This window comes from Rufibacter latericius (assembly GCF_003721515.1).
GTDB classification, from domain to species: domain Bacteria; phylum Bacteroidota; class Bacteroidia; order Cytophagales; family Hymenobacteraceae; genus Nibribacter; species Nibribacter latericius.
Genome location: NZ_RJJD01000015.1, coordinates 95,929 through 153,599, shown reverse-complemented (window position 1 = coordinate 153,599; position 57,671 = coordinate 95,929). Strand labels below are relative to the sequence as shown.

General features: G+C 51.0%; 46 protein-coding genes (1 of these 46 running past the window's edge). 25 read left to right on the top strand and 21 right to left on the bottom strand.

What is annotated here, in order from left to right:
• Positions 1–170 precede the first annotated feature (170 nt).
• On the top strand, positions 171–932 hold the full coding sequence (locus EFB08_RS18165; RefSeq protein ID WP_123128385.1) for a PRC-barrel domain-containing protein: 762 nt from the start codon (positions 171–173) through the stop codon (positions 930–932).
• A gap of 142 nt (positions 933–1,074) precedes the next feature.
• On the opposite strand, the gene EFB08_RS18160 is transcribed toward EFB08_RS18165, so the two are convergent.
• Together EFB08_RS18160 and EFB08_RS18155 are read right to left on the bottom strand one after the other, a co-directional pair.
• On the bottom strand, positions 1,075–2,169 hold the full coding sequence (locus tag EFB08_RS18160; protein WP_227006401.1) for an MBL fold metallo-hydrolase: 1,095 nt from the start codon (positions 2,167–2,169) through the stop codon (positions 1,075–1,077).
• 20 nt (positions 2,170–2,189) lie between these two features.
• The gene (locus EFB08_RS18155) at positions 2,190–2,435 is read right to left on the bottom strand and encodes a hypothetical protein (RefSeq protein ID WP_123128384.1); all 246 of its coding nucleotides are present in this window, start codon (positions 2,433–2,435) and stop codon (positions 2,190–2,192) included.
• A 259-nt stretch (positions 2,436–2,694) separates the two neighbouring features.
• Here EFB08_RS18155 and EFB08_RS18150 point away from each other — a divergent pair, with 259 nt between their 5' ends.
• A complete protein-coding gene (locus EFB08_RS18150; protein ID WP_123128383.1) occupies positions 2,695–2,955 on the top strand; it encodes a hypothetical protein in 261 nt (86 codons plus the stop codon).
• 95 nt (positions 2,956–3,050) lie between these two features.
• Here EFB08_RS18150 and EFB08_RS18145 read toward each other — a convergent pair whose 3' ends face one another.
• Positions 3,051–6,605, bottom strand: a complete 3,555-nt coding sequence (locus EFB08_RS18145; RefSeq protein WP_165864958.1) for a BamA/TamA family outer membrane protein — start codon at positions 6,603–6,605, stop codon at positions 3,051–3,053.
• A gap of 270 nt (positions 6,606–6,875) precedes the next feature.
• Between EFB08_RS18145 and EFB08_RS18140 the strand changes: the two genes are divergently transcribed.
• Entirely contained in the window at positions 6,876–7,427 is a 552-nt protein-coding gene (locus tag EFB08_RS18140; protein WP_123128381.1) for a hypothetical protein, read from the top strand.
• A gap of 140 nt (positions 7,428–7,567) precedes the next feature.
• On the opposite strand, the gene EFB08_RS18135 is transcribed toward EFB08_RS18140, so the two are convergent.
• From EFB08_RS18135 to EFB08_RS18120, 4 genes are all read right to left on the bottom strand, one after another.
• Complete coding sequence (locus tag EFB08_RS18135; RefSeq protein WP_227006400.1) at positions 7,568–8,185, bottom strand: very short patch repair endonuclease; 618 nt, start codon at positions 8,183–8,185, stop codon at positions 7,568–7,570.
• Between the two features lie 53 nt (positions 8,186–8,238).
• Complete coding sequence (locus EFB08_RS18130; RefSeq protein ID WP_123128380.1) at positions 8,239–9,216, bottom strand: c-type cytochrome; 978 nt, start codon at positions 9,214–9,216, stop codon at positions 8,239–8,241.
• Positions 9,217–9,354: 138 nt separating this feature from the next.
• A complete protein-coding gene (locus EFB08_RS18125) occupies positions 9,355–9,624 on the bottom strand; it encodes a hypothetical protein (RefSeq protein WP_125077793.1) in 270 nt (89 codons plus the stop codon).
• 112 nt (positions 9,625–9,736) lie between these two features.
• Complete coding sequence (locus EFB08_RS18120) at positions 9,737–10,009, bottom strand: hypothetical protein (RefSeq protein ID WP_123128378.1); 273 nt, start codon at positions 10,007–10,009, stop codon at positions 9,737–9,739.
• Between the two features lie 191 nt (positions 10,010–10,200).
• Between EFB08_RS18120 and EFB08_RS18115 the strand changes: the two genes are divergently transcribed.
• The 5 genes from EFB08_RS18115 (at position 10,201) to EFB08_RS18095 (ending at position 22,451) form a co-directional block, all read left to right on the top strand.
• Positions 10,201–11,817 (top strand): hypothetical protein, encoded by a 1,617-nt coding sequence (locus EFB08_RS18115; RefSeq protein WP_125077792.1) that lies wholly within the window; start codon positions 10,201–10,203, stop codon positions 11,815–11,817.
• A gap of 523 nt (positions 11,818–12,340) precedes the next feature.
• Positions 12,341–15,106, top strand: coding sequence for a 2-oxoglutarate dehydrogenase E1 component (locus EFB08_RS18110; RefSeq protein ID WP_123128376.1), 2,766 nt, complete (start codon positions 12,341–12,343; stop codon positions 15,104–15,106).
• An 87-nt stretch (positions 15,107–15,193) separates the two neighbouring features.
• Positions 15,194–16,831 carry a 2-oxoglutarate dehydrogenase complex dihydrolipoyllysine-residue succinyltransferase gene (odhB, locus tag EFB08_RS18105; protein ID WP_123128375.1) on the top strand — a complete coding sequence of 546 codons (1,638 nt, stop codon included), beginning with the start codon at positions 15,194–15,196 and terminating at the stop codon, positions 16,829–16,831.
• A 106-nt stretch (positions 16,832–16,937) separates the two neighbouring features.
• Positions 16,938–18,341, top strand: a complete 1,404-nt coding sequence (gene lpdA, locus EFB08_RS18100) for a dihydrolipoyl dehydrogenase (protein WP_123128651.1) — start codon at positions 16,938–16,940, stop codon at positions 18,339–18,341.
• Positions 18,342–18,614: 273 nt separating this feature from the next.
• Positions 18,615–22,451, top strand: coding sequence for a DUF7619 domain-containing protein (locus EFB08_RS18095; protein ID WP_123128374.1), 3,837 nt, complete (start codon positions 18,615–18,617; stop codon positions 22,449–22,451).
• Between the two features lie 230 nt (positions 22,452–22,681).
• On the opposite strand, the gene EFB08_RS18090 is transcribed toward EFB08_RS18095, so the two are convergent.
• Positions 22,682–24,163 (bottom strand): OmpP1/FadL family transporter, encoded by a 1,482-nt coding sequence (locus EFB08_RS18090; RefSeq protein ID WP_125077791.1) that lies wholly within the window; start codon positions 24,161–24,163, stop codon positions 22,682–22,684.
• Positions 24,164–24,182: 19 nt separating this feature from the next.
• Positions 24,183–25,277 (bottom strand): hypothetical protein, encoded by a 1,095-nt coding sequence (locus EFB08_RS18085; RefSeq protein WP_123128372.1) that lies wholly within the window; start codon positions 25,275–25,277, stop codon positions 24,183–24,185.
• Between the two features lie 202 nt (positions 25,278–25,479).
• Between EFB08_RS18085 and proS the strand changes: the two genes are divergently transcribed.
• Together proS and EFB08_RS18075 are read left to right on the top strand one after the other, a co-directional pair.
• Entirely contained in the window at positions 25,480–26,958 is a 1,479-nt protein-coding gene (gene proS / locus EFB08_RS18080; RefSeq protein WP_123128371.1) for a proline--tRNA ligase, read from the top strand.
• Positions 26,959–27,350: 392 nt separating this feature from the next.
• A complete protein-coding gene (locus EFB08_RS18075; protein WP_123128370.1) occupies positions 27,351–27,932 on the top strand; it encodes an LOG family protein in 582 nt (193 codons plus the stop codon).
• 134 nt (positions 27,933–28,066) lie between these two features.
• On the opposite strand, the gene hemH is transcribed toward EFB08_RS18075, so the two are convergent.
• The gene (gene hemH / locus EFB08_RS18070) at positions 28,067–29,095 is read right to left on the bottom strand and encodes a ferrochelatase (protein WP_123128369.1); all 1,029 of its coding nucleotides are present in this window, start codon (positions 29,093–29,095) and stop codon (positions 28,067–28,069) included.
• A gap of 403 nt (positions 29,096–29,498) precedes the next feature.
• Here hemH and era point away from each other — a divergent pair, with 403 nt between their 5' ends.
• Positions 29,499–30,389, top strand: coding sequence for a GTPase Era (gene era, locus EFB08_RS18065; RefSeq protein ID WP_123128368.1), 891 nt, complete (start codon positions 29,499–29,501; stop codon positions 30,387–30,389).
• 173 nt (positions 30,390–30,562) lie between these two features.
• A complete protein-coding gene (gene der, locus EFB08_RS18060; protein ID WP_123128367.1) occupies positions 30,563–31,876 on the top strand; it encodes a ribosome biogenesis GTPase Der in 1,314 nt (437 codons plus the stop codon).
• A 43-nt stretch (positions 31,877–31,919) separates the two neighbouring features.
• Here der and EFB08_RS23595 read toward each other — a convergent pair whose 3' ends face one another.
• On the bottom strand, positions 31,920–32,138 hold the full coding sequence (locus tag EFB08_RS23595) for a hypothetical protein (RefSeq protein WP_165864957.1): 219 nt from the start codon (positions 32,136–32,138) through the stop codon (positions 31,920–31,922).
• Positions 32,139–32,406: 268 nt separating this feature from the next.
• On the opposite strand from EFB08_RS23595, the gene EFB08_RS18055 reads away from it, so the two are divergent.
• Complete coding sequence (locus EFB08_RS18055; protein ID WP_123128366.1) at positions 32,407–32,601, top strand: hypothetical protein; 195 nt, start codon at positions 32,407–32,409, stop codon at positions 32,599–32,601.
• A 47-nt stretch (positions 32,602–32,648) separates the two neighbouring features.
• Entirely contained in the window at positions 32,649–32,843 is a 195-nt protein-coding gene (locus EFB08_RS18050; RefSeq protein WP_123128365.1) for a hypothetical protein, read from the top strand.
• A 147-nt stretch (positions 32,844–32,990) separates the two neighbouring features.
• Here EFB08_RS18050 and EFB08_RS18045 read toward each other — a convergent pair whose 3' ends face one another.
• The 6 genes from EFB08_RS18045 to EFB08_RS18020 form a co-directional block, all read right to left on the bottom strand.
• The gene (locus tag EFB08_RS18045) at positions 32,991–33,557 is read right to left on the bottom strand and encodes a hypothetical protein (RefSeq protein ID WP_123128650.1); all 567 of its coding nucleotides are present in this window, start codon (positions 33,555–33,557) and stop codon (positions 32,991–32,993) included.
• Positions 33,558–33,705: 148 nt separating this feature from the next.
• Positions 33,706–34,512, bottom strand: a complete 807-nt coding sequence (gene murQ / locus EFB08_RS18040; protein WP_123128364.1) for an N-acetylmuramic acid 6-phosphate etherase — start codon at positions 34,510–34,512, stop codon at positions 33,706–33,708.
• Positions 34,509–35,360, bottom strand: a complete 852-nt coding sequence (locus EFB08_RS18035) for a BadF/BadG/BcrA/BcrD ATPase family protein (protein WP_123128649.1) — start codon at positions 35,358–35,360, stop codon at positions 34,509–34,511. Before EFB08_RS18035 ends, murQ begins: the two co-directional genes overlap by 4 nt.
• 54 nt (positions 35,361–35,414) lie before the next feature.
• The gene (locus EFB08_RS18030) at positions 35,415–35,648 is read right to left on the bottom strand and encodes a cytochrome b5 domain-containing protein (RefSeq protein WP_123128363.1); all 234 of its coding nucleotides are present in this window, start codon (positions 35,646–35,648) and stop codon (positions 35,415–35,417) included.
• 54 nt (positions 35,649–35,702) lie between these two features.
• Positions 35,703–36,110, bottom strand: a complete 408-nt coding sequence (locus EFB08_RS18025) for a four helix bundle protein (RefSeq protein WP_227006399.1) — start codon at positions 36,108–36,110, stop codon at positions 35,703–35,705.
• Positions 36,111–36,160: 50 nt separating this feature from the next.
• Positions 36,161–37,309, bottom strand: coding sequence for a formimidoylglutamase (locus tag EFB08_RS18020; protein ID WP_123128361.1), 1,149 nt, complete (start codon positions 37,307–37,309; stop codon positions 36,161–36,163).
• A gap of 154 nt (positions 37,310–37,463) precedes the next feature.
• On the opposite strand from EFB08_RS18020, the gene EFB08_RS18015 reads away from it, so the two are divergent.
• The 10 genes from EFB08_RS18015 to EFB08_RS17970 all read left to right on the top strand — a co-directional run bounded on the left by EFB08_RS18015 (position 37,464) and on the right by EFB08_RS17970 (position 52,323).
• Entirely contained in the window at positions 37,464–39,230 is a 1,767-nt protein-coding gene (locus tag EFB08_RS18015) for an AMP-dependent synthetase/ligase (protein WP_123128360.1), read from the top strand.
• Between the two features lie 123 nt (positions 39,231–39,353).
• Entirely contained in the window at positions 39,354–40,187 is an 834-nt protein-coding gene (locus EFB08_RS18010; protein WP_123128359.1) for a hypothetical protein, read from the top strand.
• 286 nt (positions 40,188–40,473) lie between these two features.
• Positions 40,474–40,908 (top strand): MarR family winged helix-turn-helix transcriptional regulator, encoded by a 435-nt coding sequence (locus EFB08_RS18005; protein ID WP_123128358.1) that lies wholly within the window; start codon positions 40,474–40,476, stop codon positions 40,906–40,908.
• Positions 40,909–41,029: 121 nt separating this feature from the next.
• Entirely contained in the window at positions 41,030–43,432 is a 2,403-nt protein-coding gene (locus EFB08_RS18000; protein ID WP_123128357.1) for a 3-hydroxyacyl-CoA dehydrogenase/enoyl-CoA hydratase family protein, read from the top strand.
• 90 nt (positions 43,433–43,522) lie between these two features.
• A complete protein-coding gene (locus EFB08_RS17995) occupies positions 43,523–43,819 on the top strand; it encodes a GIY-YIG nuclease family protein (RefSeq protein ID WP_123128356.1) in 297 nt (98 codons plus the stop codon).
• Between the two features lie 124 nt (positions 43,820–43,943).
• Positions 43,944–45,122 (top strand): acetyl-CoA C-acyltransferase, encoded by a 1,179-nt coding sequence (locus EFB08_RS17990; protein ID WP_123128355.1) that lies wholly within the window; start codon positions 43,944–43,946, stop codon positions 45,120–45,122.
• Positions 45,123–45,137: 15 nt separating this feature from the next.
• Positions 45,138–46,925 (top strand): acyl-CoA dehydrogenase family protein, encoded by a 1,788-nt coding sequence (locus EFB08_RS17985; protein ID WP_123128354.1) that lies wholly within the window; start codon positions 45,138–45,140, stop codon positions 46,923–46,925.
• Between the two features lie 374 nt (positions 46,926–47,299).
• Complete coding sequence (locus EFB08_RS17980) at positions 47,300–50,425, top strand: SusC/RagA family TonB-linked outer membrane protein (RefSeq protein ID WP_123128353.1); 3,126 nt, start codon at positions 47,300–47,302, stop codon at positions 50,423–50,425.
• A gap of 4 nt (positions 50,426–50,429) precedes the next feature.
• Entirely contained in the window at positions 50,430–51,854 is a 1,425-nt protein-coding gene (locus tag EFB08_RS17975) for a SusD/RagB family nutrient-binding outer membrane lipoprotein (RefSeq protein WP_123128352.1), read from the top strand.
• Positions 51,855–51,867: 13 nt separating this feature from the next.
• On the top strand, positions 51,868–52,323 hold the full coding sequence (locus EFB08_RS17970) for a hypothetical protein (RefSeq protein WP_123128351.1): 456 nt from the start codon (positions 51,868–51,870) through the stop codon (positions 52,321–52,323).
• Positions 52,324–52,442: 119 nt separating this feature from the next.
• Here EFB08_RS17970 and EFB08_RS17965 read toward each other — a convergent pair whose 3' ends face one another.
• Positions 52,443–53,894 (bottom strand): hypothetical protein, encoded by a 1,452-nt coding sequence (locus tag EFB08_RS17965; RefSeq protein WP_123128350.1) that lies wholly within the window; start codon positions 53,892–53,894, stop codon positions 52,443–52,445.
• 440 nt (positions 53,895–54,334) lie between these two features.
• On the opposite strand from EFB08_RS17965, the gene EFB08_RS17960 reads away from it, so the two are divergent.
• Positions 54,335–54,565 (top strand): hypothetical protein, encoded by a 231-nt coding sequence (locus EFB08_RS17960; RefSeq protein WP_123128349.1) that lies wholly within the window; start codon positions 54,335–54,337, stop codon positions 54,563–54,565.
• Between the two features lie 28 nt (positions 54,566–54,593).
• On the opposite strand, the gene recG is transcribed toward EFB08_RS17960, so the two are convergent.
• The 3 genes from recG to EFB08_RS17945 all read right to left on the bottom strand — a co-directional run.
• On the bottom strand, positions 54,594–56,690 hold the full coding sequence (recG, locus tag EFB08_RS17955) for an ATP-dependent DNA helicase RecG (protein WP_123128648.1): 2,097 nt from the start codon (positions 56,688–56,690) through the stop codon (positions 54,594–54,596).
• Between the two features lie 486 nt (positions 56,691–57,176).
• On the bottom strand, positions 57,177–57,584 hold the full coding sequence (gene uraH, locus EFB08_RS17950) for a hydroxyisourate hydrolase (RefSeq protein ID WP_123128348.1): 408 nt from the start codon (positions 57,582–57,584) through the stop codon (positions 57,177–57,179).
• Between the two features lie 21 nt (positions 57,585–57,605).
• A protein-coding gene (locus EFB08_RS17945; RefSeq protein ID WP_123128647.1) for a GlcG/HbpS family heme-binding protein crosses the window boundary here: on the bottom strand, positions 57,606–57,671 show its 3' portion. It continues 489 nt past the right edge of the window; 66 of the gene's 555 nt are visible here — the last part of the coding sequence; its start codon lies beyond the right edge, outside the window; the stop codon is at positions 57,606–57,608.

Below are 57,671 nucleotides of genomic sequence, written 5' to 3'. Positions count from 1 at the left end.
TTATAGTGTTGCTGATATTGCTTGTGGTAGGATACCTGCTATACAAATACTTCTTTGAAGCGCAGGGCGGCAGTCCTGAGACCAGCGGAGCGCCTACGTCGGGGATGATCATGCCTATAGCTCCTGTTTTTCTGTCGTTTTGATATAAAGGAACCTAAAAGAGAGAAACCATGGCATATCATGCAAACGATGGGTTGCCCAGACTGGCGCCCTTACACGACTTGAAAGATTTCAAAGTTGCCAACAATAACCTCGATGTCAGAGGCTGGGAGGTAATTGGCTCTGACGGCAAACGCATTGGCAAAGTAGACGATCTCATTGTAGACCGCGAGCTGATGAAAGTACGCTACCTGGATGTAGACGTAGACAAAGACCGGGTACTACCTGACACCGATGCCCGCCATATTCTGGTGCCCATTGGCGCGGCCCAGTTAGACGATGACAGCGACCAGGTGTTCGTGGGCATGGATCAGATGTCTCTGTCTCGGTTTCCGTTCTACCGGGGCGGTGCCGTTGATGCAGACTATGAATACCGTGTGATGCACGCCATCACCAGCCCCAACGAAACCTACATGCAACAAACCACCTCGCATACTTCTCCCAACGCCGATTTCTACGGGCGCGAGCAGTTCAACGAGGATCGGTTCTACGGAAACCGGCACCAACATCACCAAAGCCATCCGCAGGACCAAAGCCACTTCCACACGTCCACGTCATCCACAGGCTCTAATCTGGGGTCTGGTTCTGGCTTGGGATCTGGCCATACCATAGGATCAACCTCCGGCTCTAACCTGAGTTCAGGTTCTAATCTAGATGGCCGCCCTGTGCAGGATGACATCGCCACCATTGAGCGGCTCCGTCAGATGCTGGAACAAGGTACCATTACCCAGGATGAATTCACGGCACTGAAACGCAAGGCCATTGGCTTGTAAACCAGAAATCCGTTTCAGGGTTGGTTTTAGAAAACCGGCCCTGAAACGGAATCTTGCAGAGTTAACCTGCCGGGAAATAAAAAAGGAGAGGGCACGCATAATAGCGTGCCCTCTCCTTTTTTATAAACGACCCAATCACCTCTTACGGATAATTGTTAGTGATGTTATCGTCCTGGTCATTACTGAAAGAGGCATGTTCCTGAACGTGGTGCTCAGACCCGTACGAACTGTGCGGATTGGCATATCCAGGCCAGGTTCTCTTCACGCGGGCGTAGGTTCTGTTTTTCTTCCGCTGGGTGAGGGCGTATGTTGCCAAACCAGCCAAAGCTACCAGGCCAGCAGTGGCTAGTACCTTGGGCACGGTGTTTCCCACGTTAGGCGGAAGCTGCACCACACCCCGCCGATCAGTGATGGCGGGTTCTGGTACGTAGCGTCCTTTGCTAGGAATAGCCAATTGATCAAATAACCGCGCCAGTTCTTCCAGGCCTTGTTTCAACTCCGGTCCTTGCATGGGCAAGCCGTGGCCGCTGGCAGCAATCTCAGGACTGAGGTCATGGAGCTTTCTCACCGAGGATCGGGCTGCTTCCCAGTCTGGCGTGAAATACGCGGGCGGGCCGCACACCTCCTGTTTCTGGGTGAGAACCGCCAGCGCAGACTCTGGTTTACGCGTCACAAAGGCATCTCCCACAATCAGCAACCGGTCCCGCTCCCTGAAAAAAGAAACGTGCCCCGGTGAATGGCCCGGCGTTTCCAGCCACTTCCACTCAGGCAGAAACGGAACCGATCCGTCTGAAGGAAGCAGCTCCAGCCGACCTTTGAAGGTGATGGGTTTCTTGGGGTAAATAAACGAAAGGTAGGCCATGCCGCCTCCGCCCACGCTGGAATCAGGTGGCGGGTAGCTAGACATACCGGTCAGGTACGGCAGTTCCAGCGGGTGCGCGTACACCGGCACCTGCCAGATATCAGCCAGGGTTTGCAGGGCGCCTACGTGATCAAAGTGGCCGTGCGTGAGCAGGATGGCCTTGGGCGGGTTGCCTTTGCCAAATTTGTCCTCGGCGGCTTTCCTGATTCTATCGGCGGAGCCGTACAAACCGGCATCTATCAGAACCCAGGATTTGTCTGGGTTCTCTACGTAGTACAGGTTCACGAAAACAATCTCCATGCCCATGACACCTGGTGCCACCGTAAAGCAGGAGTGCTGCTTTTGGCGCAGCACATTGGTCAGATGCTCTTCCATATCCATCCAGACAGGTAAGATTAACTATCCAGACGGCCAAATACGCTTAGTTCATCGCCGGTATCATGTCGGGAGTTATCATCGCCGTCGGTAGTTTTTCCGCCTTGGCCGCCCTGGCTGTTGCCGGGCTGCTGGCCACCCTGTTTAAAGCTGGCGTTGCCTTTGGCCTCGGCACCCGGCTCTTCAGAGGTGTTTTTCAGTTCATCCTGAGATTCTTTTCCGTTCGGCAGTTTTTCTTCTTCGTTATACTTATTGTCGTTTTCCATGGTGTAGTATGGTTTATAGTGTAAAAACAACTTGATACCGGGTAAACCGGCTTGTGTTTGTACGAGCAGATGAAAAAGTGGGTGTCTTCTGGTGGATAAATTCTAAGCCCCGAAGTTGGAAAAGTCAGTTTGGGTGCGTAAACTAGTCATATAGTACGCCGAGGTACATGTGATCTGGACGAAGGAGGTTAGAGAACCAAGCAAAGAAGAGAGTCATGTGTAGCCGGAATTTTTCTCACCTGTTTATAGTTAATAAGACATGGTAAATCTGATCTATCCACCTAACTATATGGCGGTATACGCGAAATGCATTGACGCCACCCTTCCTAGTTTTGATCCCGAAGAATGGATCAAAGAAGGACATGTATATGTTGTGAAGCATTTCACTGAGCCGCTCAACCAAGAGGAAGGAATGGCCGTGACCATCATTGACGAAGAGGGCGAAGAGATTCACCCATCACCGTCGCACTGGAGTTTCTCCTCTAACCGGTTTGAGCTATTCTCCATTTTCCTGAACTAAGTCTTTTAAGGCTCTTTTTCAGAAAAGACCATCAAAACAGAAAGGGCTGACCCACTAGGTCAGCCCTTTCTGTTTTAGAAGCCGTTGGCAACGCGTTAGAACTGGAACCCAGCCCGCACCAGGAACTGGCTTTGCTCCGGAGAGGCGGCGTAGCCCAGTGAAATGACAATCTGGTTTAGGGGCGAAATCCATAAACCGCCGCCATAACCCCGGTGCCATTTGTTTGAATCCTCGTTCTCCATCCAAACCCGCCCAATGTCATGGAACCCGAACAAACCCAAGGAGGCAGGGAAGAGGTAGGTGGTAAAACTGAACAAACGCAGGCGGGCTTCGGTGTTGTTGTAGAAGCTGCTCTGCCCGCTGAACCGGTTCCGGCGGTAGCCCCGCAAGGTGGTAGGGCCGTCCAGGAACTGCGCCTGGAAGAACTCAAACCCATCACCAAAGGTGTGCCCTCCGCCAAAGCGGGTGGCTAGGGTGAGCTTAAGGGGAATGCGCAAGGTCTGGTAAATGGCAAACTGCGAATGCACCCGCGCCACATCTGAAGAACGCTGATTCACGCCTTTGAGCGCATCTGCGGAAACCTGCCAGAAAACACCTTTGTCCGGTAGGGCTGGGTGGTTCCTTGAGTCAAGGGTGTATTCCAGACGAGCTCCGGCGTAGGATTTCTTCTCATAGTACCCCACTCCTTGCTCTGTTCCCTCTAACTGCTGATCCAGGAAACGGCCTGGTATGCGGTCTACGTTCACGATCTGGTAAGCTGGACCCACAAAGATGGTTTCGTATTCGCTCAGCTTTCGGCCTAGCAACGCGTTGGCGTAAAACTGCGAGGACTCAAACCGGTAGTAGTTGATGTCTATTTCCGGGTCAAAAGGACTCTCGTTGCCCAGACCGAAGAAGTTCTCGGCGTAGCCAGGGCTTTTGAAGTTCACGTTCAGTTTCAGGTCCAGACCCAACCTTAACCGGGGAAAATGCGCGGCATAATCTACCAAGAACGATTGGGTGTTGAAAGCGTAGCTGCCTACCAACCGCTGCATCATGCCGTACGGCTGTTTATTGAAGCCCTGGGTTTTCAGCAAAGCTCCACCGCCCAGCAAGAAACCATCGTCTCGGTTGTACTCAACGGAAGCCAGCGGCCCGAAGTAATTGTACACAAAGCTTCTGCGGTCATACACCGGCGTGTTGCGCAGGCGGGTGAGATTGCGGGACTCTGGGCCTAACTGCAACTGTGCGCCGTTTGGCTGGTCATACACATAGGTAAGCCGGCGAAGACCTTCCACGCTGGAGCTGTCGGTGATCTTGTCTTGGCCATCTCCCCCAATGATACGTACCCTGATGCCGTCCGCCGCGTGGCCCTGTACGCTGAACTCATCGGCGCCGCCTAAGCCGTACAGCCGTATCTCGCGGGTTTCGTCTGGTAGGAAACGCCGACGATACAGCTGGTCTGCCGGAGAGTTGCCTTCTTTTTTGTAGATGGTGACCAGGGTGACCCCTCCGGCCTCGCGCTGTACTTCAAAGCGTTCGTCCAGGTCGGTGCCTGCCACGTCTACTTTCTGAGCCAGGAACTCATAATAATCCTCGGCATCGCGCTTGATGTAGGCGCGGCGGGCTTTCAGGGTATTGGCCAAACGGGCACCGGAGATTTTCTGGATCTCGGGCGGTAACTGGCGCACGGCGTTTTCAATGGCTTCATCGGTAAGCCCGGCCCGTACAGAGTCTGCCATGGCAATCCAGTCAGCGCGTTCCAGGGCGGTGAGGAAGTAGCGGTCAAAGTAGCGGTTGTTGAAGTTGAAACCTTTGATGTCGCGCAGGCTTTCGTCAAACCCTTGTACTTTGGGCAATATCCAGCGGCGGCTGGCAATGTTGGGAATCACGCCCTGGTTCACGAAGAAGGCCTGGTCGCGGTCGCGCGGAATGGGCTTGTAGATTTTACCTTTCCCTTCTTTCTTGAATTCGGCCCAGCGCCATTGGTCATCGTGGCGGTCCCAGTCAGCGATGAAGAAATCCAGGAGGCGGGCCCGCAGCAAACTCATCTGGTCCACCTGATCGTTCTGGTCCTCTAAAGTGTTTTCCAGTACTTTGTCAGTGCCCACCACGTTTTTGGAATTCCCGAAACTGGCCAAGTCAGACATGTCTTCATCTGGGCGCTCCTCAAACAGGCCAATGGTGTTGGCAAACCCTTTCAGGTACTTGCCAAAACGCGGATCATCTGGGATAATGAAGTATTTGGGGTTGGTATGGTACACGCCCACGGCATCGGACAAGGTAGGAACCACCAGCGAACCGTACGGGTGCGAGGCCGAGATCTGATCTTTCACCACATCGGCAGCCAGAGTCTGGCGCAGGATGCGGGGCAAGGCGGCATCGGGGTATTTTTCCACCGACCGTAGCACGTACTGGCGGCCGGTGCTGTCTTCCAGACGCAGGGACACCGTCTGGAAACCGCCTCCCCGCTGGACTACTTTCAAGCCGCCGTTTTGGGTGCCGATATCGAAAACGGGCAAGGAAACGGGAGTTTGCCACTCAGGCCGGTAGTTCTCGCCTAAAAGCCATTCCCGGAAACCACTGGCCTTGTAGACCTCGCTGGCGGGCAGGGCACTGGTCTTGCCGGCAAAGTTCAGGTTCAGCTTCTTAGTTTGTTCTTCCAGCTGTTTCTGGGTGGGTTTGCGGGAAAGCAGCGCGCGGTGAGCCACTTGTCCTTGGGTGCTTTGGGCATCCTGGGCGGTCCAGATTTCCAGCCAGGTTTCTCCGTTAGGAAAGTACAGCACCTTGGCAAATCCCGCAGAAGCCTTTGAGAAAAGGGGCTCGCTTTTACCCGGCGACGGAAGCTTTTTCATGCCTACTCCAGTGCTCACGTAGTGAATGCTGTCCTGGGCGGAATAGGCCAGGGCGGCGGAGTTTCCTTCGGCGTGAAGCAACCCTTTGTGCTGGGTGTACATCTGGGCCAACTGCCGGTGCATGAGGCGGTACTCCAGGGTTTTCATCTCGGGGGAGATACTCACGGCTACCAGCAGGTTTTTCTCTTCGTTGCTGCGCAGCACGTCATCCAGGGCCGCCAGCGTGGCGGTGCCTCCGGTGGTGGGGCAGCCTCGTTGCTCGTCTTCGTCGTCCATGCGGCGGTTGGGCATGAGCCACTGGGTGTCCAGCAGAAGCAGGTGCACGTCATCCGTTAAGGCTACTTCGGCGGGGCCGGGGCAGTAGTTCTCAGGCTGAATCAGTTTCTCGTTCTGCAGGTACTGTGAGATGAACCGCTCTTGGTTTCTCACTCCGGTTAAAAGGCGGCCTTTGGCGTCATGTTCGCCGGGCATCAGAATGAGCTTGCCTTCGTAGCCTTGCAGGTACGCCAGTTGTTTCTGCAGTTGGGCTTCCAGTTCTTTACGGTTAGGAGCCGAAACAGCGGGCAAGGTGGCAGGCTGAAACGGATTGCCCATAAATACCACAGCGCTGTTTTTGCCGGCGCTTTTCAGTTGTTCCTGCAACAACGGTAAAGGAGCCGATGGGCCCTGGCCTGGCGCCCATCGGCCGGTCAGAACTACCGTATAGGAAGGCGATCCCGAAGGAAGGGAAGGCAATTGTGCCCAGGCCATGGCCGGAAACAAACACCAGATGCATAGTTGAAGCAGGATTACCCTTGGGGGTAAAAATTCTCTCATGGTCATTATCTTAGATGCTGGCAGCTCCCTCGGTTTTGGCCTCTTTTGGTGAAAACAAGGCTAAAACAGCAGGAGCCCTTTAGGAATACATTGGGGGTATCCAGTCACGTTTGCCGCTGTTTACGCAGTTTGGGGCGGTTTAGGTTAAGAAGATAGCTTTTTTTGAATTTTAAGTACCAACGGAGAGCCAGCCGAAGGAAAATTCCAGAAAGATGCCCTTGGTGGAATAACTTGCCCGCTTTGCTTGTTCTACCTGAAGAGAACAGAAGTATGCCCGCCTTAGAAAAAGACCTGCGCAAAGCCATTCTGGCGTTACCCGCCGCCCGCAAAGACAAACTATTGATTCAGTTATTGACTCCCAACCTGCTGCTGCAGGAACAGTTGAAGTTTGAGCTGCTGGAAGGTCCCGAAGCGTTAGATTTCAGGAGAGAGGCCTTGGCGGAACAAGTGCAAGCCATTGCCAAAGGTTTCTATTACAATGCCTCTGACCTGCTGAATTGCCTGCGGCAACTGTGCCCGCCTCTGAGCTACCACACCAAAGTCACCGGCGATGTATACGGCGAAATCAACCTGCTTTTATTGCTTTTGCAGCAGGTGCTGGAACACCAGCAGGAGAAACTACAAGTGCTTACCGGCGCCAACGAGGCGCTTTGCCTTTTCCTGGCCAAACGAACCGAGGAGGTTCTGCACAAACTGGAGAAATTGCACGAAGACCTGCACTTAGAATTTGTTGATCAAGTAAACGAACTGCTTCCTGCGCTACACGCCTCCGCCGCTGGATATGCTGCCCGAAAAGCCGGTGTTCCGGTACGCTGGAAATAAGTCAATTCCGAGGGAGAAAGTGAATTGTTGGGCAGGTTTTGCTGATGGTCATTTCGGGGCTGTTTTCTGGAAAGGAGCCCTGAAACGAGAAAGCCTTAAAGCCTTGCTGCTTTTCAAAGCAATGATGCCCGGCAAAGAGTTTACGCGGCCTCCAGCCAGTAGCTTTCCGGCACTCCTTTGTGCAGCCCTTTGATGGTGAAGAGACAACCCTCCAGATCAGTGTGCAGTTGACAGGCCCAGATGACCAACACCTGCCACCCCATGGCTCTCAGTTTTTCCCGATGCCGTTTGTCCCGTTCCTGGTTTCGGGTGAATTTCTCCGTCCAGAAAGGAACGTTGGTTTTAGGCAGGGCAGGTAGACAATGAGGGCATCGGTGCCAGAAACAACCGTGGATGAAGATCGCGAGCTTCCGGCCAGGATAGCAGATATCGGGCTTGCCCGGCAATGTTTTCCAGTGCAGACGATAGCCGCGTAGCCCGCCATGCCAAAGCGCCCGACGCAGCAGAAGTTCGGGTTGGGTGTGCTTGGCCTTGTTGCCGCGCATGTACCGGCTAATGCGTTCCTGGGTGGTAAGCAGCGTAGGTTCTGCGGGGACGTATTTCTTCTTTTTCTTGGGCATACCGGTGAGCGTGTGCAAAGAAAACACCATTGCCCGAAGGAGAGTGCCGTTGAAGTTGCCTTTCTTCCGGGTTCCTGGGGCGAAGTTTTCGCAAACCCTTACAAAAAGAGAAAGCCGTTTTAAGGTTGTTTTCTGCAAAACAACCTTAAAACGGCTCCTGAAAAAAGGAAGTAAGGCTAAAACTACCTTTGTTAATTTTTGGTGAACTTGGTGACTTTGTGGTTTACCGCGGGAATACTTTGCAGGTACACATAAATGGCTTCCAGATCTTCGCGCTCCATGCCAGCGAACATGGTCCAGGGCATGATGGTGTTGAACTCACCCTTGCCAACCGCCTGATTTTGCGAAGCAGAGTCTGCGTACAACTTAAACCTGCTCACAAAAGCCTCTTTTGTCCAGTTGCCAATGCCGGTGGCCTTATCCGGAGTAATGTTGGCAGAATAGACCGTGATGCCTCCGGGTAACGGAAATTCCATGCCCCCGGCATATTCCATCCCGGCAATGTTCTGGCCTTTTGCCTTCTGGGTATGGCAATCAACGCAGGCGGCGGCGGTTATCAGGTATTTTCCATAGGAGACCTGATCTGATTTGTCTGGGATGGGGTGAAACTCTGCTTTCTTAGGAATGGTGTTCAGAATAAAGCTCATGGCATAATCCGGCTGCGAGGGTGGTACCTTGTTTTCAATGGCGGGCAACGTGCGGATGTAGGCGATTACGGCTTTGATGTCTTCCTCGGCTAACTGGCCGTACAAGGGGTGGGGCATCACGGGGAAAAGGGCTTTCCCGTATTTGGTTACCCCTGAGGTGATGGCCCTGAAGATCTCCCCATCGGTCCAGTGACCTATACCGGCGGGTGTAATGTTAGGAGCGTAAAACGTGCCAGGAAACCCCAGTTCCTTTGGAAATTCCTCCCCGCCTTTGCCCCACGTTCCCTCCTTGAGAGGGGCAGCAAATTTGGTCCAATCACGTTCAGAGTGGCAACCTATGCAGGACATGACGTGGTGCGCCAGGTATTTTCCTCTAGCCAACCGCTCTTCAGTAGCTCCGATTTTTAGGTCGGGTGCTTCCCCTACATTGGGCAGGGCTAGTTTTACATACGCCAAAGCAGAAAGCACTACAAACAGCAGGCTACCCACTCCCAAGAGAATGATTTTCTTTGCTTTTTTCATGCGTCATTTAGCTAAGTAGCGGAATATGACGCAATTATATAAATATGATAATAAAAAACTATAAAATTCCAAACTGAGACTGAAACAAAAAGCCCCGCTTATACCTATAAGCGGGGCTCCCTGAAGGAATAGTTTAACCTACGGACGAACTTCTTCTGCGTCCTGGAACTGGTTGCTGCTGCCATAAGAAACCAGCACAATAGCACCAATGGCTACCGCTGCTACAGACAGAACCAATTGAATAGGGCTCATCTTCTGTCTTACTGTCAATAACATTCTGCCAGCATCAGAAAGCAGGTCAGGCAGCACATCGTGGTTGCCTTGGTAGACACTTACAATAGATTCAACGGTTCTGGCGAAGTCTTTTGGCTGTACTACCTGAGGAGATGTATTTGGTGTTTGTTCCATAGTGGTATTCTCTTGAAGGTTGGGTTTGTAAAGTAAAAATCCCGGCCTGCCTTCATGGCAAGCCGGGATTTTTATACGCAAATAAAACGGGTTAGGTCAATCTTTTTTTAAGTTAGCCAATCCGCCCGCCGGCGCTCTGCACGGCTTCGTTTATTTTCTGGATGATCTTGTCTGGGCTGAACATCATGCTGGCCGGGAAACTTACCTGTACATTGTTGATCTGCAGCGTTTGCGAATTCTCCTCATAGGCATAGTCGGCGGTTACGCCTTGTTTAGACACGCGTCCGTTGGTGCCGGCCAGCTCAATGCCAGCAGCTCCTAATTTGCTTCTGAGGTTGTTGTACAGTTCTGGAGTAATGCCAGAGTAGGTAGCGCTGTTTGCCATAAAGGTAGAATTTAGGTTGTAGTAGAATGATTTAACGCAGGAGGCAAAAGCAAGGTTAACCTTTGCCCCGAAGCTTAAAGATATATGTTTTCTGGCGGTTTCCCGTAAAAGAAGCGGGCAGACTTTCGTTCTTCGGCCTGAACCTTTCACCTCTAATTAAGGTAAAGGTGAACTTTAAATCGAACGCCTACATGAAGAGAAGGATTTTACTGGCATTGGTGGGAGTGCTTGTCCTGTATGGATTAGTGACCTTCTTTTTTGCCGATCCCGTTCCTGACGGGAGAATTCCTTCGTCTGCCATCTTTGGTGATAACAGCCTTTTGCAGCATCCGCAGGACTGTGTTTTGGTAAGCGCCGGAAGCCATTACCAGCGCAGCAAAGCCGGTGAGTTCTTCCTGGGCAAGCATTATAGGGAGGTGTGGGCCGTGCCAGTCAAGGCCAAGGTTTTTCACATGAATGAGGTTGAGGGCGGGCTTTCCATTGAGAAACTGGGCGGCGGCATGCAAACCACCAGCCTCACCCTCACCGACAAAACAGGGCGGCGCTTTGCCCTGCGCTCCGTGGATAAAGACCCCATTCAGGTGCTCCCTGCTTTCTGGCGCAAAACTTTTATAGGTTCTTTTGTGCGTGACCAAGTGTCAGCTACCAACCCGTATGCGGCTTTAGTGGTGCCGCCGCTGGCCAAAGCTGCCCAGGTTTTCCATTCTTCGCCCAAGCTGGTGTACGTGCTTCCCGCAGACCAGGACTTCAAGCAGTATTCCAACCTTTTCGGGAGCAAGCTTTTCCTGATGGAGGAGAAATTCACGTCCCGGGCATCAGTAGCGAAGGAGCTTGGTGCCGCTACCCAGGTAGTGGATACCGATCAAATGCTGCACCGTCGCTTCCAGTCTAGCCGACACCGCATAGACCAATGGGCGTTTGCCCGGGCCCGCCTGCTGGATCTGCTGCTCAGTGACTGGGACCGCCACGAAGGACAATGGGATTGGGCTGCCTTTAATCAGGAAAACGAGATCTGGTACAAACCCATTCCCAAGGACCGGGACCAGGCGCTTTGCCTTTATGATGATGGATTAATTCCCTGGCTGGCTACCCGTAAATTCGCGGCCCGCAAGTTTGAGTCTTTCCACCCCAAGTTCAAAGACGTGTTTGGCCTCACCATCAATGCCGCTTTCCTGGATGCCCGAGCTTTGTCTGAGGTGTCTTTGGTGGATTTTAGAAGGCTGGCCCGCGAGATGCAAGTGGCTTTATCAGACTCAGTGTTGCGGGTGGCTGCCCATCGCCTGCCTCCGCCGGTGTATGCCCTGATAGGCGAGGAAACCTTCCAAAAGCTGAGAAGCCGCCGACAGTTGCTGGTACAAACCGCCGAGGAATATTATAAAATTCTGGCCAAAGAAGTAGCCGTAGTAGGTGCCGATGAACCCGAACGGTTTGTAGTACAGCGGCTCTCGCAAGGAAAAACGGTGGTGGAGGTGTACCGCCTGGGGAAAGGAAATATCAACATCGCCAAAGTGTACAGCCGAACTTTCTTCGCCGATGAGACCCAGCAGATCAACCTATATGGCCTAAAAGGAGACGACATTTTTGACATCAGCGGCTCCGCTGGAAAGGGAAGCTATGTGACTATCTACGGCGGTGCCGGAAAAGACCAGGTAACCGATAAATCAAATGTGGAAGGCTGGCGAAAGAAAACGGTAGTGGTAGATGACAAAAAAGGCGTTCTAGTGCAAGCAGGCCCCATTACCGAAACCGAACTATCTGCAACTCCAACAGACGTTCCTGCTTTTGTGCGGGTTCGCCTGCGAGAATAGACCTGGTTCCTTTTTGGGCCTGTTTTCCTGAAAACCCCTCCTAAACACAATTATTCTTCAATGTAGAATATATGGTAATCGCCCTATGTTGTCTACTCGCAGCATTTCTTTGATGATGCCCCCTCCAGTAAACCCAAGTAGGTGCAGTGGTAATCTTCTTCTCTGCCTGAACTTCCTACCCTGTGACATACTAAATCATTCCACTTGCTGTTGGATATATGACCTTTCTCCTGCTGTGAGTTAAGGTTTGAAATTGAATATTGGAAAGAAAGGGAGAAAATAAGGGAATATAAAGGTGACTTCTGATAAAGGTTTGTCTCTTATCTATTTATCTATAATTTCGCCAAAATCAAATTTTTTCACGTATCCCATACATGAGATTTATACGCATAGGCTATTGCTGCAGAAACTTAATATAAATTTGGTAATGGGGGTTATATATTTGCCTATGCGAATTTAAGGTTATGTGTATTGCTGAGGATTTTATAATTTGCCGAAACTAAGGCATGTACTATCAATTTTTATGGATAAATACTCATATATAGCCAACGCACACGGAGCGTACATTGATGAACTGTACAAGCAGTATCAGCAAGACCCTGCTTCAGTGGATTTTGGTTGGCAGAAATTTTTTGAAGGATTTGATTTCTCCCAAACCTATCCGAACGGAAACGGTCAGGCAACCACTGCGGCGGCTCCTACAACTGCGCCAGCAACTGGGGCAACTGCTTCTGCAAGTGAAATAGAGAAGGAAATCCAGGTGCGTAATCTGATTTACGCCTACCGCTCCCGTGGTCACCTGCGCTCTAACACGAACCCGGTTCGTCCGCGCAAAGACAGGAAGGCCTTGCTAGACCTGAAAGACTTTGGTCTGTCTGAGGCTGATTTAGATACTAAATTCCAGAGCGGCGCTGAGCTGGGCTTAGGTGCCGCTACATTGCGCGACATCCTGGCTACCCTGAAGAAAGTATATGAAGGAACCATCGGGTTTGAGTTCATGTACATCCGGGACCCAGAGGTTTTGACCTGGTTTAAGGAAAAGGCCGAGAAAGAGTCGGTGAACTTTAACCCATCAGTTGACTATAAAAAACGCATTCTGTCTAAGTTGAATGAGGCAGTGGTGTTTGAAAACTTCCTGCATACCAAATTCTTGGGTCAGAAGCGTTTCTCTCTGGAAGGTGGCGAAACCACTATTCCGGCGTTAGATGCCATCATTGACAAAGGCTCTGAACTGGGCGTAGAGGAAGTGGTGATTGGGATGGCGCACCGCGGCCGTTTGAACGTGCTGGCCAACATCATGGGTAAAACCTACGAGCAAATCTTCTCTGAATTTGAGGGAACTGCCGTGCCGGATTTAACCATGGGCGATGGTGACGTGAAATACCACATGGGCTTCTCCAGCGAGGTAAACACCCCATCCGGCGGAAAAGTAAACCTGAAACTGGCTCCAAACCCTTCGCACTTAGAAGCGGTGAACCCAGTGGTGGAAGGTTTTGTGCGCGCCAAATTGGATTCCATGTATGGCCGTGACACCAACAAGATTCTTCCTATCCTGATTCACGGAGATGCGGCCGTAGCCGGACAAGGTATTGGCTATGAGGTAACCCAGATGGCAAACCTGGAAGGCTACAGCACTGGCGGTACCATCCACTTCGTGATTAATAACCAGGTTGGTTTCACCACCGACTTTGAAGACGCTCGTTCTTCTATCTACAGCACCGATTTAGCTAAAATCATTGACGCACCAGTTCTGCACGTAAACGGTGACGACCCGGAAGCAGTGGTATTTGCCGTGCGTTTAGCAACTGAGTACCGTCAGCGTTTCCACAATGATATCTTCATTGACATGGTGTGCTACCGCCGCCATGGCCACAACGAGGCAGATGAGCCTAAATTCACCCAACCGCAACTGTACAACCTCATCTCCAAGCACGATAACCCACGGGAAGTCTATAATAAGGAGTTGATTAGACGCGGTGAGTTGGACGCGAAAGTAGCCGAGGAGATGGACAAAGAGTTCCGTCAGATGTTGCAAGACCGTCTGGATATGGTGAAGCAAAAGCCATTGCCGTACAACTACCAGGTATTGGAGAAAGAGTGGCAAGAGCTGCGTCGTTCAAAACCAGAAGATTTCAACCAATCACCAGAAACCGGTATCTCCGCTGAGGCGATTGAGAAAGTGGGCAAGGCTTTAACTACGCTGCCAGAAAACTTTAAGCCGCTGAAGCAGATTGAGAAACTGACCAAAGAGCGCCAAGACATGTTCTTCAACAGCCGCTCTCTGAACTGGGCTTCGGCTGAATTGCTGGCCTATGGCTCTATCTTGTTAGAAAACAAAATTGTGCGCATGAGCGGCCAGGACGTGCAGCGGGGTACTTTCTCGCACCGTCACGCCGTGTTGCACGATGCCAATACCAGCGCCGCTTATACCAACCTGAACCACATTCAGGAGAATCAGCAAAAGCTGCAGATTTATAACTCCCTGCTGTCTGAGTACGGCGTACTTGGCTTTGAATTCGGTTACGCCATGGCCAACCCCAATGCCCTGGTGCTTTGGGAAGCGCAGTTCGGTGACTTTGCCAACGGCTCGCAGGTAATGATAGACCAGTTCATCTCGTCTACTGAATCTAAGTGGCAGCGGATGAACGGTGTGGTAATGTTGTTGCCACACGGATACGAAGGCCAGGGACCAGAGCACTCCAATGCTCGTCCTGAGCGCTTCCTGCAGTTGGCCGCCGAGTACAACATGTACGTGACCCAGTGTACTACCCCGGCAAACTTCTTCCACATGCTGCGTCGTCAGTTGGCAACGCCGTTCCGGAAGCCGTGTATCCACATGTCGCCTAAATCTATGCTGCGTCACCAGAACGTGATGTCGCCGCTGGAAGACTTCATGCAAGGCTCGTTCCAGGAAGTGTTGGGAGATACCTTCGCTGAGGCTAAAGCCGTGAAGAAGGTGTTGCTGTGTACCGGTAAAGTGTACTATGACCTGCTGGAGGAACAACAGAAAACCAACCGCAAAGACGTGGCCATCATCCGTCTGGAGCAGCTGCATCCGTTCCCGCAAGTACAGTTGGAACGTGAGTTGAGCAAGTATCCGAATGCACAGATTTTCTGGGTACAAGAAGAGCCGTACAACATGGGTGCCTGGACCTATATCCTGAGCGTAATGCGCAAAGGCATTGACGACGTGGTTTCCCGTAAGCCAAGCTCTTCGCCTGCTACTGGTTACAACAAAATCCACCAGAAAGAGCAACGTGCGGTAGTAGAAAAAGCATTCAGCATTTAAGTAAATCATACGTCCGCTTAGGGCCTGTTTTCCTAAAACAGGCCCTAAGCGGACTTTTAACAACATAACTTAATCTAAAAAGAGATTATGGCATTAGACGTAAAAGTGCCGGTAGTGGGCGAATCCATCACGGAGGTAACCATTGCCAAGTGGCTCAAACAAGATGGCGACCAAGTGGCCATGGACGAGGTAATCTGCGAACTGGAATCAGACAAAGCTACCTTTGAGTTGCCCGCTGAGGCTGCCGGTATCCTAAGAATAAAAGCCCAGGAAGGTGACACCATTGCCATTGGCGAAGTAATCTGTAGCATTGATGGAGCCGGACAAGGTGCTTCTACGCCTCAGCCTACCACTGTTTCAACGCAGCACAGCCTTACTGAATCTAAATCAGTAACCGACCCGCAGAGCACCGTGGCTGCTGAGAACACGCCAAGCCAGGGCATTCCTAACCAACCGCAAGGTGGTGGAGCCGGGCAGACTTTGGAAGTGAAAATTCCAACTGTAGGTGAGTCTATCTCTGAGGTAACTATCTCCAAATGGCTCAAAGCCGATGGCGACCAGGTGTCTATGGACGAGGTTCTTTGCGAACTGGAGTCTGACAAAGCTACGTTTGAACTTCCGGCTGAAGCGGCTGGTGTTTTGAGAATTGTGGCTCAGGAAGGTGATACTGTAGAGATTGGTGCTACCATCTGCCGCATTGAAGTAGGTGCCGGTTCAGGCGTTTCTACTGCTCCGGCTCCACAGACGGTAACATCTGCTCAGCCAGCCCAAGCTGCATCTGCTGCTACGTCAGGTGCTACTACCTACGCCAGCGGTACCCCATCACCAGCCGCCGGTAAAATTCTTTCTGAAAGAGGAATTAACGCTGCTGACGTGAACGGCACTGGTCGTGACGGACGCATCACCAAAGAAGACGCGCAAAACGCCCAAGCTCGTCCGGCTGCTCCGGCACCACAACCTGCCGCCGCTTCTGCTGCTCCAGCTGCCAAAGAATCTGCTGCTCCGGCTCCGGCCGCTCCAGGTTCCCGCAACAGCCGTCGCGAGAAAATGACCAGCTTGCGTAAAACCGTAGCTCGTCGTTTAGTAGCGGTGAAAAATGAAACGGCCATGTTGACTACTTTCAATGAGGTTGACATGAAGCCAATCATGGACATCAGGGCCAAATACAAAGACAAGTTCAAAGAGAAGCACGAAGTAGGTTTAGGCTTCATGTCGTTCTTCGTGAAAGCTTGTACGGTTGCCCTGCAAGAGTGGCCAGCGGTAAACGCCCAGATTGACGGTGCCGAGATTGTGTACAACGATTTCTGCGACGTTTCCATCGCGGTATCTGCGCCTAAAGGTCTGGTGGTTCCGGTTATCCGTAACGCCGAAGGCCTGAGCTTAGACGGTATTGAGAAAGAAGTGGTTCGTCTGGCTAAGCGTGCCCGCGAAAACAAACTGGGTATTGATGAGATGACCGGAGGTACCTTCACCATCACCAACGGTGGGGTGTTCGGGTCTATGATGTCTACGCCAATCATCAACGCTCCACAGTCAGCTATCCTAGGTATGCACAACATCGTGAACCGTCCGGTAGCTATTAACAACCAGGTGGAAATCAGACCAATGATGTACCTAGCGCTTTCTTATGACCACCGTATCATTGACGGTCGTGAGTCGGTTAGCTTCCTGGTGCGTGTGAAAGAGTTGCTGGAAGATCCAATGCGTTTATTGCTGGGAGTCTAAACTTGCGCTTTACGCGTGAATTCGTAAAAATGGGTTAAAAACGAAAGGCTCCGTGCTGCTGGACAAGAGCGGGTACGGAGCCTTTCTTCACATAAAAAGAAAGAACATGAAATACGATGTAACAGTAATCGGTTCCGGTCCTGGAGGCTACGTGGCAGCTATCCGCTGTGCGCAGTTGGGTCTGAAAACCGCCATTATTGAGAAATATTCAGTGTTGGGTGGTACTTGCCTGAACGTAGGCTGTATTCCGTCTAAAGCGTTGTTAGATTCATCTGAGCACTTCCACAATGCCGCGCATACGTTCAAAACGCACGGCATTGAGATAGAGAACCTGCGGGTGAACCTGGAGCAGATGATTGCCCGCAAAAGCGATGTAATCAAGTCTAACAACGACGGGATTGCGTACCTCATGAAGAAGAACAAGGTAGACGTGTACAACGGCCTTGGCTCTTTCGTGAACAAGAACACCATCAAGATTACGGGTCAGGATGGCGCCGAGCAGCAGATTGAGACCGACAAGGCCATCATCGCGACAGGTTCTAAACCAATCAATTTGCCGTTCCTGCCGGTTGATAAAAACCGCATCATTACGTCTACTGAGGCCTTGACCTTGAAAGAAGTACCGAAGCACCTGATCGTGATTGGCGGAGGGGTGATTGGTTTGGAGTTAGGTTCTGTGTATGCTCGTTTGGGCGCGAAAGTGTCTGTAGTGGAATACACAGATGCCATCATCCCAACCATGGACCGTTCCCTTGGAAAAGAATTACAGCGCGTGTTGAAAAAGACATTGGGCTTTGAGTTCTTCTTTGGGCACAAAGTAACCGGAGCCGAGGTACAGGGCGAAGGCGTAAGAGTGACCGCTGAGTCTCCAAAAGGCCAGACCGTCACGTTTGAAGGTGACTACTGCTTGGTATCCGTTGGTCGTAAGCCGTACACCGAAGGCTTAGGCTTAGAGAACGCGGGTGTACAGTTGGGTGAGCGCGGCATGATTGCCGTGGATGATCACCTGCAAACCAACGTACCGGGCATTTACGCCATTGGCGACGTGATCAGAGGTGCTATGCTCGCGCACAAAGCCGAGGAAGAAGGTGTTTTGGTCGCTGAGATCATGGCGGGCCAGAAACCGCACATCAACTACAACCTGATCCCGGGCGTGGTGTACACCTGGCCAGAAGTGGCGGGCGTAGGTTTCACCGAGGAGCAGTTAAAGCAGCAAGGCACCGCCTACAAAGTTGGCTCCTTCCCGTTCAAAGCCTCGGGTCGCGCCAAAGCGTCTATGGACACTGATGGTTTCGTGAAGGTATTGGCTGATGCCCAAACCGATGAGATCCTGGGCGTGCACATGATCGGACCCCGCATCGCGGATTTGATTGCGGAGGCTGTCGTGGCCATGGAATTCCGGGCTTCCGCCGAGGACATCGCGCGTATGAGCCACGCGCACCCCACCTACACCGAAGCCATGAAAGAAGCTTGTTTGGCGGCAACTGAGAACAGAGCCATCCATATCTAAATCTTTTCTTGTTTAAATAAAGAGGCCATTTCTGAAAGGAAGTGGCCTCTTTATTTTAAAGCGTTTATGGCCTGTTTTCTTAGAAGCAGGCCATAAACGCTTTTTTTTAGAGAGGAATCCCAGTGTGTAATCAAAGGAGAATTCATCAATGCTGAGTTTAGAAGTGGTAAAGGAAATCTCTTTTTCAGAAATATTACTATTAAGTGTAGGGCGGCCATTTGTTAGTTCTCCCTGATTCCTTACTTTTCTACTATCTAAGAAAATGCTGTCTGCATGAAACACCGTTTACTCAAAGCTCTTCTCGTTACTTTTTGTTTTTTGCCCCTTTTTACCAAAGCACAGTTAAAAGAGAACATCCTGTCTTTTGGCGGGAAATACGGTGATGGCATCTCTAAAGTCCTGCATGATAAAGAGGACAACCGATATGTGTTGGGCGTCATTGGTACGCCTGGTGAATTAAGTTTGAACGAGTACCAAGGAGAGGAGGTAGAATTCGGCAATCTTAAGAAAAGAATATTTAATGGTTTTGTCGCCAAGTTCAGCAAGGACAATAAATTGTTATGGTTGAGAGAATGTCCCAAAGATCTGAGAAGTACTTATCATGACTTTGCCCTTGATGATAACGGAGCCGTGTTTGTGACTGGTTCTGTGCACTACGGGCATTTTGTGCTTGAAAAAATTGATACAAACGGGAATTTGCTTTGGGAGAAGAAATACAGATCTAAAGCCCTTTTTAATGACATTGTAGGAGAGAGTATCGCCACAGATAGCCACGGAAATGCTTATGTGGTTGGTTTGTTTGACGGGACCAGTATGGACCAAATAACTTTTGACTTTCCTGGCGCAAACCAAAATCGGTTTACAGAATTCCTTGCCAAATTTGGCCCCAATGGTGCTGTAGAGTGGGTGAAGACCTCCTTGGGAAGCAAATTGCAGTATCGGCAGGTATTAGTAGATGCGCAAGACAATGTTATCACGTCTGGAGGTTTCAAGGACACTGTATCTATAGGGGATCATACGTTTATAAATAAGACCCCGGCCGATAGTTATGGACCTGTATATGATAAACTGTTGGTAAAAAGGAGTCCTGAGGGAGATGTGCTCTGGGCAAGAAGTTACCCAATTAGAATCAATGCAAGTTCTATAGCCTTGGCGGGAGACAACTCTTTTTACCTTTTTACAGAAAGTTATAGCTATTCAGATAGTAAAAAGGTAACTATTGATGGTATCACCTATGACAACACTTTAGGCAATGTTTTACTGAAACTGGATGCTAACGGAGTGGCTGAGTGGGCAGTCCCTTTTAAGAAGTTCCACTATGGACTCTCATTACTGCCTGCTAAAGAGGGTTTGTACTTCTCCACCAGCCTACACTCAGAGTTCGTCTTCAATGGTGTAGTTATCAAGGGAGAAACGGCCGGGTACTCAGGCACAGCTTTAGTTCACCTGAATGCTTCAGGAGAAGTTTTAGGGTTTAAGTCGTATGGTGGGCCTAATGCGGGAGCGTACTCAAAGCTATCCTATATGCCCAAGAGCAAAGCTTTGGTATTAGCGGGTACTTTTTACAACAAGTTTCCTGTCAATGACAAATTCCTGCAGAGTAAAGGCGACGCCGATATTTTCATTGGTGAGTTGGTAGATACCTTAAAAGGAGAGCAGACGGCCCGAATAAGTGGCAGGCTATACAAAGACCAGAATGCTAACTGCGGATTTGATTCCACGGAGAAGGGTTTGGCCAATACACTGATCAAGATTGAGCCGGGGTCTTTATACAGTATGTCAGATAGCGCAGGAAGTTATTCCTTCAGAGCGCCTTTTGGCTCTACCACTATCACACCCGTGCTTTCACCTGCTTCCAGAACGCAGGTTGTAAAATCTTGCTTGGAAAGTACTGCGGTGCTAACAGACAGCCTGAATCGCGATATCAAGAATGTGAACTTCGGGTACAATATCAAAGAGTGTCCTGTACTATCGGTTGACATCGCGGCTGATCGGCGCCGGCGTTGTTTCACCAGCAACACCATGGTTACTTATGCCAATGAAGGCTCCGCTGATGCGCACAACGTCAAGATCAAAGTTATCTATCCCCAATATGTAGTGCCTCTCAGCAGCAGTTTGCCTTGGATAGCCAAGCAAGATTCTGCCCTGATTTTTGAGATTGGTACCTTAAAAGCAGGTGAACGCCATAGCTTCGTGATCTCTGATTCTACCATCTGCGGGATTGAGTCCATCAGGGGCTTGAGTCAATGCGTGAAAGCGTTTATCACGCCTAAAAATTCCTGTGTTCCGCAAAGCCAAAAATGGGATCAGGCAAGCGTAGCAGTGGCAGCTGGTTTTACAGATCAGGAGAAGACTGCAGCATTTACCATTTCCAACGAAGGCACCCAAGACATGGTAGATAGTACGGGCTACCGGGTGTACGCAAACGCTGCCTTGGTGAAGCAGGGAAAAGTAAAGCTCAAGCAGGGCGCTTCTACCCGACTGGAAGTCCCGGCCCAAACCATGACCTATCGTCTGGAGGCAGACCAGGTGCCGTACCATCCGGGGCAAAGCCGTCCGGTGGCAAGTATCCAGCCCTCTACCATCCCGGTGAATCTCCCAGTTAACGCAATGCCCATTCCAATTGATGATCTCTTTCTGGATGACGCCGATGCGGAGGTAGATATTTCCTGCCTGGAGATTGTAGACAGTTTTGACCCCAATGACAAACAGGTGAGCCCCAAGGGGATCACCAAACGGCATTATATCAAAGCCGAGGATGAATTGGAGTATTTGATCCGTTTTCAGAATACCGGCACAGATGTGGCGTACAATGTGGTGGTGAAAGACACCATTAGTGAACACCTTGATATTGCCTCGCTGCGGATAGGCTCCGCGTCTCATCCTTTCACCTATACAGTTACGGGAAAAGGCAAGCCGGTCATCACGTTTACTTTCAAGAACATCAACCTGCCCGACCATAAGGCTAACGAACCGGGGAGCCATGGATACATCAAATTCTCCATCGCCCAAAATCCAGAGAACCCAAAAGGCACCGTGATCAGGAATACGGCCCACAATTACTTTGATTTCAATAGCCCCATTGCCACCAACGAGGTGGTGAACATCATTGGTGATACTGTCCTGGTTTCACCAATGCCAGTGGTTGTGTATGACTGCGGAAAAGAGAACCCCACGGTTGCCCAAGCAGGAACCCCTTTCAATTTGTGTGAAGTAAACCAGGTTGTAGTGCAGGCGAATGCGCCCGTAAAAGGCCGAGGCTTTTGGAAACTGATCAGCGGCCAAGGAACTATTGTCAATCCGTTAAGTCCCACCTCAGTTGTGCAAAACATTGGCTATGGCAAAACCATTCTGGAGTGGACCATTACCCTTTGCGAAAAAGTCTCCCAGAGCAGGGTAACAATCAACCGGTATCAGATTCCAGATGCGCCAAACGTAGCCGCCTTGTCGGTGCAGTGTGAAGGGTCAACCCTGCAGCCTTTGGTGGCCTCTGGGAGTAATGTAACCTGGTACTTGGATGCCGGGAAACAGAAGAAGCTCTTTGCCGGTAACTCCTTCATCCCGGTGATCTCAGCTACTTCTACTTTCTTCGTCACCCAAACGGTCAATGACTGTGAGAGTCCGGTACGGGCGGTGGAAGTGAAAATCAATCCGAAGCAAGTGCCGGTGGCTACCCAGGGAGATACCTTGATTGCGCCTCCCGCAGATGCGTATCAATGGTTCTTTAATGAAAAGGCCCTCAAAGGAGAAACAAGCCAGCAGTTGGTGGTGAAGAACAGCGGTCGGTACCAAGTAAAGACGCTTACTTCCGGTTGCGAAGCCACGAGTGAGCAACTGGAACATACCATCCGCTTGGCGGCATCTACCCTTACTTTAGGTCCTAATCCAGTACAGGAAGAACTAATGATTAAGTTTGCTGCCAATGCTATAGGTGAAATTAAAGTTCTAGTGAGGGATCAACTGGGAAGAAAGATGACAGATTACGTTCTTAAGAAGGAATATACTGTTTTGGAGCAGAAACTAGCGGTGCCAAACCTTGTTCCGGGTATGTATATCCTGGAGGTTCAACTGGGGAAAGAAGTGCAAAGAGTGAAATTCGTAAAGCTATAGTCGCGGAAGAGAGCACTGGTCTTTGAATATAGTAGTGTCTCTCTAGGTCAAAAAAGCCAAGTGAGGCTGTTAGTAGCTTGGGCCTATCAATAACAAGTAGATGAAAGCAGGTTGAAGAGCTAAATTTTTACCCCATGGCATAAAAAAGAGAGGGCTCTCCTAATGCAGGAGAGCCCTCTCTTTTTATATGCTTTAGCCTTGTTTTGTTTAAAACAGGCCAAAAGCAGAAACTAAAAGTTCCAACCAACAGTAGCCACGAAGCTGGTGTTTTTGTTTTCGCTTTTCACCGTAGGCACCCCAAAGTTGTAGAACTCAGAGTTCTGGTTGTTCACCTCATAGTTGACATATGGCGAGTACACGCTGTTGTATTTGCTGTATACCAGCGCACCGTCAATAAAGAAGTTGTTCTGTCTGATGCCAAGTCCGCCGGTGTAGTACGTCTTCGCTTGGTTCACGTCGCTGTCTTTGAACGGATCTCCGTACAGGGCATAGCCAGCCCTTACCCTAAAGATGTCAAAGCGGGCCTCGGCACCTATGCGGTAATTGATGGCTTTATCATAGGCCGTCTTGATGATCTGGTTTTCCGATTGGAAAGAATCATCGGCGTCTAACCGGGCGCTGCTGTAATCTACATATTCTACATCGGCGGTGATGAATCCGTTCTTGCCTATGAAGAAAGCTGCCCCACCACTGGCTTTGAAGGGAGTTGTGAGGCTGTACTCATACTCTCCCGGATCAGTGGCGTAGAATTGGTTCAGAGAGGCGCCGTCTTCTGGGGCTTGGTTGAAGTTTACGGCCAGGTTGGTGCTGAACTGATCGGTTAAGGTGTACCAGGTTGGTGTCTGTACCGAGAAACCCAGACGTAACGCATCACTTGGGCGGTATATAGCCCCAATTCGTAAACTAAGACCAGAACCTTCGGTAGTTAGCTCGTCGCGCAAACTCAGGTTGGTGATGTCAGTGGCCGGGCCTTCCTCAGAGTAGATTCTGGTTTGCTTAAAGCGCACCGTGGTCAAACCAAAAGAGGCTCCTACAAAGAGCTTGTCTCTAAAACTGGCACCATACGCAAAGTCCCATTGGTTCTGGGAGCCGCTAGCCTGTATGTTCTCCTGGAACACGTTTGACCCAACAACATTCGGGGAAAAGAAGCCTTCATCGTCTTCGTTAATCAAAAAAGTCTCATAGGCCAGTTCCTGGAGGGAGTTTGCGGGTAAGTCAAAAGCATTTGCCCGTTGTGCGGCGTATTCACCAAACGTAATGTTATCTGCGGTACGGGTACCACGGTAGAACGTGCGCTGGTTGAAATTGTTCTGTCTGGTAAAGCCTATCCCAAAAGAGCTGGAACGCCAGTCACCTTCTTCATCATCGGCTTTGCGGGTGGAGAACACCGCTGAGAAACCCGGTATGTTGAGGTTGTTGCGGCTGTTGGTGGTTTCAGCGCCAAATACAGAGCTGTTTACGTTGCTGACGTTTACGCCCGCCGAAACCGTGATCTCAGAGCGTCTGAAAAGCCCCAACCCGGCTGGGTTAGTGGAAAAAGAACCCGCGTCGCCACCCAGGGCTACGTTGGCACCGCCTATACCCATGGAGCGGGCAGTACCTCCAAAATCTGTGCGCGAGTAACGGAGAGCATCTACCTCGTTCTGGGCAAAGCTCTTCCCGGCACTGCCTAGCAACGCCAGGCAGGCCAAAAGAAAGCTATATCGTTTCATGTAGTTTTAAAGAAGGAAATTAATTTCTGCCTCTGCGGCTGCCTCCACCTGAGCTGCTTCCGCCGCTGCTGCTGCTTGAGGAAGAAGAGGAGCGGGACGGCTCATAAGAGGGACTTGGGTCATAAGAACGGGAGCGGCTTTCCGATGTTCTGGGAGCTGGGGCTGGTGTGTACTCCGCGCGTTGGCGTCTGATAGGCTGCGAGCCTTCAGAACCAGTACTGATGCGCGATCTTCTCTCTTGAGCCGGAGCGCCTATTTCCTGTGACTGACTTCCCGAAGGAGCGATTACCTGTCTGCGGCGCGACTGAGTAGTGCCGTCTGCATTGGTAACTCCGCCTCTAGACGTAGAACGGTTTCTGTACCCTGGCTCCAAGGCCGTGGCGTTGCTTGATCTGCTGGTGCCTGGGGCGGCAATGTTGCCGCGTCCGTCACGGGAGATGTTAGGGTTACGACCTGCCAGGTTTGAGCCTCTGTCATCTCTGCGACCGTACGCCACTCTGTTGGCTATCACCCGGCCTCCGCCGTAGTAACTGTCATAGTATCCGCCACCGTATCTGTAAGGATTGTAGCCATACCCGTATCCGTAGCCATATCCCCAAGGATTGTAATACCGGCCAAAACCTAAGCCAATCCCGATGGATAAACCCGGACGTGGCCAGAAAGGATCATACATCGCCATTCTTGCCATGCTAGGTCCGTAGAACGGATCATAGAAAGGATCCATCCAAGGGTCCATCATAATCGCTCTGGAGTAGTAGCGGCCAGGGGAGTAGAAGGGAGAAGCATACGCGTAGTACGGGTTCCCGAACGGCGCATCATAGTAAGAGTACTGGTAAGGCGTGTTGTTATTGTTGTTGCGGCGATTCTGAGCATAAGACTCTGGATCGCTTACGCGTTCTGTGATATCGCGCGAGGCATCATCGCCTTCCACGGCCTCGGTGTCACCGGCGCCTGGTTGCTCTAGCGCCGCCGGCTCTACGTAGGTTACTTTGTCTGAAGAGGAAAAATACACATCATCCGCCTCACTGGTCTGTAAGTTAGAAGACGTGCTACACCCAGCCGCCAGAAAACCCAGCAGCGGCAGTATAAGCAGTTTATTTGTATAGTATTTCATTGGAGTATAGTAGTTGGTAATGGATGCTAGATCAATTCACGAAACCAATAACACGAGTATCCGGTTCGCCAACCTTTCTATTCGGATATATTAACGTATTTTTGGGCAGAAAAGGTATGGATTCGTTTAAGAAATTAAGCAAAATCTGTGCCGTATAATTCAAGATTCGCTATATATTTCTTCTTTATCAAAGATACAAAAAATGAGCAAAGGGTTGCCTAAACGTAGTGAGGATTATTCTCTCTGGTATAATGAGTTAGTGAAACGGGCCGGCCTGGCCGAAAACTCGGCGGTGCGCGGTTGTATGGTGATCAAACCGTACGGGTACGCCATCTGGGAAAAGATGCAACGGGTGTTAGATGACATGTTCAAAGCAACAGGACATTCTAACGCGTATTTCCCCCTATTCGTGCCCAAAAGTTTGTTTGAGGCCGAGGAACAAAATGCTGAAGGCTTCGCCAAAGAATGCGCCGTTGTAACGCATTACCGCCTGCAAACCGATCCTGACAAACCCGGAAAACTGCGCGTAGACCCCAATGCCAGACTGGAAGAGGAGCTTATTGTGCGTCCTACCTCAGAGGCCATCATCTGGAGCACCTACAAAGGCTGGATTCAAAGCTACCGCGACCTGCCGTTGCTCATCAACCAATGGGCAAACGTAGTGCGCTGGGAGATGCGTACGCGCCTGTTCCTGCGTACCGCTGAGTTCCTATGGCAGGAAGGCCACACCGCCCACGCCACCGCACAGGAAGCCATCGCCGAAACCGAGCAAATGCTGCACGTCTACGCCGACTTCGCCGAGAACTTCCTTGCCCTGCCGGTCATCAGGGGAAAGAAAACGCCAAACGAGCGCTTCGCCGGAGCCCTGGATACCTACTGCATTGAAGGTTTGATGCAAGACGGAAAAGCCCTGCAAGCCGGAACTTCCCACTTCCTGGGCCAGAACTTCGCGCAGGCGTTTGACGTGAAATTCGCGACCAAAGAAGGTGGATTGGAGCACGTATGGGGAACCTCGTGGGGAGTAAGTACCCGTTTAATGGGAGCCCTGGTAATGGCGCACTCCGATGACGAAGGTCTGGTGCTTCCTCCAAAACTGGCCCCAATCCAGGTAGTGATCGTGCCGATCTACAAAGGAGAAGAGCAACTGGCGCAGATCTCTGAGAAGGTTCTAGGCCTGAAAAAGCAATTGGAAGCCAAAGGTATTTCGGTGAAGTTTGACGACCGCGACACCGAGCGTCCCGGCTTCAAGTTTGCCGAGTGGGAATTGAAAGGCGTGCCGGTGCGCATCGCCATTGGCGGACGTGACCTGGAGAACGGAACTGCTGAAGTTGCCCGCCGAGATACCAAAGAGAAAAGCTCGCAGCAGTTCGATAACCTGGTAAACATCATTCCTGCGTTATTGGATGAGATGCAAACCAACATCTTCCAACGCGCTTTAGACTTCCAGAAAGCCAACACCACTAAGGTAGATTCTTACGAGGAGTTCAAGCGCATCTTGGATGAGAAGCCAGGCTTTGTACTGGCCCACTGGGACGGCACGCCAGAGACCGAAGAACGCATCAAGGAAGAAACCAAAGCCACCATCCGCTGCATCGCCCTGGACACTCCCGAGGAAGACGGCGTTGACATGGTAACCGGCAAACCTTCCAGCAGACGCGTGTACTTCGCCAGAGCGTACTAATATTTGGAAATGAGGAGATGTGGAAATGTCTCTCGTTTTCTATAAGATCAGAATGACGAAAAGGGAACTGCTGAAGAGCGGCTCCCTTTTCTGTTTTCGGCCCGCATTTGTGAAAATGAGCCGAAAACGTAGCGTCGTTACACCCTAACGGCGTGTCTGCCTGCAACGAAACCGATTCTCCACAGACAACCCAAATTCCGAAGCAAAAAGGCTTCTGTGGCATAGTGCAAGTGGGATTGCTGCGTAGAAACACATCGGTACAATGAAACGACGCTACGTAATTGGCTAGGTAGGCTTATACCTGTTTTTGGCCTGTTTTTACAAAAGCAAGCCCGAAACAGAAACCCAGGAATCGCTACCTTTGCCAGACCTTACCTTTAAGCCATAAGAACATGAAAAGCATCGCCATCTTTTGTGGGGCCAGCAGCGGCCACAATCCGGTTTACCGTGAAGCCGCCCAAGCTTTAGGAACTTTGTTCGCGGAGAAAGGCATCCGGTTGGTGTACGGTGGCGGAAACGTGGGTTTGATGGGTGTCATTGCCGATGCAGTTCTTTCCGGAGGCGGCAAAGTAGTGGGGGTAATCCCGCAGAGTTTAGTAGACATGGAAGTGGCTCATACGGGTCTCACCGAACTACACGTAGTGCAGACCATGCACGAACGCAAAGCCTTGATGGCCGCCGAGTCCGATGCGTTTGTGGCTATGCCAGGCGGTTTCGGGACATTTGATGAGTTCTGCGAGATCGTGACCTGGAATCAATTGAAGATCATTCAGAAGCCTGCCGCCTTGTACAACGTAAACGGCTACTTCAACCCGTTTCTGCAGATGATGGACCAAAGCGTGGCTGAAGGTTTCGTGAAGGCCGAGCATCGCCAGAATATTATTATCGCCGAACAAGGCGAAGAGTTGCTAGACCTAATACTGAATCACTCGCATATCATCACTGAAAAATGGGTGGACTTCAAGCGGATTTAAGAATTATTCCTAACTGATTTAGGCCTATGTTAAAGAAACCAGGTGTAAAACAGAAAACATAAAAAGAAGAGGCCCCAGTGTTTGCCGGGGCCTCTTCTTTTTAGTGCTAACGTAATGCTTGATTGTTAAAGAATTTACGCTTCCAGCACCATCTGCGTCACGGCATTGATCCAGGTGGGGTGTGTATTGCAGCTCTCCACCAATTGCCAGTGCTCACCGCCGGCAGCCTCAAACTCTTCCTTGAATTCCTTGCCTACTTCAATGGTGGTTTCCAGGCAATCGGCTACGAAGGCCGGACTGAACGCCAGTACGCTTTTCACGCCAGCAGCCGCTAAATCCTTCAGGATAAAATCAGTATAGGGTTGCAGCCACGGATCTTTGCCCAGCCGTGATTGAAATGAGACCGTGTATTTGTCCTCGGGGATGTTTAGGGCTTTAGCCAATTGGCGCGAGGTCTCAAAGCACTGGGCGCGGTAGCAGTAGCGGTTGCGGCTGTGGTACGTGTTGCAGCAAGTGCCTAACTGGCAGTAGCCTTTGGTGCTGGCTTTCAGAATCTGGCGCTCGGGTAAGCCATGGTAACTGAACACGAAATGGTCATAGTCACGCTTGGCCATGTGTTCGCGGGCAATCTCGGCGAAGGTGCTAATAAAGCCCGGGTGGTTGCAGAACGTGCTGATGAATCTGATGTCTGGAATCACTTCCCACTTGCTTACAATCTCCATCACCTTCTCCTGCACAGAACCTGTGCTGGCCGAGGCATACTGCGGAAACAACGGCAACACCACAATACGGTCCACTACCTTTTCCTGCAACTCTTTTAAGGCATTCTCAATGCTTGGGCTCTGGTACCGCATGCCAAAGGCCACGTGATAGTCTTTGCCCAACCGCTCCTGCACCTGCCGCTGAAGATCAAGTCCGTGGAACAGCAACGGCGAGCCGCGTTCCGTCCAAAGCTGCGCATAGATCTTCGCCGATTTAGGAGCCCGAAACGGGGCAATCACCCCATTCACCAACATATATCTGGAAGGAGCCGCAATGTCCAGCACCCGTTTATCTAATAAGAATTCGCGCAAATATTTACGCACGTGCGGTACGCTGGGAGAATCCGGCGTGCCGAGGTTTACCAATAATACTCCTGTTTTGCCAGTGGCACCACTTTTCATACGCTTTCTATTGAAATGCAAAGATACAGATTTGAGAAGCAGGTGGCACGAGCCAAATTGATGATTTCCATCATTTTCCTATAGATAATAACAATGAAGGATAGAGAAAGCTGCTCCTGTTTCGGGCCTGTTTTATGAAAAACAGACCTAAAGCATAAAGCGTTGTGAGCTGGTAAATGTTTCAAGTCTCTAGGTAAGGACAAACAAGATATCATTTATCTGACGCACGGGCCCGAGGCTCGCGCTAGCGGGAGGACCTTTCTTTTTGAGCCTGTTTTCAGAAAACCAGCCTTAAAACGTAAGCCTGATTGCATCGTAACAGAAAGACAGACTTTTGGCTCCAGAAGGAGAACTCGTTTAAAAGCGTTACCTTTGCGAATTGTTTTAGAAATCAGTGAGAAAAATGGAAGAGAAGCCGCACAAAGCAGGGTTTGTCAGCATCATCGGGAAGCCTAACGTAGGCAAGTCCACGTTGATGAACGTGATGGTGGGCGAGAAACTCTCCATTATCACCTCTAAAGCGCAAACCACCCGGCACCGCATCATGGGAATTCTCAACTCAGAGGATTTCCAGATTGTGTACTCCGATACCCCCGGCATTATTCAGCCGCAGTACGAGCTGCATGAGTCCATGATGCGTTTCGTGCATGCTTCCCTGGAGGACGCTGATGTCATCTTGTTCGTGACCGATATCTATGAAAAGCACGACGAGAGCGAAGTGGTAGAGCGCCTGCGCAAAGCAAAGGCACCCATTCTGCTGCTCATCAACAAGATCGACCAGGCCACGCAGGAAGAGGTAGTGGAAAAGATTGCGTATTGGAAAGAGCAGTTACCGGCGCAGGAATACATGCCCATCTCGGCGCTGCACAGCCAGGGCACGCCCGGCGTTTTCCAGAAAATTCTGGACCTGTTGCCTGAGCACCCGGCGTATTATCCCAAAGATGAACTAACTGACAAGCCAGAGCGTTTCTTTGCGGCCGAGATGATCCGGGAGAAGATTTTCCTGAACTACAAAAAGGAGATTCCCTACAGCTGCGAAGTGGTGGTGGAAGAGTTCAAGGAAGACGAAACCATCATCAGGATGCGCGCTGAGATCAGCGTGGAGCGTAAAAGCCAAAAAGGTATCGTGATCGGTGACAAAGGCGCGGCTTTGAAAAAAGTAGGTACCCAGGCCCGCATTGACATGGAAGAGTTCTTCGGTAAAAAAGTGTTCCTGGACCTCTACGTACGCGTGAACGAAAACTGGCGCGCCGATAAACGCCTGCTGGACCGTTTCGGCTATAATAGCATTTAAATAGACGTTAGTAGCTAGATTTTAGATGTTAGACTTAAGTCTAGCGTCCAGAATCTAACTACTAACATCTACCAAGATTCCCTAGCGGCGCCACGAAGGCGATACCGCAGGTTTAACCCGCGTTTTGGGAGCGATTCCCGAAAAGGAGCCTCAAAACGCACATCCCAGTAAATATGGCACAAAATACCATCGCCATTGTAGGACGCCCCAACGTGGGCAAATCAACCCTGTTCAACCGTTTAGTAGGTACCCGTAAAGCCATCATGGACAATGAGAGCGGCGTAACGCGTGACCGCCATTACGGCCACGGCAACTGGACAGGCAAGTATTTTACCGTTATTGACACCGGCGGATATGTGCGCGGGTCAGACGATATTTTTGAAGAAGAAATCAGAAAGCAGGTAGAACTGGCCATCAAAGAAGCCGATGTCATCCTGTTCATGGTAGACGTGGATGCCGGTCTGACTGGCTTAGATCAGGAGTTTGCCGATGTTCTGCGCCGCACCGATAAGCCTGTGTACATTGTGGCCAACAAAGCCGATACGCACTCCCGCGGGCACCTGGCCGGCGAGTTTTACGCCCTGGGTTTCGAAGGCGAGATTTTCCCCATCTCCAGCCAGAACGGCTCCGGCACGGGAGAACTGCTGGATGAGGTGATCAAGCACTTTCCGGAGGAAGGCATTGAAAACCCCGAGGCCGGTATTCCGCGCATTGCGGTGGTGGGTAGACCAAACGTAGGCAAGTCCTCGTTCGTGAACCTGCTGCTGGGCGAGGAACGCAACATTGTGACCGATGTAGCCGGAACCACCCGTGACTCCATCCACTCGCACTACAATGCGTTTGGCAAGGAATTCATCATTGTGGATACTGCCGGGCTTCGGAAGAAAAGCAAAGTACACGAAGACATCGAGTTCTACTCTGTGCTGCGTTCTGTGCGTGCGCTGGAGGAAAGTGACGTGGTGATTGTGATGCTGGATGCTACCCGCGGCATTGAAGCCCAGGATATGAACATCATTGGGTTGGCAGATAAAAACCGGAAGGGTCTGGTGATACTGGTGAACAAGTGGGACCTGGTGGAGAAGGAAACCAATACCATGCGTGACATGGAGAACGCCATCCGGGAGAAGATTGCGCCTATCGCGTATCCGCCCATCGTGTTCATCTCGGTGCTCACGAAACAGCGCGTGCACAAAGCCATTGAAACGGCTATTCAGGTGCACGAGAACCGCAGCATGAAAATCCCTACTTCTAAGCTGAACGATGCCATGCTGAAGGAAATTGAGCGCTATCCGCCGCCATCCATTAAAGGCAAGTTCGTGAAGATAAAGTACGTGACGCAGCTGCCTACACACACACCTACGTTTGCGTTTTTCTGCAACCTGCCGCAGTACATCAAAGAGTCTTACACGCGCTACTTAGAGAATAGGCTGCGCGAACATTTTGGATTTGAAGGTGTGCCCGTTAACTTAGTGTTCAGAAAGAAATAAGCAGCTTCTGCTTGTTTCTTTCTACCCGCCACTTACCTACTACCTAACCCTGATTACCGTTGACTTTTATGAAAACTGTTTTACCAATAGCCGCAGCAGTTCTATTGACTTTTTCTGCCTGCGCTTCTAAAGATGCCCAGGAAACGCCAGTCTCTTCCTCAGAAACTATTGAGGAAACAACCAATGCAACTGACATAGCGGAAACCACGGCGGCTCCTCTTGATACAGCGGCAGTAGCCAATGATTCTTTGAGGTCAGACATCTAATCTATTGCATAGCCAGGGGCTTCTCTGGCAAAAGAAACAAGGCGCGGTCTTTTCCTGATGCAGTTCAGGAGGGGGTTGCGCCTTGTTCGTTTTATAAGAATCTGGTTGTATTGTTTTTATATCTTTCGTTAATAATATATCCATTTATCCATACACGCGTACATATGCCCAGGAACACCAGATCTTACCTGGCATAGCATTGAAATAGCTAAGACAGAAAGAGTTGGTTAACAGAAGATTATCCCGTTCATGCAAAATAAAACTATGAAAAAGACATTGGTTCTGGTTGCTTTCCTGGGAGGTGTTGTGAGCTTCTCGGCCTGCGACTCAAAGACGGAAAACAACATGGAAAAACAGGCCGAAAAAGTAGAAACGCATGCTGAAATGGCCGGCGACTCTGTTCTGGCCCGCCAAGCCAGAGAGGCAAAAGACAGTATTGATCAGGTAGACCCTGAATAAGGAGCTAGATCAACCCCGCTTTACCATACCCACCACAAAATAAAACTATGAAAAAGACCCTCTTAGTGATGACCTTGGCCGCCGGCCTGATGTCATTCTCTTCCTGTGATTCTGCAAAAGAAAACCAGGTAGAAGACCAGACCGAAAAGCAGGAAGACATCAATGATGACGCCGATGCTCCTGTACAGGAAGAAGCGGCCGAAGAACGCGAAGACAGCGTTGACGCTGCTGACCCTAATTGATCCTTCCAACGTTTCAGGCATCACCTAAAACATAAAAGAGCCGGCACCCAAAGTGCCGGCTCTTTCTGTATGCTCTTTTTCCCTCGGAGGGAAAGCAGGAAAAGCTTACCCGTTTTAAGGCTTTGTTCCCTAAAACGGGCAAAAAACTCAGGCCAGCCTGCGCTGAATAAGGCTGTCTACCAGGTGGAATAACTGCGGCGGAGCCAGGGTGCGCCACGGAATCTTGTCCAGGTCACCGCCGAAGTTGATGTAGTAATCTACATGGAACTGCTGCATCTCCTGCACCACAAACTCCTGGAACCCAATGGCCGCAATCCAGCCGTCCTCCACTTCCTCAAACCACTCCTCGTAGTACGCGTCATCAGAGCCGTGGAAATTAAACACGTTCTCGCCTATCAAAATGAAGTGGTTGATGCCCTCGCCAATCATGAGGTCCAGGATGTTGCGCTTCAAAGACATGATGTCATTGTTGAGCGTGTCATTCCACTCCCCAATGAATTCAATGACGGCGTAATTGTCATTGTAATCCACGTACAGGATCTTGATGAAGAGCGTCTCAGAATCTATGTCGTCCCACTGCGGATGGATGTAGTACCCGTAAATGGTGTTGATGTATTCAAGCTCATTGTTTTCCGCCCCGAACAGCGGCGATCGTTCGTCTTCTGAAGCCGAGTAGGCTTCTATCCAATTATAGAAAGGTTCTATGGTGTGCATGGCAGAATGAATGATGGCAAAAACTGAATAACGCAGAAAACCGGGCCAGGGATGGGAGAACAGCATAAAAAAAGATCTGCCGGAGGAAGGCAGATCTTTCAGGTTTGTTTCAGGCCCGTTTCCGGGAAAATGGGTTTAAAGCAGAAGCTTAGTGTTCGTTGGCCGAGGTGATAGCTGCCCGCACGCTGCCGTGCAGTTCCAGCAGTTCTTTGGCTTTTTCCTCAGAGATGTTCAGTTCTTCCATGATCATGCGCGTGCCGCGGTCTACCAACTTGTGGTTGGTGAGCTGCATGTCTACCATCTTGTTCCCTTTCACCCGACCCAGTTGAATCATGGTAGAGGTGGTGAGCATGTTGAGGGCTAATTTCTGGCCGGTTCCGGCTTTCATGCGCGTGCTGCCCGTCAAAAACTCAGGGCCAGTCACTACCTCCACCGGGAACTTGGCCACGGCCGCTACTTTGCTATCAGCGTTGCAGACAATGCAGCCGGTGGTGATGCTGCGCTCGTTACAGGCCTGCAAACCGCCGATCACGTAAGGCGTTCTTCCGGAGGCCGCGATGCCCACCACTACGTCTTTCTCGTTCACGCCGTATTCGTCCAGGTCAATGATGGCCTGCTGGTCATCGTCTTCGGCAAATTCTACGGCTTTCCGGATGGCTTTGTCTCCGCCGGCCATGATCCCGATGACCAGATCAAACGGAACCCCAAACGTTGGTGGGCACTCAGACGCGTCAACCACGCCCAGGCGGCCACTGGTACCGGCGCCAATGTAGAACAGGCGACCGCCTTCCTTCATTTTCGCCACGGTGGCTTCTACTAGTTTCTCCAGCTGCGGAATGGCTTTCTCCACGGCCAAAGGCACCGTTTTGTCTTCTTTGTTTATGTTGGTAAGGAGTTCCTGTACGCTCATCTGCTCCAGATGATTGTAATGCGAGGCGGTTTCGGTAGTACTCATGCTGTGATTTTCTGTTGGTGGTACAGGCTTAACCCTGCGATAGGACTTTCTAAAATCTGACCTACGGTAATGTTGTGTTGTTTGGCCACCGTCCGGAGGATTTCGGCAAAGTAAAAAGCGATGGATCCCACAAAGTGGGTTTCCTTTTGTTCGTAGGCTGGGTACTTTACTACGGTTTTCCGGAAAAAGTCGGCGAAACACTGGCAAATCATCTGATAGATGAAAGGGTGCTGCTGATGGTCAAAGAGAAACTTGGCATAGCCTGCCATGTAGCGGTTGGGGTATGGCTTGCGGTACACGTGATCTACAATCTCGTCTCGGTTCGTATTGTAGCGCGCCATGAAAGCGTTGTGGATCTCTTCTGGTAGTTCTTGGTTCAGGAAGGCTTGTACCAGCAGTTTGCCCATGTATCCGCCGCTGCCCTCGTCTCCTAAGATAAACCCCAGATTAGGCACGTTCTGCACGATTTTTTCGCCGTCGTACAGGCAGGAATTGGAACCGGTGCCCAAGATACAGGCAATGCCTTCCTTGTCTCCGCAAAGAGCCCGCGCCGCTGCCTCTAGGTCATGATGAATGTGGATTTCCGCACTAGGGTAAAGCTGCGCAATAGCCGCTCTAACTACTTCCTGCTTGTCTTTGGCACTGCAACCAGCTCCGTAAAAGTAAATTTCACCGGGAGTGTTGCCTTCCAGTTGTGGTAAAAGGCTTTCTTCCAGCATTTGCGCTATTTCAGGGGTGTTTCGGTAATAAGGGTTGATTCCCGAGGTAAGGGCCTCGGCCACTTCGCCGTGGGTATCAAGTAAGCGCCAGGCGGTCTTGGTAGAGCCGCTGTCTGCAATCAGAATCATAGGAGTTTGTTCAAAAACGAAGGTCAAATCTCAGAAAAACCGCTCAAAACAGAGCTATTTTTTTAAGATTCCTATCACGGAAAACTTATCAAAGACATACTCGGTGTGCGGGGCATCGGCTAGTTCCTCGGTTAAGTCCTGTCCGGCCCAATGTTCATAGTGGTTTCCCCGCCGCCATAACCTCGATTTGGTCACGTCATAAATCTCGCCTTTGTACGCCACCCAAATCTCGTCACGGTCTTGTCCGTTCCTGAGGGCCAACTGGGCGCGGGTGTATTCTTTTTCCATTGAATGATTGAGAGATTGAATGAGTGAATGAATAGTTGAGGAATGATGAAAGGGTTACTTTGATGTGTTCTTTCTTGCTTTGGCTAAGATGGATAAAATCTCTGTGGTTTCTGTAATAATGGCTTGAACAGTTGAAAGCGGTGTAGAGCCTGATTCTGTCATTAGCTCTAACCAGAACAGGGTTTCGTCCGCCTCCTCCACGCAGATGCTAAGCTTGGCATAAAACTCTGCGGCAGAACGGGCACGGCAGGCAGCCCTGTAATTTGCGGCTACAGAAGTAGCGGAGCGTAGAAGCTGCCGTTTCATGATGGTCGCTTCTTCAGTTTTGGGTAGTGATTGGCTGAATATGATAACATCTAAAGCAAGTTTTTTAGTGCGCAATTTGAATTGCTCTACAAACTCCTCTTTAGGTAACCTTTCACCCGGAATCATGTCTAACTGCTTTTTAATATCCTCAATCAAACCAACCTATAATTACATTCTCTCACTTATTCAATCTCTCAATCATTCAATCAAAACCTCCCTTGCATCAAAATCCACCGGTGGGGCACTTCGCCATCTGCGGCGGTGAGGTAGTCTTGGTAGCTGCAGGGAACGAAAAGAGGCGGGCGCATGCCGGAGAGGTCGTCTACCTGCATCCACCATTTCTCGGTGTGCCGGTTTTTGAAGAAGTACATCTTGTTGGGGTTGTCATGAAAACCCACTGAGAACTTCAGGAACTGGTTGCTGGTGAAATCTAAGGTGCCCTGGCGTTGGTAGAAACCGTCAATGCTGTACCATACCATGGTCGCCAAAGTAGTGGCGGTTAGGGAACGGTGGTCAAACTCAGGGCGGTAGCCGTAGAAGCCCAGGGAACTGAGTTGGTCGCTCTGCCCGGCGTACCAGCAGAGTTGGCAGGCCTCTTCACCGGTAAGCCCGAAAGGATTGGCAATCTGCTGCCCGGGAGCATCCTGGTGTTTAATGGCCGAAATGTCAAAACTGATTAAATCGGCTTGCCGAATGATGGGTTCCATTTCCTGCATCTGTTGCCGAATCTGGCCCACTCTGAACAGTTCAAAGTGGAGTTTCTCAAAGGCCGCCAGGGTGGAGGCATCGGTTAGGTAGGCCTGGTGCCCAATGTGGCTGAGCCCAGATAGGTAGTTTGGGTCATGCAGCAAGATGCGGTGCAGGTGGTGCTCATCGGGTGAGGAATCCTCTACAGCAGCCATGTCCAGCTGGCTGTCTATAATGGTCAGGTTAACTGTTTTGGGCAGGTGCTCGTACCCTAAAAAATGGCCGTAGGTAAGGTCATGGGAACCGCCCAGCAGAATAGGGAATTTGCCCGAGTCTACTAATATTTCAATTACCTCTTTCAGACGAAGGTAGGTGTCTTCCAGGTGAATGCCCGGTAACAGGTTACCTAAGTCCACCACCAGCCAGGAGCCGGTTCCTTTCATGAGGCGGTATAGTTCCTGGCGAATTTTGTTCGGGCCTTGGTAGGTGAAATCGGTAGCGCCCGCGGTGCCGCGGTATTCTGGCAAGCCTATTAAGACCACCTCGGCGGAGCGCCAATCCGGAAACGAGTGGATGAAAGGGGCCAGGTAGCCCCCAACGGTTTTCGGTTTGTCTGCCTGCCCGAAGGGTTCCTCGGGAAGTGGTTCAAAAAAGATGGAGAGGTTCATGTAAGGCGTGTGGCAAAAATCAAATTTAAGTAATTATCAGCCATCTGGTAGAAGCATTTTTAACAATTCGGTTGCTTAGGTACAGGCTGGTTTTGTTTTTTTTAAACCTATTTTGATTATATTAACCCAACAAACGACTAAGAAGCGCAATTCTATGAAAGTAACCCGGGTTTTTGATTTGTTAACCAACCAGTTAGAGCAGTTTCCGCAACCAGACTGCCTGGCGGCCAAAATCAATGGAGAGTGGGTGAAATACAGTACCCAGCAACTGCAGGATACGGCCAACAAGTTGAGCCTGGCCTTGATCAAGTCAGGGATCAGGAAAGACGACAAGGTGGCGCTTATTTCCATGAACCGCCCGGAGTGGACTTTTTCTGATTACGGCATCCAGCAGACCGGTGCGGTGAGCGTGCCTTTGTACCCTACCATCACAGTAGAAGATTACCGGTACATCCTGAAAGACTCAGAGGCTAAACTGGTTCTGGTTTCCACTGAGGACCTGTATAATAAGGTAAAAGAAGCTGTTTCTGACATACCAGGGGTGCAGGAAATCTACACCTTTGACCACGTGCCCGGTGCCAAACATTGGTCTGAGTTACTGAAACTCGCCGAGGGCGAAGATGTGGCCACGCTGGAGCCTTACAAAGCAGACGTGAAACCATCGGATCTGCTTTCCATCATTTATACTTCGGGTACTACCGGCGCGCCCAAAGGCGTGATGCTGTCGCATAACAATCTGGTAAGTAATTTTACCAACGTGAAGCCCTTTGTTCCGGTAAACCAGGAGCACCGCGCCTTAAGCTTTTTGCCGCTCTGCCACATCTACGAGCGCATGGTGTCCTGCATTTACTTCTCGGTGGGCGTATCAATCTACTTTGCCGAGAGTATTGAAAAAGTAGGTGATAATCTCAAAGAAGTGAAACCGCACATCTTCGTGACCGTGCCGCGCCTTCTGGAGAAAGTATACGATAAGATTGTGGCCAAAGGCGGCGAGCTGACCGGCGTGAAAAAAGGCCTGTTCTTCTGGGCGCTGAACCTGGGGCAAAAATATGATACCCGCACTTCGCCGGGCTTCTTGTATGATACCCAATTGAAGGTGGCCCGTAAACTCATCTTCTCTAAATGGCAGGAGGCGCTGGGCGGAAACGTACGCGTAATCGTTTCTGGCGGAGCGGCCTTGCAACCCCGGTTAGCCCGCGTGTTCTGGGGAGCCAACATCCGCATCATGGAAGGCTACGGCCTTACCGAAACGTCTCCGGTAATTGCCGTAAACCGGTATGAGCCCGAGAACAATGTCATAGGAACCGTTGGCCCAGCCATCAACAACGTGGAAATCAAAATTGCCGAGGATGGCGAGATTCTGACCCGTTCTGAGAGCGTGATGGTGGGTTACTACAAACGCCCGGACCTCACCGCCGAAGTGATTGACCCAGACGGTTGGTTCCATACCGGCGACATAGGTGAACTGGTAGAGGGCAAGTTCCTCAAGATCACCGACCGCAAGAAAGAGATGTTCAAAACCTCCGGCGGAAAATACATCGCGCCGCAGCTGATTGAAAATAAACTAAAGGAGTCTCTCGTGATAGAGCAGGTGATGGTGGTGGGAGAAGGAGAAAAATTCCCGGGTGCGCTCATTGTGCCTGCTTTTGACGGCTTGCAGGAGTGGTGCAGAATCCACAGCATTCCGTACACCAATAACGAGGAAATGGTGAAAAAGCCTGAGATCATTGCCAAGTTCCAGAAGGAGATTGACAAAGCGAACGAACACCTGGCTCAGTACGAGAAAATCAAAAAGTTTGTACTACTGCCTAAGCTCTGGAGTGTGGAGACCGGCGAGATGACCCCTAAACTCAGCATCAAGCGCAAGGTCATCACCAACAATTGCCGCAGCTTAATTGAAGGCCTGTACCGAAACGCATAAGGTACTTAGAAACAGAAGGGGAGATACAGATTTGTGTCTCCCCTTCTGTTTCGTTTAGGGGGCGTTTTCCGTAAATCGGCCTAAAATCAGGTGTAACTTTCCCAGTATCTGACAGCGCCTTCTATGTTGAAGAAATGGAATAAATTCCTAGTCCTGCTAACCAGCATTCTGGTGCCTTCGGTCGGGTTTGCGCAGGTAGAAAACTATACCCCGGAGCCAGCCGTGCTGCCCGTGCATACGCTAGCTAACCAACTTCATCTGTCAGCGGGGTATGCGGGAAACAGAGGAGGGTACGGCCTTACAAGTTCTTATGCTTTAAACAGTTCTTGGGCGGTGTTTGCTTCAGGGTACCTGAACACTATTTCCTCCAGAAGCTTTGATATCTTAGGCCCGGGGTCCAGAACCGTAAGGAAGAATTACAACATCGGGGCCGGACTGGGTTTTTTGCTCCCTCGTAAGAATCCTGAGAATGTGGCCGAAGTATACCTGGGCGTGGGAAAGTTCTATGTGGATAATGCGAAGTTCGCCCCTTCTTCGGATGACGATTATAACACAACCCAAGCAGATTACTGGAAACTGTTTATTCAGCTCAATTACATTAAAGTAAAAGAAAAGGTGGAGTTTGGCGGGCTGTTGCGCGTACCTTATAACCGGTATACTAACTATGAATTTGCAGAAGTGTGGAATACAAACGTCAGGATAGATAGAGGTTTCGAGAACGTTAAAGGTGTCAACCTGGAGCCGGTGGCCAGTTTTAGTTTGAAGAAGAATAATGTCAAGCTGAACCTTCAAGCTGGTTACTCTTTGCCAATCATCAAAAGCCAGGAGAGGCCATACTTTATAGAGGAAACCAACAGGCAAAAAGTCTTCTATCCAGGCAATGACTATAAAACCAAGATGAGCGGCTTTATAGGAAGCATTAATCTGCAGTATAACCTAAACAGGAAATCGGGATAAGACGCATTTCCCCATTTCTAGGTTTTTGCGGACTAAGAAGTGAGTTAAGTGTAAGTCTCCTGCTTTAGCCTCGTTTCTTAGAAATCAGCCTGAAAACAGGAGTAGGGAAGGCGAGTATAACAGAAGGCTTTGTTAGCAAAGTGGCAATTAAGAGAAGTAGACGCTATTGTCAAATGCTGAAATTTGCTCTAAGCGTTCTCCAGGTTAAGAGTCTGTAAAAATTATTTGTTTATAGTATGCAAGCATAACATTTTTTTCTAAATTTGGTAAGAGACACATACACTATATGAAAGCAAACGAAACGGTTGACTATAATATCAAGGTATGTTGGCACGCCATCGCCCGCATGTACAACACCCAGGCGGTGAAGAATGACATCACCACGTCCATTGGGTTTGTACTGCTGAACATTGACCCTGAGAAAGGTACGCCTGCTACCAAGATTGCACCCCTTTTAGGATTAGAGGCCCGAAGCCTTACCCGCATTCTGAAAAGCATGGAGGAGAAAGGCCTTATCTACAAGGTAGCCGATGAGCAGGACAAACGCTCTGTCAGGATTCTGCTCACTGAGCTGGGCCTGGAGAAGCGGGAGGTAAGCCGGGTAACGGTTCGGCAGTTCAACCAGAAAGTGCGTGACCTGATTCCCGAAAGCCAACTGCAGGTGTTCTTCCAAGTGGTGGGGCAAATCAACAATATCATTGAGTCTAAAAAAGTGTTTTGATGCCTAAAGTTTAGGCTCGAAGGCCTAGCCGGTTTAAGGGCAGTTTTCTGCAAAAAGCCTCAAAACGGTAATGAAAAGAAAATCCGTGCTACGCACATCTTGATACTAAAACAGAGTAACTATGAAGAGAATCATTAAAAAGGTGGCGGTGTTAGGCTCGGGCATTATGGGCTCGCGCATTGCCTGCCACTTTGCCAATATTGGCGTGCAGGTGCTGCTGCTGGACATGGTGCCCCGTGAGTTGCTGCCCGAGGAAGAAGCCAAAGGCCTTACCCTGGAAAACAAGCTGGTGCGCAACCGCATTGTGAACACAGCGCTGCAAACCGCCATCACCTCCAACCCCGCGCCGCTCTACAAAAAAACCGATGCCCGCCTCATCCAGACCGGGAACTTTGATGATGACCTACCCGCCATTGCTACCTGTGACTGGACCATTGAAGTGGTGGTAGAAAACCTGAAGATAAAGCAAAGCGTGTTTGAGCGCGTGGAGCAGTTCCGCAAGCCCGGCACCCTTATTACCTCCAATACCTCAGGCATTCCCATCCACCTTATGCTGGAGGGGCGTTCAGACGATTTCAGAAAACACTTCTGCGGAACGCACTTCTTCAACCCGCCGCGCTACCTCAAATTGCTGGAGATTATCCCCACCGAGGAGACGGACCCCGAAACCATCAACTTCCTCTTAAACTACGGCGACCTGTACCTGGGTAAAACCACCGTGCTGGCCAAAGACACCCCAGCCTTCATAGCGAACCGGGTAGGTATCTACGGCATCATGCAGGTACTGCACGTGATGGAGAAACTGGGCCTGAACGTAGACGAAGTAGACCGTTTGACGGGTCCGGTAGTGGGTCGTCCTAAATCTGCCACCTTCCGAACTTCTGACGTGGTGGGCCTGGATACGCTAGCCAAAGTTGCCCAAGGCTTGTACCAAACCGGCGAAGCCGATGAAAAGCGTGACCTGTTCCAACTGCCGGGCTACATCCAGCAGATGCTGGAGAAAAGTTGGCTAGGCGATAAAACGCGACAAGGCTTCTACAAGAAAACTAAAACCGCTGAAGGCGCCACCGAAATCCTGACGCTGGACCTGAAAACCATGGAATACGGGCCTAAGCAGAAAGTCCGGTTCCAGAGCATGGAAATGCTGAAGCCTATTGAAGACCTCCGCAAGCGCCTCAAAGCGTTCAGCCAGGCCCAGGACAAAGCCGGTGAGTTCTTCCGGGAGACGTCTTACGGCCTGTTCCAATACGTGACCAACCGCATTCCTGAAATCTCTGACGAGCTCTACCGCATTGACGATGCCATGCGCGCCGGCTTTGGTTGGGAGCTTGGACCGTTCGAGACCTGGGATGCCTTAGGGGTGCGGGAGACCGTGGCTGCCATGGAAGCAGCTGGCTACAAACCGGCAGAGTGGGTGTACCACATGCTGGAAGCGGGCCACGAAACGTTCTACCGCAGCCAGAACCACCAGCGCCAGTACTATGACCTGCTCACCAAAGATTACCGCCAGATTCCGGGCACCGAGCATTTTGTGCTGCTGGATGTGCTGCGCGGTACCAACGTCGTTTGGAAAAACGCTGGTTGCTCTATTATAGATCTCGGTGATGGTATTCTCAATGTGGAGTTTCATTCCAAAATGAACGCTATTGGCAGCGAGATCATTCAGGGCCTGAACAAAGGCATTGACTTAGCGGAGCAGAGCTTCAGAGGAGTGGTTGTAGGCAACGAGGCTGCTAACTTCTCTGCGGGAGCGAACCTGGGCTTGGTGTTCATGTACGCCCTGGACCAGGAGTACGATGAGCTCAATCTCATGATCAAGCAGTTCCAGAACACCATGATGCGCATGCGCTACTCGGCTATTCCGGTAGTGGCAGCACCGCATGGCCTGACGCTGGGTGGCGGCTGCGAACTCTGCCTTCACGCCGATAGAGTGCAGGCGGCCGCAGAAACGTACATTGGGCTGGTTGAATTTGGCGTAGGCTTGATTCCCGGCGGGGGCGGAACAAAGGAAATGACCCTGCGCACCTCTGCCGCTTACGAAGAAGGCGACACTGAGTACAACGCTCTGCGCAACGTGTTCATGACCATCGGGACGGCCAAAGTATCCACCTCCGCCGCCGAGGCCTACGATTTAGGTTTTATGCGCCACGGCGATGGCATCACCCTCAACACCAACCGTCAACTGGCCGAAGCCAAAGCCGAAGCCATTCTCCTGGCCGAGGCCGGTTACACCAAACCAACGCCTAAAACCAACATCAAGGTACAGGGCCGCGGTGGCCTGGGCATGTTCATCACTGGTGCCCACGCCATGCAGGCGGCCGGGTTCATCTCTGACCATGACCGCAAAATCTCTGAGAAACTGGCCTACGTGATGTGCGGCGGTGATTTGTCTATGCCATCAGAAGTGTCTGAGCAATACCTGCTGGACCTGGAGCGCGAAGCCTTCCTGAGTCTCTGCGGCGAACGCAAGACGCTGGAACGCATCAAGAGCATTTTGACCACGGGTAAGCCACTGCGGAATTAAGAGCGAAGAACCGCTTCTCTCTTTTTGTAATCTTTATCCTTTTTTGTCATCCTGGAAGGAACTTGTGGGCGAACTAGACAAGCAGGAGCTATGAAACAACATAACTACTTTGTCTACCTCATCAGCAACCCAAGTAAGACTGTTCTCTATACAGGAGTCACCAATGATTTGGAAGTGCGCCTGCAACAGCATAAGGATAACCGCGGAAAGCCAGAGACCTTTGCTGGCAAGTTCTACTGCTACAAACTGCTGTACTATGAACGCTACACCAATGTGGAGCAGGCCATTGAAAGAGAGAAGGAGATAAAGCTGATGGGTCGAGAAGCAAAGGTAGAGTTGATAAAATCAGTAAACCCTAAAATGAGTTTCTTGTACATAGCCAGCTAAATTACAGTTCGCCCACAAGGTCCTTTCAGGATGACAAAAGGTGGGAGAACGTTAAGAATGAGAAAAGGAATGAAACCCGTTTTTCGCTTGTTTTTATAAAAACACCTCAAAAACAGAAAAGAAAATGCAAACTGCCTATATAGTTGCCGGATTCAGGACCGCCGTGGGGAAAGCGCCCCGCGGAGTATTCCGTTTCACCCGGCCAGATGATTTGGCTGCCGATGTGATCAAGCATCTGCTGGCATCGGTGCCGCAATTGGATCCTGCCAGAGTAGATGATCTCCTAGTAGGAAATGCGGTGCCCGAGGCCGAGCAAGGCCTGCAGATGGGACGTATGATTTCCCTTTTGTCTCTGCCCATCAACGTGCCCGGCGCCATTATGAACCGTTACTGCGGCTCGGGAATTGAGACCATCGCCACGGCGTCTTTCAAGATCCAGTCCGACATGGCCGATTGTATCATCGCTGGAGGTGCGGAGTCTATGAGCCTGGTGCCAGTAGTAGGCTGGAAAACTGCCCCTAACTACAAGATCGCGAAAGAGCACCCAGAGTATTACCTGAGCATGGGCTTAACTGCCGAGGCCGTGGCACATGACTTCAAGGTGAGCCGGGAAGACCAGGATGCTTTTGCCTATGCCTCCCACCAGAAAGCCATCAGAGCCATTGAGGAAGGCCGGTTCAGAGACCAGATCGTGCCCATCAATGTGGAAGAAACCTATCTGGATGAGAACGGCAAAAAGAAAACCCGTTCTTATGTGGTAGACACCGATGAAGGTCCGCGTGCGGATACGTCTATTGAGAAATTAGCCAAACTACGGCCGGTATTTGCCGCCAACGGGAGCGTGACCGCCGGGAACTCTTCCCAGACCTCAGACGGCGCCGCCTTCGTGATTGTGATGAGCGAGCGGATGGTGAAAGAACTGAACATCGAGCCCATTGCCCGCCTGGTTTCCTATGCCGCCGAAGGCGTGGACCCGCGCATCATGGGCATGGGACCAGTGAAAGCCATTCCGAAGGCTCTTAAAATGGCTGGCATGAACCTGCAGGACATTGACTTCATTGAAATGAACGAAGCCTTTGCGTCACAATCCATTGCGGTAATGCGGGAACTAGGCATCGACCCGGATAAACTGAACCCAAATGGCGGCGCCATTGCCTTAGGTCACCCGCTGGGTTGTACCGGAGCTAAACTGAGCGTGCAGCTCTTCAGCGACTTGCGCCGGATGAACAAGAAGTACGGCATGGTGACGGCCTGTGTGGGCGGAGGCCAGGGAGTGGCCGGTATCTATGAATTTTTAAAATAAACAGCATCTAAACATATGGAAACTGTAAGCAGAACATTGAGAGGCGGGGAGTTCATCATTAAGGAGACGAACGCCCAGGACGTTTTCACGCCGGAGGATTTCTCTGAGGAGCAGCGCATGATGGCCGAGACGGCTCGGCAATTTGTGGACACCGAGGTGCAGCCTTTGGTGGAGCGCATGGATAACCACGAGGAAGGCCTGCTGGAAGATTTGATGAAAAAGGCCGGAGATCTGGGCTTGTTCGGGGTGGCTATTCCAGAGGAGTACGGCGGGCTGAACATGGATTTCAACTCCTCTTTGCTCGTGACCGAATCGGTTGGGCCAGGACACTCGTTTCCGGTGGCGTTTGCGGCGCATACGGGCATTGGGACCTTGCCCATTCTGTACTTCGGTACCGAGGAGCAGAAACTTAAATACATTCCTAAACTGGCCACTGGTGAGTGGACCTCGTCATACTGCCTGACTGAGCCGGGTTCGGGATCAGATGCCTTGGCGGCCAAGACTAAAGCAATCCTGGACGTGGAAGGCGATAACTACATCCTGAACGGCCAGAAAATGTGGATCACCAACGCCGGCTTCGCCGATGTCTTCATTGTGTTTGCGCAGGTAGACGGCGACAAGTTCACCGGGTTCATCGTGGAGAAAGGCACCGAAGGCTTAAGCTTGGGCAATGAGGAGCATAAGATGGGAATCAAAGGTTCTTCTACCCGCCAGGTGTTCTTCACCGACTGCAAAGTGCCGAAAGAAAATGTACTTGGTGAAATCGGGAAAGGCCATTTGATCGCGTTCAACATCCTCAACATCGGCCGGATTAAACTGGCCGCGGCTTGTTTGGGCGCTTGTAAGAGCGTGGCTGATCTATCGGTGAAATACGCCAACGAGCGCATCCAGTTCAAAATTCCAATCTCAAAATTTGGAGCCATCCGCCATAAACTGGCGGAGCAGGCCATCCGGATCTTCGCGGTAGAATCTGCGTTGTACCGCGCCGGACACGACATCCACAACAAAGAGCAGGAACTGCTGGCCGCCGGTAAAAGCTACAACGAGGCCGTATTGGAAGCCGCCCGTGAGTTTGCCGTAGAGGCTGCCATCCTGAAAGTGGACAGCTCCGAGGTGCTGGATTACGTGGTAGACGAAGGCGTGCAGATTTACGGTGGCTACGGCTATTCCGCCGATTACCCTATGGACCGCGCGTACCGCGATGCCCGCATCAACCGTATCTTTGAAGGCACCAACGAGATCAACCGCATGCTCATCGTGGACATGGTCTTGAAGAAAGCCATGAAAGGCGAACTGGATTTGATGGGCCCTGCCGCCGCCGTGCAACAAGAGTTGATGGAGATCCCTGATTTCGGGGACGAAGACACTACCTTGTTTGCCTACGAGAAAAAAGCTATCAGCAAGTTCAAGAAAGCCATGCTGCTGACCGCCGGAACCGCCGTGCAGAAGTTCATGATGACCTTGGAGAAAGAGCAGGAAGTCTTGATGTACATCGCGGATATGGCCATCCAGGCCTACATCGCGGAGTCTACGTTGCTGCGTGTGGAGAAACTGGTGAGCCGTGACGGCGAAGAGGCGCATGCCCGTCAACTGGACATGGTCCGCGTAGTCATCAACGATGCCGCTGACCGCATCAACAAGGCCGGTAAAGAAGCCATCGCGGCTATGAGCGAACCCGGCGATGAGCAAAAACTGCTGCTGATCGGTCTGAAACGCTTCACCAAACTGGAGCCATTCAATACCAAAGAAGCCCGTCGCCGTATTGCTGCTGAGTTGATCAAAGCAAACGAGTACGTGTACTAATTTGCGTTTAGGTGCCATTTTGGCCATAACAGCCTAAAAACAGAAAGCCCCGCCAATTGGCGGGGCTTTCTGTTTTTAGGCTGTTATATCAGTTGACGCTGGCGCGAGCCTCCAGCTCGTGTCCGCACCCATGCCTGATGACAGGCGATTGCATCTATCCAAGTGCGTCTGCTTTCCTTTTCAAACCAATCATCTAGCAGGGATTTTACCTCTGCAAACCTTTCTATCTGAAGGTTTTATTTGCGTCTAAGTGTGTAAAAATTAAAAATAGATTTGTTTAAATATTTAAGGGAATAATATTCTTTTTTAGATATGGTATCTATACCTTAGGTGCAGTATATTTTGTATAGTAAGCTCACCTTAAACTAGTTACTATGATAAAACATCTATTCATCTTAATTTTGGTCATAGGCAGTTTACAGGCTTATGGTCAGACCAGGGTCTCAGGGAGAGTCACTTCCGGTAATACATCCGAAGTGCTCGCGGGCGTAACCGTTCTGGAAAAGGGCAACCCCACGAATGGGGTCACTACCGACTCAGACGGCCGATACACCCTCTCTGTGGCAGGAACCAATGCTGTGCTGGTTTTCTCTTTCATCGGGTATGAAACCAGAGAAGTACCCGTGGGAAACCAGCAAACCATTGACATAGGCCTTCGGGAAAGTGCCCGGTCACTGGATGAAGTGGTGGTAACCGCCTTCGGGGTGGAGCAAGAGCGCAGATCACTGAGCTATGCCGTGCAGGAAGTGGATAGCCGCTTGATTCAGGAAACAAACCAACCCAATGCCCTGAATGCGCTGCGCGGAAGAGTGGCCGGGGTGAGTATTCAAAGCGCGGGCGGTGCACCCGGAGCAGGTGCCACTATTGTGATCCGGGGGATCAACTCGCTTAACCCTAATGCCAATAACCAGCCCCTGTTTGTGATAGACGGCATTCCCATCAGTAACCAGACCGACCTGACCGGCGGCCGGCCAACGGCAACTCCGGCAGACTTGAACGTTGGCCGTGGCGGCGAGACCTTCACCAACACCAACCGCTTTGCAGACATTAACCCAGATGACATTGCCACCATCTCGGTGCTGAAAGGGCCGGCGGCATCGGCGTTGTATGGGCTGCGGGCGTCTAACGGAGCGGTGATTATTACTACCAAATCTGGGCAGGCGGGGAAGACTACCTTTAACTTCCGAACTTCGGTGAGCGTGGATGATGTGTATCGTACGCCGCCCATGCAAGATCGCTACGGCCGAGGGTTCAACGGCATCTACAACCCCGCTGATTATCGGTCCGATGGTCCGCCAATTCCGGCCGGAGAGCGTATCTATGATCAATGGGATCAGGTTTTCAGCACCGGGCACCAGTACCAGAATAACTTTTCCGTTTCGGGCGGAACAGAGCAGGCCACCTTCTATGGGTCTGTGGGAAGGTTGGATCAGACGGGCGTCGTCCCTAATTCTGAATTCGACCGCACCACCGTGAAGCTCACCGGGTCATTGAAAGCCTCTGAGCGCTTGCGGATAGACGGTTCTGCCAACTTCATCAATTCCAACAGTCTCAACCCCAGAAACGGGGTGGGTGGCTCGGGCGTGATTTCATATGCTTCGCGGTATGCGCCTGATGTAGACATGTTCAACTACCTTAACCCAGACGGGACTCAATTCAGGTACGCCACGCAGTTAGACAATCCTTTCTTCTTTGCGGAGAATGCCTATCAGGAGGAAGACTTGAACCGGATCATCGGGAACATGGGGCTCAACTACAAGTTCACCGATTGGCTCTCGCTGGATTACCGTGCCGGGATAGACTATTATAACAACCAGCGGCGCATCATCACGCGCCCAACGGTGTTGATTGCGGCTACCACCCGGGGGAGTATCAACGAGCAAACTCTTACCTATCAGGAAATCAACAGCAACTTGCTCTTAACCGGAGAACGCCAGCTCAGCGAGAGTTTCGGGTTAACGGTTTCACTGGGTAACCAGATCACCACCATCAACACCACCGATGTAGCGGGATTTGGATCAAATTTCATTTTGCCGGACTTCAACAGCGTCAACAACTTGGGGCAGTACACCGTGCGGTCTTTCCCCACGGAGCGCAACATCATCGGGGCGTTTGGAGACGCCAAGTTGAACTACAAAGAGACCGTCTTCCTGAACGTAACCGGCCGGAATGACTGGTCTTCTACCTTGCCGGAGCAGAACAGATCCTTTTTCTACCCGTCGGTGAGTCTGGCGTATATCTTCTCTGAAACGCTGGGGATTTCACAAAATCGCTTTTTTAACTACGGAAAGCTCAGGGCTTCTTACGCGGAGGTAGGGAAAGATGCCGCCCCTTATCTGCTGGGTACCTACTACAGCACCTTGGCACCGTTCTTGGGAGTTGCGGGAATTAGACGAAGTGAGGTCATCGGTTCAGAAACCTTGCGGCCAGAGCGTACCAAAGGGTGGGAGTTTGGCGTGGAACTGGCTTTCTTGGGAAATAGAGTAAAGCTAGATGCCAATTACGCCCTCCAGAACTCAGTAGACCAGATTGTGCCTATTCCTACCAGTAGGGCGATTGGTTTTACCACTTACGTAGCCAACGCCGGAGAAATCCAGAACCGGGTGTTGGAATTGGTGTTAGATGCCGAGGTGCTCAAAGCCGGGAACTTCAGTTGGAACAGTATCTTCAACTTTACCCGCCTGCGCGGCGAGGTAATCAGTATGCCCGAGGGTGTGGATGTGATTACCTTCCAACCAGAGTCGCCTTGGGTGAAACAGCGCATCCAAACCGGCGGCAGACCAGGTGACTGGTACGGTTGGGCGCTCAGCCGGGTGAATAGTCCCGGAGATCCGGCCCATGGGCGGCTGGTTATTTTCAACGGATACCCAGACGTAAACAATAACTGGAGGGGGGTTCCCCTTGCTTCGGATACGCACATCGGGAACGCTTTCCCGGACTATGAAGGCGGCTGGAACAACAGCTTCAGCTTCAAAAATTTTAATTTCAGTTTTCTGATCAACTTCCGGAAAGGTGGCGAGGCATTTGACATCAACCGCCGGATGCGCTATGGTTCTGCCGGGGGTGAGTCGCCCACCGGAGCCGAAACAGACCTCCGCAACCGCCTAGTTATCTTTGATGGAGTGGTCAACAGAGGTACCACAGAGGCACCGGTGTGGGAGGAGAATACGACTCCCGTGGTGATTGATGTGTCTACTCTCTACAGCCAGGCATTCCGATACCGGTTAGCCAAAGAGTTCAACGGTTTCCAGGATGCCAGCGTGCTGCGCCTGCAGAACGTGAGCCTGAGTTACTCGCTACCTAAAACCTTACTCGCCAAGACGCCTTTTACGAACGTGACCGCCTCCGTGACCGGCAATAATCTCTGGATGACGTCGCCTTTCATTGGCTTCGACCCAGAGCAAAGCGCCTACGGCCCGGGGAGCAACGTTTTTGGCTACGTGGGTACCAACATTCCGGCAACCAGAAGTATTTATTTCGGTCTAAACGTTACCCTTTGATCTTATGAGAAAGATACTTTATAGCGTAAGCCTGGCCCTGAGTGTGTTCCTTGTAGGGGCCTGTAACGATCTGCTGGACGCGAATTCAGATCCTGGAAGGGTAGGGGTAGATGAAGCGACTATCGCCACGCTGCTTCCCTCTGCTCAGCGGTTTACAGCCAATACCCAGTACGGGGCTGCTCAATACGGAGCGCAGTATCCGCAGTACCTCACAGGGCAGGCCATCGGGCAGTTTACGCCTTATGGGTTTGACCAACTGTGGCAGCCTTTCTACACCGATGCTTTTCCTACGCTGCAAGACATTATCACCAGAGCCGAACCCCTGGGAGCCTACAATTATTCGGGCATTGCCAAAACGCTGCTGGCGTTAAACCTGATGACGGTGGCCGATATTTTCGGGGATGCCCCTTATTCCCAAGCGCTCCAGGGTGTAGCTAACCTCTATCCTTGTTATGATAAGATGGAGGATTTGTACCGCGTGCACATCATCAAGCTGCTGGACGAAGCGTTGGCGGATTTAGCCAAGCCTTTGCCAGCCAGACCAGATTTGCGAACGGTGCAAAACGACCTGATCTATAAAGGAGACTTAGCCCAATGGACGAAGGCCGTCCACGCCATCCGGGCCAGGTATTTTCTGCATTTGAGTGAGAAAGATCCGGCAGCTCTGGCTACGGCAGCCCAGGAAGCAGCCATGTCCTTCACCTCCAACACCGATGATTTGCAACTGGTCTATGAAGAACAGAACCCTAACCCTTGGTTTGGTTTCCTGGGAAATGCCACAAATAAACCCATGCAGCCCAGCTCCTACGTGGTGGATTTATTAAGCGGAAGAGGCGGAAGGTTCCAGGGGGTGACAGACCCACGTCTACCTATCTACATGACGCGTTCGGGTACCAACACCACCTACACGGGGCTAACCCCAGGCAGACTAATAGGAGAGCCCTCCGCCAACGTGAACATGACCCCAACTTCCTGGCATACCCGGGCCGTGGCGCCTATTTTGTTCATTACCTATGCTGAAATACAGTTCATCATCGCCGAGGCCTTGTTCAACACCAACCGGGAGGAGGCGTATGCGGCTTACCTCAGGGGGATCGAGGCCAGCATGCGGAAAGTGGGGACTTCTGAAGCCGAGATTACCGCTTATGTCACGAACCCGGCCGTTGCCTTGGGTTCCGCTACGTTTACGCTGCAGGACATCATGCTGCAGAAGTACCTGGCCTTGTACATGCAGATGGAAACTTGGACCGATATGCGGCGCTACCAATATGACCCAAACGTATATGTAGGCCTGCAAAAACCGGTCATCAATCAACTTCCGGGTAATCCCTGGGTGCAGCGGTCTAACCTCGCTGACGAGGAGCCGGGTGTGAATACCTGTTTGCCTGAGGGCGTTACCCAAACGGGCGTTTTATGGCTGTTTCAATAAAAACGGGCTCAATATGAAAAATATACTTAACCTCTTTTCCCTGGCTTTGCTGGCTTTCGCGTGCACGTTCAGCGCCTGTGATGAAGACCCTACCGAGGACTTGGAAGAAATCATCAAAGAAGATCTGGGCTATGTACCTAAGATTGCCACCTTTCGGCTTGTTACTCCTGCTTCAACGGCGGTAGCGCCCGGCACTAACCTGACGATGGATTTGCGGTACTGGTCTGAGGGGCAGATTAAGGATGTTCAGTTCTACATGATCATGGGCACACAGGAAACCAAAATCGGGGAAACACCTTATCAACCCGCCTACAGCAAAGTCACCCGCACCGATTCGCTCTTGTTCAATTACCAGGTTCCCGCTGGCATTGCTCCCGGAAGTGCGTTTTCCATCCAGGCGCGGGTAGCCAATCAGGGATTGGAGCAATATCCTGCCCGGGCAAGTGTCAGTTTCACGGTACCCCAGTAAAAGCCTGATGTGATTTAAGATAAAAAGAAACACCCATGGAGTCTAGAATTCCATGGGTGTTTCTTTTATCAACTAATACTGCTTTGAGCCGCTTTTCCTGAAAACAGCCCTAAAACAGATTAGTTCTTGAAGGTAATCCGGCTGAGGCGTAAACCTGCCGAGGCTTTGGACGGACTGTTCACGGCGGTGATGGTGCGTTCGTCTAACCACGTGGTGAAGTCTTTTACAAAGGCTACCTGTTTATCATTGGCTACATTGAGGCCTACGGCTTTGGGTGGTTCAGAGGCGCCGGTTAACAGATGGATGGAGCGCGTGTACAGATCGGTTTTGCCTTTGATGGTTTCCAGGGTGAGCAGTTGCAGGCGGTTGCCAATAAGGTGCGCGTTGTAAGAGATGCCGGCAAACCCTTCGGCGGCGGGGGCTGTCTGGTTTTTCAAAATCACGGAATTCCAGGTAGGGTGCAGGTACTCGTCATAGGCAAACAGCAGCAGCTCCTTGGCGTGGTAATCGCTGTTCTCGCCGCCTTCGGTGTATTTTTTCTCAGCAATTATAAGGGTCTGACCTTCGGTGCTGATCAGGATATCTGAGAGGTAGAGGTCTTCTACTCGTTTGGCGCCGGTAGCTTTGGTGAGCTTTTCGGTAAACTCGGGCGTAAACCGGAACTCATCCGCGAAGCGCATGTTGCCCGCGGCGTAGTCAAACCGAACCATTTTCAGGCTGTGGTACTCGCCTTTCTTTTCTTCGGCCACCAGTACCGCGGCGTACAGGCTGCTGTCCTGGTGCAACTGAAAATGAGTATCCATCACGTACACTTTCTCTCCGTCAAATACGCCGCCCAGCATCACTTCCATGACCTTGATCTCATTGTCGCGGTTGTTGTAGCGGCGCACGCTCAGGCGCATGGAATTGTTGGTGAGGATGCTCACGAACTGATTTCCGTGGTTGTCTATCTGAATCTGGGCGCTCACCTGCTGTCCGGCTCCCGCAAAATCATAGGTTCTGTCTTTGATCTTGGTAAGCGAGGCATCATAGACCGTACCCTTAATGGATTGGAGTTCCTCGTTTCGGGTAATGGAATGATACGCCACCAGTTTGGAACCGTCTGCGGAGATGGCCACGCCTAGGCGCCGGCTTTTGCTGGGGGCATCCAGTAGTTTGGTCTGGCTTATCTCTTTGCCGGTGTTCACGTCAAACAACCGTCCATACAGCGCCTGGCTGCCTTGCTCGGCCTGAACACGGTGCGTAATAAGTAAAACGGTCTGATTGTTGTGCGAGAAAGCCTCTACGGTTTCACTGCCCAGCAACGAAACAGGGGTGGTCCAAGATGCCTTCAAATCGGCACCGTACCGGATGAGGGCATACGAGTTGTCTGCTTTTCGGCTGAGGATCACAAAATCCGTGGGGCTTACCGCGAAGGCCTTCTTGGGGATGCGTTGGTTGTACTGGTCGCCGGCCGCCTCTGGGGCATAGGAGAACGCTGCTGACTTTATCTTCTGCGCCTGCGCCCGGGGTATTTGGCAGAACAGGGTTACGAGTAAGAAAAAAGATGATAACAGGGGACTGATACGCATAAAAGTAGAATTGAATTTTTTGACAATATACCGCATTCAACGGCTTCTGTCATTAATTGGAGACCAGAACCTTAGGGTTATTACTTAATTATAAGTAATTGTCTAACGGAATAATTGAATTATGAATTTAATGCCTAACTTTGCACCCGCTTGTAAAAGCCACAGACCGACAAAAGAATAATTAAATTTTTAAATATTAAAACATAGAAATACGTGCAATTATTCATATGTGGATAACTTTTAGGACAGAAAGTGAACCTCAGTATAAGTTGCTCGTAAACCCCTAGGCTTGTCAAAATTGTGATAAGACAAAAAGAACGCTTCGTTGGAAATCTGTTAGTGAAAATTTAACAATAACATGATTTTCCGTTGATGGTACTTGGTGATTGAGACACGTATTTTGCTAGTGTAGTTATTGAAAAACATTTGATAGTCCGTTTATGAAATTTATTTTTAAGATGCTTGTTTTGGTGGGCATGATTCTAGTTGGGAAGTTTTTGAAAGAAAGTACAACAGCAGAAATCAGCAAAAAGGAGAATTCCCCCACTGAAGATATTTATTCAATGAACCTCCAGGAAAGGATACCTTTCACCCACCAGACAAAGAGTACAGAAGTAACAATCAGAAAAGGAGAAAATACGGCAGAAACAGCTACTTACTCATTAAATTAATCCAGTTCCTAAAGATCCAGACTCAGGTCTAGCTGATACGACTCCAGTTCACGGCGTTGGCACTCAGCGACCGGATGTGCCGCAACAGGTTGGCATGCTCCGGAAGACTTAAGTCCGGATCTTTTTCTATGATCTGCAGGGCTGCATGGCGGCTCTCCTTCAGGATTTTAGCATCTTTCGCCAAATCGGCTATTAAAAGGTCCAGCACCCCGCTTTGCTGGGTTCCCATCAAATCACCCGGACCGCGTAGTTTCAGGTCAATATCGGCGATCTCGAAGCCGTTGTTTGTGCGCACCATGGTCTCAATCCGGGTCTTGCCTTCTTTGCTGAGCTTGTACCCCGTCATCAGGATGCAGTAACTCTGGTCGGCTCCCCGGCCCACGCGGCCGCGCAGCTGGTGCAACTGAGCCAACCCGAAACGCTCTGCATTCTCAATTACCATCACGCTGGCATTGGGCACATTGACGCCTACCTCTATCACGGTGGTGGCCACCATGATGTGCGTTTCATGCTTCACAAAGCGCTGCATCTCAAAATCCTTGTCCTGCGGTTTCATTTTGCCGTGGACCATGCTCACGCGGTACTCCGGAAAAGCGCGGGTCACGCTCTCGTAGCCGTCCATCAAGTCTTTGTACTCCAGGCCTTCAGATTCTTCAATCAAAGGATACACAATGTACACCTGTCGCCCCAGTTTGATCTGCTCTCTGATGAACCCGAACACCTTCAGGCGGTTGCTGTCATAGCGGTGCACCGTGATGATCTCCTTGCGGCCAGCGGGTAGTTCATCAATCACGGATACCTCAAGATCGCCATATAAAGTCATGGCCAGTGTGCGGGGGATTGGGGTGGCCGTCATGACCAGCACGTGCGGGATGATGCGTGGGTTCTTCTGCCAGAGTTTAGACCGCTGAGCCACGCCAAAACGGTGCTGCTCGTCCACAATGCATAAGCCCAGGTTCTGGAACTGTACCTCGTCCTCCAGTAAGGCGTGCGTGCCCACAATCATCTTCATCTCGCCGTTGCGCAGTTGCTCGTGCAACACGCGGCGGTCAGCCTTTTTAGTGGAACCGGTAAGTTTGCCCAGCAGGATTCCCAGGGCATCGGCGTATTTTTTCAGGCCCTGGTAATGCTGGTCGGCTAGGATTTCGGTCGGGGCCATGATACAGGCTTGGGCACGGTTGTCGGTAGCCAGGAGCATGGTCACGAAGGCTACGATGGTCTTGCCGCTGCCTACATCGCCTTGTAACAGTCGATTCATCTGCTTGCCCGCGGTCACATCCTGGTAAATCTCACGCACCACCCGTTTCTGGGCGTTGGTGAGATCAAAAGGTAGGTGGTTTTTGTAGAACTCGGTGAGCGTGGGCGTCTTGCTGAAGACCTGACCGGCCAGCTCGGCTTTGCGTTTGGTGCGGGTGCGCAGCAACTTCAGTTGGGTGTAGAAAAGCTCCTCGAACTTCAGGCGGAAGCGTGCGGCCTGCAAAGTATCCCAGTTGGTAGGGAAATGCACCTGCAGCATGGCCTCGCGTTTGGACACCATGCGGTAGTGATCCACCAACTCAGGGGTAAGCGTTTCTGAGAGGTGCGTAGGGGATTGCTTCAGCAGATCAGCCATCATCTTCCCGATGACCTTGCTGTCTACCCGGTGGTTTTTGAGTTTCTCGGTGGTGTTATAGACGGGCTGCAGAAAACTCTGGCCTTGCTTTACCTCGGTGGCTTCCTCCAACTCTGGGTGGGCCATGTTGAATTTGCCGTTGAACAGGCTGGGCTTCCCAAAGGCGATGTATTCCTGGTTAACCTTCAGTTGCACGTTCAGCCACTTCACCCCTTTGAACCAGACCAGCTCCATCTCGCCGGACGCGTCTCGGATGATCGCCGAAAGGCGCTGTTTGCGGCCTTCGCCCAAAAGGTTTTTCTCCAGAATACGGCCTTTGATCTGCACGTACTGCATGTCTTCGTTCAGGTCCGCGATGTCGTGGAACTGCGTACGGTCCATGTACCGGAACGGGTAATGCTGGATGAGGTCGCCGTAGGTGAAGATACCCAGCTCAGTCTGCAACAGCGTGGCGCGCTGCGGACCTACCCCTTTCAAGAACTCAATTTTGGTATGGAAAAAGCCTGATGACACTGATAGGAGAAACAGCCGTGTTTTGAACCTGTTTTCCGGAAATAGGCCCGGAAACGGAAGGAAGCCGCCCTGTAAAATTACACAAAAGATGGGAGGCAGGCTAATGAGATTAGCCGGTTTTGTGGCAATGTTAAAGAACAGCACTTGTCTGGCCACCCATGTTGAAATTTTTCCGGAGCAAGGTGGAATTAGGTGTTTCTACATGTACCCAAGTATAGGGGATTTCGTATGTAGCTATATCTATTCACTAAAGAAAGGAGCTAACATCTGTGCTAGGCTGTTACTGGTTAATGGTAAGCACCTATCACGCTGGGCGAGCGTTAAGCCATGGAGTGGCAAGTGAGGAGCCTCGGTGTACGCCGGGGCTTTTTTTGCCTGTTTTCTGGAAATCGGCTCATAAACAGTCTTCCCGTCCTAGACGCAAACAGCAAGAAGAACCCCAATGCGGGAGTTCCTCTTGCGGGCAGTACGCCTCTTCAGGAGCGCCTAATTTCCCCGATAAGTGCTGTACCCATAGGGAGACAGGGTGATGGGCACGTGGTAATGGTCCTTGTCTTTGATTTGAAACACCACTTCTATAAACGGGTAAAAGCTGTCCACTTTCTGGGCTTTGAAATAATCGGCTACAAGAAAGGTGAGCCGGTAAATGCCTTTCTCCGATTTTTGGTAATCCAGAAAGTCTTTGATGCGGCCGTTCCCGTCCGTGGTTTTAACCTCTACCTGTGACCAGGTTTTGGTCTGCTCGTTTAGCTTCTCTAGTTTCACAGGAACGCCCACCGCAGGCTTGCCTGTGGAGATGTCCAGAATATGGCTGGAGAGTTGGTGGGTTTGCGTTTGGGCAAACGTCATGGTGGTGAGTACGCTCAGCAGGAAGCTGAAAAGAATCTTTTTCATGGCTTGTTCTTAGGTTGAAAATTAATGAGTTGTAATTCCGGCTTCTTTAAGGGTGGCGGCTTTGGCAATGAGGTCATCCTGTTCCGG

Coding starts and splice junctions, on each gene's coding strand:
- EFB08_RS18160 (WP_227006401.1), bottom strand. CDS start 2,169: ATGGAAGAGCATCTGACCAATGTGCTGCGCCAAAAGCAGCACTCCTGC.
- EFB08_RS17970 (WP_123128351.1), top strand. CDS start 51,868: ATGAAAAATATACTTAACCTCTTTTCCCTGGCTTTGCTGGCTTTCGCG.
- EFB08_RS17980 (WP_123128353.1), top strand. CDS start 47,300: ATGATAAAACATCTATTCATCTTAATTTTGGTCATAGGCAGTTTACAG.
- EFB08_RS18120 (WP_123128378.1), bottom strand. CDS start 10,009: ATGGCAAACAGCGCTACCTACTCTGGCATTACTCCAGAACTGTACAAC.
- EFB08_RS18055 (WP_123128366.1), top strand. CDS start 32,407: ATGAAAAAGACATTGGTTCTGGTTGCTTTCCTGGGAGGTGTTGTGAGC.
- EFB08_RS18130 (WP_123128380.1), bottom strand. CDS start 9,216: ATGAAAAAAGCAAAGAAAATCATTCTCTTGGGAGTGGGTAGCCTGCTG.
- EFB08_RS18010 (WP_123128359.1), top strand. CDS start 39,354: ATGTTGAAGAAATGGAATAAATTCCTAGTCCTGCTAACCAGCATTCTG.
- EFB08_RS18165 (WP_123128385.1), top strand. CDS start 171: ATGGCATATCATGCAAACGATGGGTTGCCCAGACTGGCGCCCTTACAC.
- uraH (WP_123128348.1), bottom strand. CDS start 57,584: ATGAAAAAGATTCTTTTCAGCTTCCTGCTGAGCGTACTCACCACCATG.
- EFB08_RS18125 (WP_125077793.1), bottom strand. CDS start 9,624: ATGGAACAAACACCAAATACATCTCCTCAGGTAGTACAGCCAAAAGAC.
- EFB08_RS18155 (WP_123128384.1), bottom strand. CDS start 2,435: ATGGAAAACGACAATAAGTATAACGAAGAAGAAAAACTGCCGAACGGA.
- EFB08_RS17990 (WP_123128355.1), top strand. CDS start 43,944: ATGCAAACTGCCTATATAGTTGCCGGATTCAGGACCGCCGTGGGGAAA.
- EFB08_RS17965 (WP_123128350.1), bottom strand. CDS start 53,894: ATGCGTATCAGTCCCCTGTTATCATCTTTTTTCTTACTCGTAACCCTG.
- EFB08_RS17995 (WP_123128356.1), top strand. CDS start 43,523: ATGAAACAACATAACTACTTTGTCTACCTCATCAGCAACCCAAGTAAG.
- EFB08_RS18035 (WP_123128649.1), bottom strand. CDS start 35,360: ATGATTCTGATTGCAGACAGCGGCTCTACCAAGACCGCCTGGCGCTTA.
- EFB08_RS18045 (WP_123128650.1), bottom strand. CDS start 33,557: ATGCACACCATAGAACCTTTCTATAATTGGATAGAAGCCTACTCGGCT.
- der (WP_123128367.1), top strand. CDS start 30,563: ATGGCACAAAATACCATCGCCATTGTAGGACGCCCCAACGTGGGCAAA.
- EFB08_RS18075 (WP_123128370.1), top strand. CDS start 27,351: ATGAAAAGCATCGCCATCTTTTGTGGGGCCAGCAGCGGCCACAATCCG.
- EFB08_RS18145 (WP_165864958.1), bottom strand. CDS start 6,605: ATGAGAGAATTTTTACCCCCAAGGGTAATCCTGCTTCAACTATGCATC.
- lpdA (WP_123128651.1), top strand. CDS start 16,938: ATGAAATACGATGTAACAGTAATCGGTTCCGGTCCTGGAGGCTACGTG.
- EFB08_RS18085 (WP_123128372.1), bottom strand. CDS start 25,277: ATGAAATACTATACAAATAAACTGCTTATACTGCCGCTGCTGGGTTTT.
- EFB08_RS18095 (WP_123128374.1), top strand. CDS start 18,615: ATGAAACACCGTTTACTCAAAGCTCTTCTCGTTACTTTTTGTTTTTTG.
- EFB08_RS18015 (WP_123128360.1), top strand. CDS start 37,464: ATGAAAGTAACCCGGGTTTTTGATTTGTTAACCAACCAGTTAGAGCAG.
- EFB08_RS18110 (WP_123128376.1), top strand. CDS start 12,341: ATGGATAAATACTCATATATAGCCAACGCACACGGAGCGTACATTGAT.
- era (WP_123128368.1), top strand. CDS start 29,499: ATGGAAGAGAAGCCGCACAAAGCAGGGTTTGTCAGCATCATCGGGAAG.
- EFB08_RS18005 (WP_123128358.1), top strand. CDS start 40,474: ATGAAAGCAAACGAAACGGTTGACTATAATATCAAGGTATGTTGGCAC.
- EFB08_RS23595 (WP_165864957.1), bottom strand. CDS start 32,138: ATGTCTGACCTCAAAGAATCATTGGCTACTGCCGCTGTATCAAGAGGA.
- EFB08_RS17975 (WP_123128352.1), top strand. CDS start 50,430: ATGAGAAAGATACTTTATAGCGTAAGCCTGGCCCTGAGTGTGTTCCTT.
- EFB08_RS18140 (WP_123128381.1), top strand. CDS start 6,876: ATGCCCGCCTTAGAAAAAGACCTGCGCAAAGCCATTCTGGCGTTACCC.
- proS (WP_123128371.1), top strand. CDS start 25,480: ATGAGCAAAGGGTTGCCTAAACGTAGTGAGGATTATTCTCTCTGGTAT.
- hemH (WP_123128369.1), bottom strand. CDS start 29,095: ATGAAAAGTGGTGCCACTGGCAAAACAGGAGTATTATTGGTAAACCTC.
- EFB08_RS18000 (WP_123128357.1), top strand. CDS start 41,030: ATGAAGAGAATCATTAAAAAGGTGGCGGTGTTAGGCTCGGGCATTATG.
- EFB08_RS18030 (WP_123128363.1), bottom strand. CDS start 35,648: ATGGAAAAAGAATACACCCGCGCCCAGTTGGCCCTCAGGAACGGACAA.
- EFB08_RS18115 (WP_125077792.1), top strand. CDS start 10,201: ATGAAGAGAAGGATTTTACTGGCATTGGTGGGAGTGCTTGTCCTGTAT.
- EFB08_RS18090 (WP_125077791.1), bottom strand. CDS start 24,163: ATGAAACGATATAGCTTTCTTTTGGCCTGCCTGGCGTTGCTAGGCAGT.
- EFB08_RS17985 (WP_123128354.1), top strand. CDS start 45,138: ATGGAAACTGTAAGCAGAACATTGAGAGGCGGGGAGTTCATCATTAAG.
- murQ (WP_123128364.1), bottom strand. CDS start 34,512: ATGAGTACTACCGAAACCGCCTCGCATTACAATCATCTGGAGCAGATG.
- EFB08_RS17960 (WP_123128349.1), top strand. CDS start 54,335: ATGAAATTTATTTTTAAGATGCTTGTTTTGGTGGGCATGATTCTAGTT.
- EFB08_RS18050 (WP_123128365.1), top strand. CDS start 32,649: ATGAAAAAGACCCTCTTAGTGATGACCTTGGCCGCCGGCCTGATGTCA.
- EFB08_RS18150 (WP_123128383.1), top strand. CDS start 2,695: ATGGTAAATCTGATCTATCCACCTAACTATATGGCGGTATACGCGAAA.
- odhB (WP_123128375.1), top strand. CDS start 15,194: ATGGCATTAGACGTAAAAGTGCCGGTAGTGGGCGAATCCATCACGGAG.
- EFB08_RS18020 (WP_123128361.1), bottom strand. CDS start 37,309: ATGAACCTCTCCATCTTTTTTGAACCACTTCCCGAGGAACCCTTCGGG.